This is a genomic window from Bartonella raoultii (genome assembly GCF_019659805.1).
Taxonomy (GTDB): Bacteria; Pseudomonadota; Alphaproteobacteria; order Rhizobiales; family Rhizobiaceae; genus Bartonella; species Bartonella raoultii.
The window spans coordinates 1-57671 of the sequence record NZ_JAIFRO010000002.1 but is presented as its reverse complement, the minus strand read 5'-3'; the positions used below and the strand labels follow the sequence as shown (position 1 = coordinate 57671).

41 protein-coding genes (1 of these 41 running past the window's edge) are annotated in these 57671 nt (G+C 36.3%); 23 read left to right on the top strand and 18 right to left on the bottom strand.

Translation table 11 applies throughout. The features are described from left to right. A protein-coding gene (locus tag K3248_RS01640; protein ID WP_220716628.1) for a translocation/assembly module TamB domain-containing protein crosses the window boundary here: on the bottom strand, positions 1–2616 show its 5' portion. The gene continues 2034 nt to the left of window position 1, outside the view; only the first 2616 of its 4650 coding nucleotides appear in the window; the start codon lies at positions 2614–2616; its stop codon lies beyond the left edge, outside the window. After that, on the bottom strand, positions 2616–4574 hold the full coding sequence (locus tag K3248_RS01635; RefSeq protein WP_220716627.1) for an autotransporter assembly complex protein TamA: 1959 nt from the start codon (positions 4572–4574) through the stop codon (positions 2616–2618). The genes K3248_RS01640 and K3248_RS01635 overlap by 1 nt, the downstream gene beginning before the upstream one ends. 414 nt (positions 4575–4988) lie before the next feature. Here K3248_RS01635 and K3248_RS01630 point away from each other — a divergent pair, with 414 nt between their 5' ends. After that, positions 4989–6521 carry a YifB family Mg chelatase-like AAA ATPase gene (locus K3248_RS01630; RefSeq protein ID WP_220716626.1) on the top strand — a complete coding sequence of 511 codons (1533 nt, stop codon included), beginning with the start codon at positions 4989–4991 and terminating at the stop codon, positions 6519–6521. A gap of 10 nt (positions 6522–6531) precedes the next feature. Here K3248_RS01630 and K3248_RS01625 read toward each other — a convergent pair whose 3' ends face one another. Beyond that, positions 6532–7362, bottom strand: a complete 831-nt coding sequence (locus K3248_RS01625) for an ABC transporter substrate-binding protein (RefSeq protein WP_220716826.1) — start codon at positions 7360–7362, stop codon at positions 6532–6534. Positions 7363–8161: 799 nt separating this feature from the next. Between K3248_RS01625 and gyrB the strand changes: the two genes are divergently transcribed. From gyrB to trxA, 14 genes are all read left to right on the top strand, one after another. Next, positions 8162–10594 (top strand): DNA topoisomerase (ATP-hydrolyzing) subunit B, encoded by a 2433-nt coding sequence (gene gyrB, locus K3248_RS01620; RefSeq protein ID WP_220716625.1) that lies wholly within the window; start codon positions 8162–8164, stop codon positions 10592–10594. 119 nt (positions 10595–10713) lie between these two features. Further along, a complete protein-coding gene (gene ubiE, locus K3248_RS01615; RefSeq protein WP_220716624.1) occupies positions 10714–11496 on the top strand; it encodes a bifunctional demethylmenaquinone methyltransferase/2-methoxy-6-polyprenyl-1,4-benzoquinol methylase UbiE in 783 nt (260 codons plus the stop codon). Between the two features lie 2 nt (positions 11497–11498). Continuing rightward, positions 11499–13085, top strand: coding sequence for a 2-polyprenylphenol 6-hydroxylase (gene ubiB / locus K3248_RS01610; RefSeq protein WP_220716623.1), 1587 nt, complete (start codon positions 11499–11501; stop codon positions 13083–13085). A gap of 68 nt (positions 13086–13153) precedes the next feature. After that, on the top strand, positions 13154–14551 hold the full coding sequence (gene coaBC / locus K3248_RS01605) for a bifunctional phosphopantothenoylcysteine decarboxylase/phosphopantothenate--cysteine ligase CoaBC (protein WP_220716622.1): 1398 nt from the start codon (positions 13154–13156) through the stop codon (positions 14549–14551). 414 nt (positions 14552–14965) lie between these two features. Further along, a complete protein-coding gene (locus K3248_RS01600) occupies positions 14966–15682 on the top strand; it encodes a sulfate transporter family protein (RefSeq protein WP_220716621.1) in 717 nt (238 codons plus the stop codon). A 560-nt stretch (positions 15683–16242) separates the two neighbouring features. Further along, positions 16243–17163, top strand: coding sequence for an acetyl-CoA carboxylase, carboxyltransferase subunit beta (gene accD, locus K3248_RS01595; protein WP_220716620.1), 921 nt, complete (start codon positions 16243–16245; stop codon positions 17161–17163). Between the two features lie 4 nt (positions 17164–17167). Then, complete coding sequence (locus K3248_RS01590; protein WP_220716619.1) at positions 17168–18487, top strand: bifunctional folylpolyglutamate synthase/dihydrofolate synthase; 1320 nt, start codon at positions 17168–17170, stop codon at positions 18485–18487. A 45-nt stretch (positions 18488–18532) separates the two neighbouring features. Beyond that, positions 18533–19531: a complex I NDUFA9 subunit family protein gene (locus tag K3248_RS01585; RefSeq protein ID WP_220716618.1), complete on the top strand. Its 999-nt coding sequence runs from the start codon at positions 18533–18535 to the stop codon at positions 19529–19531. 544 nt (positions 19532–20075) lie between these two features. Beyond that, positions 20076–21473, top strand: coding sequence for an adenosylhomocysteinase (gene ahcY, locus K3248_RS01580; protein WP_220716617.1), 1398 nt, complete (start codon positions 20076–20078; stop codon positions 21471–21473). A 39-nt stretch (positions 21474–21512) separates the two neighbouring features. Next, on the top strand, positions 21513–23978 hold the full coding sequence (locus K3248_RS01575) for a PAS domain-containing sensor histidine kinase (RefSeq protein ID WP_220716616.1): 2466 nt from the start codon (positions 21513–21515) through the stop codon (positions 23976–23978). A 45-nt stretch (positions 23979–24023) separates the two neighbouring features. Further along, positions 24024–25532 (top strand): tRNA (adenosine(37)-N6)-threonylcarbamoyltransferase complex ATPase subunit type 1 TsaE, encoded by a 1509-nt coding sequence (tsaE, locus tag K3248_RS01570; protein ID WP_220716615.1) that lies wholly within the window; start codon positions 24024–24026, stop codon positions 25530–25532. A 256-nt stretch (positions 25533–25788) separates the two neighbouring features. Further along, positions 25789–28905, top strand: a complete 3117-nt coding sequence (addB, locus tag K3248_RS01565; protein WP_220716614.1) for a double-strand break repair protein AddB — start codon at positions 25789–25791, stop codon at positions 28903–28905. 2 nt (positions 28906–28907) lie between these two features. Further along, the gene (gene addA, locus K3248_RS01560; protein WP_220716613.1) at positions 28908–32372 is read left to right on the top strand and encodes a double-strand break repair helicase AddA; all 3465 of its coding nucleotides are present in this window, start codon (positions 28908–28910) and stop codon (positions 32370–32372) included. Between the two features lie 110 nt (positions 32373–32482). Then, complete coding sequence (gene trxA, locus K3248_RS01555; RefSeq protein ID WP_220716612.1) at positions 32483–32806, top strand: thioredoxin; 324 nt, start codon at positions 32483–32485, stop codon at positions 32804–32806. An 87-nt stretch (positions 32807–32893) separates the two neighbouring features. On the opposite strand, the gene K3248_RS01550 is transcribed toward trxA, so the two are convergent. From K3248_RS01550 to K3248_RS01540, 3 genes are all read right to left on the bottom strand, one after another. Beyond that, on the bottom strand, positions 32894–34471 hold the full coding sequence (locus K3248_RS01550; protein ID WP_220716611.1) for a peptide chain release factor 3: 1578 nt from the start codon (positions 34469–34471) through the stop codon (positions 32894–32896). Next, positions 34471–36132, bottom strand: a complete 1662-nt coding sequence (locus K3248_RS01545; RefSeq protein WP_220716610.1) for a lysine--tRNA ligase — start codon at positions 36130–36132, stop codon at positions 34471–34473. Before K3248_RS01545 ends, K3248_RS01550 begins: the two co-directional genes overlap by 1 nt. A 363-nt stretch (positions 36133–36495) precedes the next feature. After that, entirely contained in the window at positions 36496–37725 is a 1230-nt protein-coding gene (locus K3248_RS01540) for an argininosuccinate synthase (protein ID WP_220716609.1), read from the bottom strand. A 136-nt stretch (positions 37726–37861) separates the two neighbouring features. Here K3248_RS01540 and K3248_RS01535 point away from each other — a divergent pair, with 136 nt between their 5' ends. Beyond that, a complete protein-coding gene (locus tag K3248_RS01535; RefSeq protein ID WP_220716608.1) occupies positions 37862–38500 on the top strand; it encodes a LysE family translocator in 639 nt (212 codons plus the stop codon). Positions 38501–38502: 2 nt separating this feature from the next. Here K3248_RS01535 and rlmN read toward each other — a convergent pair whose 3' ends face one another. From rlmN to lptC, 6 genes are all read right to left on the bottom strand, one after another. Further along, complete coding sequence (gene rlmN, locus K3248_RS01530; RefSeq protein ID WP_220716607.1) at positions 38503–39732, bottom strand: dual-specificity RNA methyltransferase RlmN; 1230 nt, start codon at positions 39730–39732, stop codon at positions 38503–38505. Positions 39733–39767: 35 nt separating this feature from the next. Beyond that, the gene (locus K3248_RS01525) at positions 39768–40277 is read right to left on the bottom strand and encodes an invasion associated locus B family protein (protein ID WP_220716606.1); all 510 of its coding nucleotides are present in this window, start codon (positions 40275–40277) and stop codon (positions 39768–39770) included. Positions 40278–41104: 827 nt separating this feature from the next. Beyond that, entirely contained in the window at positions 41105–41569 is a 465-nt protein-coding gene (ptsN, locus tag K3248_RS01520) for a PTS IIA-like nitrogen regulatory protein PtsN (RefSeq protein ID WP_220716605.1), read from the bottom strand. A 1125-nt stretch (positions 41570–42694) separates the two neighbouring features. Beyond that, positions 42695–43489, bottom strand: a complete 795-nt coding sequence (lptB, locus tag K3248_RS01515) for an LPS export ABC transporter ATP-binding protein (RefSeq protein ID WP_220716604.1) — start codon at positions 43487–43489, stop codon at positions 42695–42697. Positions 43490–43495: 6 nt separating this feature from the next. Beyond that, positions 43496–44104 (bottom strand): LptA/OstA family protein, encoded by a 609-nt coding sequence (locus K3248_RS01510; protein ID WP_220716825.1) that lies wholly within the window; start codon positions 44102–44104, stop codon positions 43496–43498. A gap of 73 nt (positions 44105–44177) precedes the next feature. Beyond that, entirely contained in the window at positions 44178–44822 is a 645-nt protein-coding gene (lptC, locus tag K3248_RS01505) for an LPS export ABC transporter periplasmic protein LptC (protein WP_220716603.1), read from the bottom strand. Positions 44823–45007: 185 nt separating this feature from the next. Between lptC and ihfB the strand changes: the two genes are divergently transcribed. The 7 genes from ihfB (at position 45008) to K3248_RS01470 (ending at position 50395) form a co-directional block, all read left to right on the top strand. Further along, entirely contained in the window at positions 45008–45286 is a 279-nt protein-coding gene (ihfB, locus tag K3248_RS01500) for an integration host factor subunit beta (protein ID WP_220716602.1), read from the top strand. A 9-nt stretch (positions 45287–45295) separates the two neighbouring features. Further along, positions 45296–45592 carry a lipopolysaccharide assembly protein LapA domain-containing protein gene (locus K3248_RS01495; RefSeq protein ID WP_220716601.1) on the top strand — a complete coding sequence of 99 codons (297 nt, stop codon included), beginning with the start codon at positions 45296–45298 and terminating at the stop codon, positions 45590–45592. A 152-nt stretch (positions 45593–45744) separates the two neighbouring features. Then, positions 45745–46677 carry an RsmD family RNA methyltransferase gene (locus K3248_RS01490; protein WP_220716600.1) on the top strand — a complete coding sequence of 311 codons (933 nt, stop codon included), beginning with the start codon at positions 45745–45747 and terminating at the stop codon, positions 46675–46677. Positions 46678–46680: 3 nt separating this feature from the next. Beyond that, positions 46681–47529 (top strand): TrmH family RNA methyltransferase, encoded by an 849-nt coding sequence (locus tag K3248_RS01485; RefSeq protein ID WP_220716599.1) that lies wholly within the window; start codon positions 46681–46683, stop codon positions 47527–47529. Continuing rightward, positions 47526–48029, top strand: a complete 504-nt coding sequence (gene lspA / locus K3248_RS01480; RefSeq protein ID WP_220716598.1) for a signal peptidase II — start codon at positions 47526–47528, stop codon at positions 48027–48029. Before K3248_RS01485 ends, lspA begins: the two co-directional genes overlap by 4 nt. A gap of 601 nt (positions 48030–48630) precedes the next feature. Further along, a complete protein-coding gene (locus tag K3248_RS01475; RefSeq protein ID WP_220716597.1) occupies positions 48631–49404 on the top strand; it encodes a Bax inhibitor-1/YccA family protein in 774 nt (257 codons plus the stop codon). A gap of 112 nt (positions 49405–49516) precedes the next feature. After that, positions 49517–50395, top strand: coding sequence for an endonuclease/exonuclease/phosphatase family protein (locus tag K3248_RS01470; RefSeq protein ID WP_220716596.1), 879 nt, complete (start codon positions 49517–49519; stop codon positions 50393–50395). Here K3248_RS01470 and polA read toward each other — a convergent pair. From polA to K3248_RS01440, 6 genes are all read right to left on the bottom strand, one after another. Then, complete coding sequence (polA, locus tag K3248_RS01465) at positions 50392–53298, bottom strand: DNA polymerase I (protein ID WP_220716595.1); 2907 nt, start codon at positions 53296–53298, stop codon at positions 50392–50394. The two genes, K3248_RS01470 and polA, sit on opposite strands and share 4 nt — an antisense overlap. A 324-nt stretch (positions 53299–53622) precedes the next feature. Beyond that, entirely contained in the window at positions 53623–54330 is a 708-nt protein-coding gene (dnaQ, locus tag K3248_RS01460) for a DNA polymerase III subunit epsilon (RefSeq protein ID WP_220716594.1), read from the bottom strand. A gap of 4 nt (positions 54331–54334) precedes the next feature. Further along, entirely contained in the window at positions 54335–54922 is a 588-nt protein-coding gene (coaE, locus tag K3248_RS01455) for a dephospho-CoA kinase (protein ID WP_220716593.1), read from the bottom strand. Further along, positions 54919–55800 carry a shikimate dehydrogenase gene (locus tag K3248_RS01450; RefSeq protein WP_220716592.1) on the bottom strand — a complete coding sequence of 294 codons (882 nt, stop codon included), beginning with the start codon at positions 55798–55800 and terminating at the stop codon, positions 54919–54921. The genes coaE and K3248_RS01450 overlap by 4 nt, the downstream gene beginning before the upstream one ends. Further along, a complete protein-coding gene (locus K3248_RS01445) occupies positions 55793–56389 on the bottom strand; it encodes a Maf family nucleotide pyrophosphatase (RefSeq protein ID WP_220716591.1) in 597 nt (198 codons plus the stop codon). The genes K3248_RS01450 and K3248_RS01445 overlap by 8 nt, the downstream gene beginning before the upstream one ends. After that, the gene (locus tag K3248_RS01440; RefSeq protein ID WP_220716590.1) at positions 56376–57227 is read right to left on the bottom strand and encodes a pyruvate, water dikinase regulatory protein; all 852 of its coding nucleotides are present in this window, start codon (positions 57225–57227) and stop codon (positions 56376–56378) included. The genes K3248_RS01445 and K3248_RS01440 overlap by 14 nt, the downstream gene beginning before the upstream one ends. Positions 57228–57671: the final 444 nt, after the last annotated feature.

The window sequence follows — 57671 nt, the reverse complement described above, 5'->3', positions numbered from 1 at the left end:
AAAATTATCTTGTTTAATATCTACAGTTTCAATCTGTACTTCTCTCTTGATACCTTCTGGGAGCTCTACTACCTTTACATGACCTGAAAGCTGTGCATTTGTATTATTATGCAACATCGCTTGGACAGAAAAACCCGTTTGTCCATGATCATTTTTCAGCTGAGCATTTAAATGATTAATCATCATTAAAGGTGTTTGGATATGCTCTGCATTGATTACACCCTCAAACTGTATCACACCAAAAGGGTCAAATATATCAGCTTCTATTGTCAACTTTTTAATTTTATTCTTTGCAAAATTCAAATGGTCAATATGCGCTTTCACATTCGTTTTTTGTTTGCCATTTTGTTCATCAAAAACAAAATCTCCTTTTATTTTTCCACTACCATTTTGTAACAATAATGCAGAAAGTACTGAAATATCATCAGCATCAATATGCAAAGCGCCTTTTATCCTACCCCCAAGTGTTTGAGAAAGATTGCCCGTTATTTTTGCATCTCCCCCTTTTATATCGATATCTTTAATCTTTCGAAGCTCATTAGAATTTTTAAAAGATGCAAATAAATGTAATGGCTTTTTAGCAAAAGTTCCTTCACCTTCTATAGAACCCGTTAAAGACATAACAGGTGTAGTATTATCCATAAGTGATTGAATCGTAAATGTTGTATTTTGTAATTTTTTTCCTACTAAAAACGCCTCAGCGACATGAGCACGTGTATTTAATTTTATAAGGCTATTATGTCCTCTTGCAATACTTCGAATTGTAAGCGCACCCTTTAATCGCGGATCCAATTTGGCAAGATCAGATATTTGAGCATATAAATCCATTTTAGCTTTTTCACCTGAAAAATGGCCATCTGCTTTTATCTGTACATATTGATTTTTTAAATCAATATGACGCAAAATCAAATCTTCTCTATTCCAAGCAGCACCACCTGAAAGAATAAGATTGCCTTTGAATAGATGATTGAAAGGTTGTGGGCCTAATTTTATATTATCAGCTATTCCTGATAATTCGAGATCAAAAATGCCACTTATTAACCCGATTTTCCCTTTCGCTTTAAGATCTGCACTACCAGAAAGCGGTTGTTTACTAAAGAGCTCTAAAGGCGCCAAGGTCTGTGCTTTTAAGCCAAGATTACCTTTAAAAATAAAATGCTCTATTTTTCCTTTTAACCAAGCAGAAAACCCCTGCGCTGTAACACTAAAATCATGAATTAAAATTGGTTTACTAGAAACAATATCCGAATCCAAATGTACATGAACTGTTTGATTTAAATTTTTTTCTACTGCGTCTTTCGTCTTTCTAAATCCCTGCAACATTCCTTTCACTTGGATACCAACATGACGAGAAGCTGCATTATCAAGATTTTCACTCACTCCCCCCATATCAAAGACTGCATCACGAATATGCATATTTTTATTGCTCAAATGATGAGCAACAAGCCGCCCCTTCCAAGACTGTTGTCCTTCACGTCCATAGTCAATAGTTAAAGTAAGATTATCTACACGAATTGGTGCTTTTGATTGTGATAAATGAACAGCTTCCTTTTCTTTATCAAAAGCCATTTGGCCATCAACAAAAAGCCGGCGCAAAAATTTATCCGCTGTTATTTCAGCATTAGCAACAACATTGATTTCTTTACCTTGAAGGACCACACGATCGACATATGTTATACCTTCTTTTGTTATCCTTGCATCTGTTTCCAGCTTTATATCCGATTCGAAAAAGCTACGATATTGAAGAGGTATTAAAGAGCTAAGTGTGCCCATCAGTTTCGTAGAAAAACTGTATCCTTCTGAAATACTGGCAAAAACAACGCTTCCATTTAAAACAGAGTGGCGATCAGCTTCTAAAGAAAGCTTAACAACCAAATTATCAAAAGTACCCTCCCCTTTAATAGAAAGGTTTAACGAAGGATGCTTTTCAATGTTTAAAATATGCGCCAAAACACCGTTTTGCGGTTCATCAGCAAGAATGTCAATTTTAGCTGTACGATTGCTCTTGGAGATCTTTGTTAAAATAGAAAAAGAGCCTTGTGCATCTAAGCGATGTGCTTCTACATCAATATCAACATCATCATGCGCCAAAGTGAGACGTCCCTTTAAAGACACATCAGCAGAGAAATCTAAGAGCTGTTCTTCAAAAGCAATATGTTGCGCTTCAAGCATTTTTATAGAAATGGCAAGTGGTAGTTTTGGTAAAGAAAATTTACCCTCTTCAAGAGAACTTCTAAGAGAGGAATCACCCTGTGGTTTGCGTAAAAACGTAACTTGTTCTACCGAAAGGTGATTAATATCCATGCGCCCTCTTAGCAATGCTAAGCGATTCCAATCCATTTTAGCATTGGTCATTTTCAGCCAAACACCTTTTTTATCACTGACAGTGATGGCATCTATTGACATTTGAGAAGATAGCGCTCCTTGCACATTATATAAACGAACCTGATGACTTGGCGTTGAAAGTTTACGTTCAATTAAAGCAACAAACCATGAATGGGTATTTGTCATTCCTTCCTTAGAAGAAAGACCTTCTTTTTGTGCAAAAACAAAAGCACTTACAAAAAGAAAAAAGAATCCAAAAAAGAAAGCCAATAAACGCATAATCTTTGTCATTAAAACGCTTGCCCTATACCCACATAAAATCCAATACGAGGATCACCCTTTTGCCGTTTAAGAGGAAAAGCTAAATCAACCCGTAAAGGACCAAGACCTGTCATATAGCGCCCCCCAATACCAGCGCCCCATTTTACTTTTTGAGAAAAATCAAAACGTACCTTTTTCCCTACAACGCCTCCATCAATAAAACCGACAACTCCTATTTTATCATTTAAAGCAAAACGTAATTCTGCAGCACCTTCAACAAGTGATCGCCCACCAACAACTGTATTATTTTCTGTTTTGATACCAATATTGCGATAAGCATAACCGCGAACAGATCCACCGCCACCCGCAAAAAAAAGCATATCTGAAGGAACTTGTGCTGCTTCACTCCCCAAAATTGCACCAAGTTTTGCCCGTGCTGCAAAAATAAAACGATTCTTTTCATCCAGTGCCCAATAAGAAGAGCCTTCTACAGTCATTTTTTCAACGAAATTATTAAAACGCATTTCATAAAAAGGCTCAATAACCGCTTTACCATACAAACCTTTCGTCGCATTAAATTTATTATCACGACTATCGTAAATTAAATGACTGGGAAATCCAATTGTTGTGAATTTACGATTTCCAAAATAAATATCGTGCGAATAACCATTAGAAACTTCTACAGAAACTTGTCCTGATAGATTATTATTGAAGATATGCGTAACGCCTAATTTTCCTCTTATGGCTTTTATTGTATAATTGTCTAGAACATCTTGTTGCATTTTCAACTCAGCTCTAAAATCTGTATCAGGTGTGAATATCCCCGGTTTTATAAATGTGCTGCCTAAAAGATAATTAAAATTTTTAAAATTATAGGATTGCTTTTTACGGCTACCAATATCGCTTATTTTTGCTTCAATTTTCAAGTGTTCTGCATGACCAAAAAGATTGTTATGCATCCAATAAGTTTCAAAACCTGCACCATCTAATGTTGAATAACTACCACCTATACCAAAACGACGTGGCTTACGTTCCTCTACAATAAATGTAAGTGGTAAACTGCCATCTGGTTTAATTTTATCATCCTCACGTATATTGATAGCACGAAAAACATTAAGCCGAGCAAGTCTTTCACTTGCCTTAGCCAATGAATCAGGGTTATATTTTTGACCTGGTTGCAATCCTGTCATCCAAGCAATATATGCTGAATCTACATGTGGTTTTTTACTGATATTGCGCACATTTACAGGGCCGTAATAGGCTTTTTGCCCAAGATCAACTATAATATTCCCATCGACAATGCGCCTTGCATGATCAGCAATCATCTCACTTTTCATAATTTTAGCTTTAGCATAACCTTGCCGCCGCCATCCTTCAAGCGCCCATTTTTCTGCTTTCAAAATAGTTTCAGATTTGGCAACATCCCCAACTTTATAACCTAATTCTTCAATTGTAGGCATTCTATGCGTTTTAGATTTGACTGAAGGGGCAACTTTATTAATATCTGCAATATTAAAAACATATTGCGGGCCAGCATCAATCGTAATAACAATATGAGATTGGGCTGGAAGTTGTGTTACAGGACTTAAATCCGCAACTTCTAAACCATTAATCTTAATACTAATAACACTCCCATAGCGCCCATCAGCATAAAGAGCAGAAAGAATTGCCCTATAATCTGAACGGGCTTTAGCCAATAAACCAGAAGAGCTCGATAATGCTTTATCCTGATCAGCAACAAGAGAAGATGCAGACTTAACGATTTTAATACCTTCTGATGGTGCACCCCGTGGTGTAACAACATCAACTTTATAAAATTTTTCTCTACCACCTTTATGTGAAGAAGTATTTGTTTTCTTTTGACCAAAAGGAATACCGAAAATCTCAAATGCTGCAAGTGACTGTGGAAAAGAAAAGACAGAACACACGCCTATAATTACACTAAATATGGTTCCTGACTTTAACAAAACTCTTGCCTGGTGTACCATTAAATCAGATACCTTTAATACACTACACTAAATTACTTTTATTATAAATAACATCGAACAAAAAAGATAAAGATGCTTATTGCTCATATTTTCACGTTTGATTATATCAAATCACATTCTTTGATGAAGACACTCTACATTACCCTCCCCCAACATTCACGCAATCTTGCACTACTGTGCATATCAATAAATAATTTCACTCCTTTTTCTCTAACATATTCATTTAGCGCATTATAAGTTTTTATTATATCACATTTAATCATGGTTAAATTTGTGCAAATTACTCTCCATGAAAGTGTAGAAATCTCATGCAGGTATATAAATTTTCTCTTTTAAAAAACCAAAGAGACACTTCTTGATTTTTATGTACAGATATGATTGTTTCTTTAAAGTTAAAGGGGGGAAAGTAAACCGATGATTGCACGTGTTACAACTGTTGCTTTTCGTGGTTTAGAGGCTGTTCCTGTTGATGTGCAGGTTATGATTTCCTCCGGTAAAATAGGAATGGCTATTGTTGGATTAGCGGATAAAGCAATAGCAGAAAGCCGTGAACGCGTGCAAGCAGCTCTTCATGCTTGCGGCCTTTCTATGCCCACTAAACGGGTTACCATTAATCTTGCGCCAGCTGATTTACCTAAAGAGGGATCACATTATGATTTGCCAATTGCTGTCGGATTAATGCTTTCTATGGGTGTTCTTCCTTCAGAAGTCGCGCAAGACTTTATTATTTTAGGTGAATTATCACTAGATGGGTCACTTGCTGCCGTCAATGGTGTTTTACCAGCTGCAATAACCGCTTTATCACTTGATAAAGGACTCATTTGTCCCTCTCAATGCGGGCCTGAAGCGGCATGGGCAAGCCCAGAAATGAATATTCTTGCACCTGAGACACTTCTCACCATGGTTAATCACTTTAAAGGAACTCAAATTCAAAAACGTCCACAACCACGCCAATATACAGTACAAACTGAACTTCCAGATCTTTGCGAAATTAAAGGACAAAAAACCGCTAAACGTGCATTAGAAGTTTGCGCTGCTGGACGGCACAACCTTTTGTTTGTCGGTCCTCCTGGTGCAGGAAAATCTATGTTAGCACAACGCTTACCCTCCATTTTGCCTCCTTTGGATAGCCGTGAACTATTAGATGTGTCTTTGATCGCTTCTATTACAGGGGGAACACTCCATAATACTCTTTCACTCCACTGTCCTTTTCGTGCTCCCCATCATTCTGCTTCCATGGCTGCAATGATCGGTGGAGGACTTAAAGGACGGCCGGGGGAAGTCTCACTTGCACATAATGGTGTTTTATTTCTTGATGAATTGCCTGAATTCTCTCCACAAGTTCTGGATTCTCTTCGTCAACCTTTAGAAAGCGGCGAATGTGTTATTGCCCGCGCTAATCATCATATTAGCTATCCTGCCCGCATCCAACTTATTGCTGCAATGAACCCTTGTCGATGTGGTATGGCTGGAGAAAAAGACTATGTTTGTGCAAAAGGAATACGTTGTCAAATCGATTATCAATCCCGTATTTCTGGACCTCTGCTTGATCGAATTGATCTACGGATTGATGTCCCTGCTTTAACGGCTATGGATCTTATGCAACCAGAACAATCCGAAAAAAGTTGTGATGTTGCAAAACGTGTTGCGCGGTGTCGTGATATTCAAATTAAACGTTTTACTAAACTGGGATTAGACCATATTCGTACCAACGGTGATTGTCCGGCAAAAATTATCGAACAAATTGCTATTCCTGATAAAAATGCTGCTACCCTCTTACGAAGCGTGAGTGAAAAAATGCATCTCTCTGCACGTGCCTATCATCGTATTCTGAAAGTTGCACGCACTATTGCAGATCTTGATGAAGCAGACCATCTTTCACGCCATCATCTTGCAGAAGCGCTTTCTTATCGATTAGGTACGGAAAGATTAACTGCCCTTACCTAGAACGCTTATATCAATAAAAACTGATTGGAAAATAACGTAGATAAAGTTCTGTAAGCTTACCATCGCTTTCTAGAGATCTCAAAGCATAATTGAGTATATCAATCAATTTTTCATTCTTTTTTGCAACAGCAAGCCGCATTCCTTGCCCTAATAATTGTGGAGCCATATATGCCCCCCCAACAAAATGACAACAATGAACAGATTTACTATCATTTAACCATAAAGATAAAGCAAACCCATCATCAAAAATAAGATCAATTTTATGATCCTGTAGCGCTTTATAAAGCTCTGATCTCTTCTGAAATCCCTGCCATTTTGCTTCAGGAAAATAAGTATGAAAAAGCTTTTCATGCGTACTCTTGAGCAAAAGCCCACTGTTTAAATATGCCAACTTTTCATTTATTGGTTCATTAAGATTTATAAATTGAGAAGCAACAAAACGCGCTGGAAAACGCAAATAAGATTTCGTAAAAACAAGGTCTTGTTGAGTCTTACCTGTTTCTTTCAAACCTGCAATAATAACCTCTGCATCACCGTTTTTAACATGCTTTATGAGCTCTTCCCAAGGAACAACCTCTACCTCACAGAATTTCTCTAAATTTAATTTTACGCAAATAGCACGCAATAAATCGATATTATAGCCGGCAAGATGCCCTGTTTGGTCAAGAAAATTAAAAGGAGGAAAATCAAAAGTTGTCACAAAACGCAAACGCGTTATCCCTGTTACATCAGGTTGTATAAAAGATTTTTGTGAATTAAAAAAAGAAGGCAATCTTCCAGCGGTTTCAGCCATAGTGAGAGGAGAAAATAAAAATCCCCACGCTATAAAGAAAGCTCCCATAAAAAGATTGAACGCATTTATAGATTTCGCTCTTTGCAAAGTCTTTCCCCCATTTATCAACTACAATAAAACTTTTCTTTGTCGTAGTATCTAATGCATTTTACTGAAATATCAGGTACTCTCATCAATTAAAACTCCTGCTATTCTTTAAAACTGTCAAAAAATTTAACCATTTTCTTCTTTAAACGATAAAAGAGGATGTCAGAGTTTTAATGTCAACCTTTCAAAAACACACAAAAGCAATCCTTTGATAAGAAAACTATTTTCTTAGTATAAATATTAATAAAAATATCTGTGTTATTGTTCGTTCACTCTTTTTGCTAAAAAGAATATTTTTTATGTTTTTTCAATAAACGAAAAGTTTTACTCTTAAGAAGAAAACACAGCGTTTTTTCTTCAATATTCAATAAGTAATAAACTGTGATCTTGTGTAAGAAGTGCTTATCAAATTATGATAATTTGATTTTTCCATAAGATTTAAGTGATAATATCTCGCTCTCTGCACAATCGAAAAATACAAATAATTAAAATGCAACTTTAACAACTAATACTCTGTAAAACGCAACTTTATTAACTCCTTTTGCGATATTTTTCTGTTTCCATCGTAATGGAACAACATATATTATTTACGTGCGCAAAAATCATTCTTTCTATACCATTATACAATGACAGATATTGAATCTCAATCTGATATACGGTAAATGTCTGATGTGGTTATTCCATAAATAACGGATCAGAACATTAAGCTTTAGAAAAGCTTATAAAATAACGTAAATTGAATACAGAAATGGATTAACTTATGCGTGATGAAATACCCTCACCGACATTAAGAGATGACTATGATGCCGCTTCTATCAAAGTGCTCAAAGGTCTTGATGCTGTCCGCAAACGCCCTGGTATGTATATCGGTGACACGGATGATGGCTCAGGCTTACACCATATGGTCTACGAAGTTGTCGATAATGCGATTGATGAAGCTTTAGCCGGTCATGCTACTCTCGTAAATGTTACACTCCATGCTGACGGTTCTTGTTCCGTTTGTGATAATGGACGTGGAATTCCAACAGATATTCATCCAACAGAAGGGATTTCAGCAGCCGAAGTTATCATGACACAGCTTCATGCAGGTGGAAAATTTGATCAAAACTCTTATAAAGTTTCAGGTGGATTACATGGTGTTGGTGTTTCTGTTGTTAATGCTCTATCCGTTTGGCTAAAATTACAAATCAAACGTAATGGTAAAATTCATGAAATGTCATTTACCCATGGAGTTTCTGATTCTCCACTAAAAATTGTTGGCGATTGCGATAAAGAAAGTGGAACAGAAATCAGGTTTTTACCAAGCCCTGAAACCTTTACGATGGTTAAATTCGACTTTGAAACTTTAGAGCGCCGTTTACGTGAATTAGCGTTTTTAAATTCTGGTATTCATATTCTTCTTACTGACCAACGCCATGCTGATATCCGGTCTGTTGAATTGCACTATGAAGGTGGATTAATAGAATTTGTTAAATACATTGACAAATCGAAAAAAACACTCCTCGACGATCCTATTTACATTGCAAATGAAAAGGATGGAATGAGTGTTGATGTTGCTCTATGGTGGAACGATTCCTATCATGAAAAAGTTTTATGTTTTACAAATAATATTCCTCAACGTGATGGTGGAACCCATTTAATAGGATTCCGCAGTGCTCTTACGCGCCAAATTAATGGTTATGCTGAATCTTCAGGTATTGCAAAAAAAGAAAAAGTGAACTTAACAGGAGATGACTGCCGTGAAGGATTAACGGCTATTCTTTCAGTCAAAGTTCCTGATCCCAAATTTTCTTCACAAACAAAGGATAAGTTGGTTTCTTCTGAAGTTCGTCCTATCGTTGAAAATTTGGTCAATGCAGGTCTTTCAACATGGCTAGAAGAACATCCTAATGAAGCAAAGCTTCTCATTAGTAAAGTAGTAGAAGCAGCAACAGCACGTGAAGCAGCGCGTAAGGCACGTGAGCTTACAAGACGAAAAGGGGCGCTTGATATTACCTCCCTACCAGGCAAGCTTGCCGATTGCCAAGAACGTGATCCAACAAAGTCAGAAATCTTTATTGTTGAGGGAGATTCAGCTGGTGGTTCAGCAAAAAGCGGGCGTTCACGTCAAAATCAAGCGATTTTACCCCTACGCGGTAAAATTCTCAATGTTGAACGAGCACGCTTTGATCGAATGCTTTCATCTGATATGATTGGTACACTTATCACAGCTCTTGGAACATCCATTGGTAAGGATGAATTTGCACCAGATAAGTTACGTTATCATAAAATCATCATTATGACAGATGCAGATGTCGATGGTGCTCATATCCGTACCCTTCTTCTTACGTTCTTTTTTAGACAAATGCCCGAATTGATTGAACGTGGACATCTCTATATTGCCCAACCACCTCTCTATAAAGTCTCACGTGGTAAATCTTCTCAATATATTAAAAATGAAGCAGCATTCGAAGAGTTTTTAATCGATACTGGGCTAGAAGAAACAACTCTAGAACTTGCAACAGGAGAAGTTCTTGCCGGAGCTGACTTGCATCAAATTGCTAAAGAAGCGCGTGTATTACGTCAACTGTTAAATGGTCTCCATACGCGTTATGATCGTAATATTGTTGAGCAAGCAGCAATCGTTGGGGCTTTTAATCCTGAAGCTTTTGCAACACAAGAAAAAGCACAAAAAACTGTAGATACCATAGCGCACCGCCTGAATTTAATTGCTGATGATATGGAACGTGGCTGGATAGGCCAATATACATCAGAAGGAAATTTGTGTTTTGAACGTATTTTACGTGGTGTTAAAGACGTTATTACACTTGATGTAGGACTTATACATTCAACCGATGCACGTCAAATTGATCGTATTTCCCACAATTTTATGGAAATATATAATCCTCCTCCTATTCTACATCGCAAAGAAAAATCAGAATATATTTGGGGACCTATGAGCTTTTTAGAAAGCATTTTTGCAAATGGTAAAAAAGGTATTACCCTTCAGCGTTATAAAGGACTTGGAGAAATGAATGCAGAACAACTTTGGGAAACAACTCTTGATCCTGAAGCGCGCTCTCTTTTACAAGTTAAAATTACTGATGCAACTGATGCTGATTCACTCTTTTCTCGTTTAATGGGTGATGAAGTTGAACCGAGGCGGATTTTCATTCAAGACAATGCCTTAAGCGTTGCTAATCTTGATATCTAAAGATACTTTTTGTGTTTCTAGCTGTATAAACGTCGCGGTTTTATATGTCGCTTTTTCGTATGTAAGTATTCTTTTTCTCTTTCATGTACGATAAAAGCAAAAAAAAGAAGGTTACGTATATGACAGCTGAAACAGAACGCGTAGGAGCCAAGGGTGGTATGGAGTCCTCTTTTGGCTTTACAAAAATTGATGAAGCACAAAAACAGTCCATGGTTGACGGTGTATTTCACTCTGTTGCTGAAAATTATGACAAGATGAACGATATCTTATCATTAGGATTGCACCGAGTGTGGAAAAATTCCATGGTTGCATGGCTTTCTCCACCAGCCCTTACCCATTGGAAAGTTCTTGATGTAGCAGGTGGTACTGGAGATATTGCTTTTCGTATTCTTAATGCTTCACGCAAAAAAGCCCATGCTACAGTCTTAGATATTAATGGCTCAATGCTCAGTATTGGCAAAAAGCGGGCACAAAAAAATGGTCTGACCCATCTGGTTGACTTTGTTGAAGCCAATGCAGAAAATTTGCCTTTTGAAGATCAAAGCTTTGATGCTTACACGATTGCCTTTGGAATTCGCAATGTACCTCATATCGATAAAGCTTTGAGGGAAGCTTTTCGTGTTTTAAAGCCAGGAGGACGTTTCTTATGTTTAGAATTTTCAAATGTTGAAATGCCTTTTCTAGACAAAATCTATGACCTGTGGTCCTTTCATGCTATTCCAAAACTTGGGCAACTCATTGCAAATGATCGTGATGCTTATCGTTATTTGGTTGAATCTATTCGTAAATTTCCTAAACAGGATGATTTTGCCCATATGATCAATTATGCTGGTTTTTCGCGAGTCTCGTACCGCAATCTTACTGGTGCTATCGCAGCATTACATTCAGGTTGGAAAATTTAAAAATGGTACAAATTTCCACTTATTTTCAATTAATACGTGCTGGATGGGTTTTAGCGCGTGAAGGTGTCTTAAGTGCCCTTCCTCACGAAGATCTTAGAGGGTTTCCAGCATTCTGTCACCGTATGGCAGGAGTATTAGCGCGACGCAAAACAAAAAAAAAGCGACGTTCTGAAAATATTTCCTATGCTATTAATAAATTGGGCCCTTCTTACATAAAACTTGGCCAATTTCTTGCTACTAGACCAGATATTGTAGGACGTGATGTTGCAGATGATTTAGTCCAATTACAAGATCGTGTTCAGACATTTTCTTGTACCGCCGCGATTGCTCAAATTGAAAACTCTCTTGGCCGCCCTCTCAATGATTTATTCGTAAACTTTTATCCTCCTATTGCTGCTGCTTCTATTGCTCAAGTTCATCCAGCAGAATATTATGATGAGAGCGGTCATATAAAAAAATGTGCTGTTAAAGTCATACGTCCTGATATCAGAACACGTTTTGCTAAAGACCTAAGAAGTTTCTATCTTATTGCTCATTTACAAGAGCGTTATATTCCTGCTTCTCGAAGGCTTCGTCCTGTTTGTGTCGTCGACACTTTGGCACAAACAACACGCCTTGAAATGGATTTGCGTTTAGAAGCATCTGCTATATCTGAAATGGCAGAAAATATTCAACATGATACAGGTTTTCGGGTTCCACATATCGATTGGGAACGTACAGGACGAAATGTTCTTACAATGGAATGGATTGACGGGATAAGAATATCTGAAGTTTCTGCACTCAAAGAAGCTGGATTCGATTTAAAAACTCTTGCAATTACGCTTATTCAATCTTTCCTTCGTCATACATTGCGTGATGGCTTTTTTCATGCCGATATGCATCCTGGTAATTTATTTGTTGATAAAAAGGGATGTATTGTTGCTGTTGACCTAGGAATTACAGGACGACTGGGAAAAAAAGAAAAACATTTTCTTGCTGAAATCCTCTATGGCTTTATTACCCGCGATTACCACCGTGTAGCACGTGCTCATTTTGAAGCTGGATATGTCCCTCCACACCACAATATTGAAAATTTTGCTCAAGCCAATCGCGCTATCGGGGAACCAATCCATGGACAATCAGCACAAAGCATTTCTATGGCTAAACTGCTCACACTGTTATTTGAAGTTACTGAATTGTTTGATATGCAAACAAGACCTGAACTTTTGCTCTTACAAAAAACAATGGTTGTCGTAGAAGGTGTTGCTCGCACATTAGATCCTCATTTTAATATGTGGAAAGCTTCTGAACCCATTGTTAAAGAATGGATTAGCAAAAATTTAGGACCTATAGGAGTTGCAAAAGACTTTAGTGAAGGAACACAAGTACTGCTTTCACTTGCACGTAAAACACCGCAATTGATACAAAACTTTCAACGTATGGAAGAAGATCTTAACCAAATAATAAAAACAGGATTTAATCTTTCTCCTACGACCCTTAAAAAACTTGCTGTCGAACAAAGCCGTACAAACCGTTATGGACGTTATAGCCTTTTTATTATTGCTCTTTGTTGTGTTTGTCTTACTTTTTATCTTTTGCATCTTTTTTAATCTGCTCAATATGCTAAAAACATTAATAATGAAATCATTGATATCATTTTATTTGTTGGATATATTTTATGGCTAGTATTACAATTCGTAATCTTTCTCCTGAAGCTAAAGAAGCTTTGCGTATACGTGCTGCGCGAAATGGCGTTTCTATGGAAGAAGAAGCACGGCGCCTTTTAAGTAACCCTCTAACTTCAGCCATACATACTTCTCAAACCAGTCCTGTTGAAGAGAAATCACTGCAATCAAAATCTCTCCTTCTTATTATTGGTGGAAGTATTGCTGCTTATAAAGCACTTGATCTCATTCGCCGTTTGCAAGAACGTGGAGCACATTTAAACATTATTATGACAAAAGCAGCACAAAAATTTATAACGCCTTTGGCTGCTGAAGCTTTAAGCGCTGGTACGGTATATAGTAATTTATTTTCACGCGAAGAAGAACATGATATCGGACATATCCGGTTAGCACGTAATGCTGACTTAATTATTTTAGCGCCTGCTACAGCGAATCGCATTGCCAAAATCGCTAATGGCATAGGAGATGACTTAGCCAACTGTGTGCTTTTAGCTGCACGCTGTCCACTTTTAATTGCACCAGCTATGAATCCAGCTATGTGGACTCATCCAGCCACTGTTCGTAATATCACACAACTACGCGCAGATGGCATTCATATTATTGGACCAGAAATAGGTACAATGGCTGAACGCGACGAAATAGGATGTGGACGCATGAGTGAACCCCTAACCATTGTAGCAGCAATAGAAACTCTTTTAAATGTATATGAGAAGCCTCTGTCTGGTCGTCATTTCATTGTTACCTCTGGTCCTACCTATGAACCTATTGATCCTGTACGTTATCTTGCTAATCGTTCTTCAGGTAAACAGGGCCATGCCATTGCAGCAGTTCTTGCAAATCTGGGCGCTAAAGTGACACTTATTTGCGGCCCTGTTAATCTTGCCGACCCACAAGGCGTAAAAACCATTCATGTAGAAACAGCACAACAGATGTTACAAGCTGTTCAAGACGCATTGCCTGCCGATGGTGCTCTTTTTGTCGCTGCCGTTTGTGATTGGCGCAGCCAAACACAATCTTCCCATAAAATCAAAAAAAGTACCTATAAAATACCACCATCCCTACATATGGTTGAAAATCCTGATATTTTAGCAACAATCGGACATGCTCCCAATCGCCCTCCATTAGTAATTGGTTTTGCTGCTGAATCCTGTGATATCATTGCCAATGCGCAAAAAAAATGTATCAAAAAAGGGGCAAACTTTATCCTTGCTAATAATATTTCTCTTCTTCCTGATGGGACAAGTGTTATGGGTGCTGATACAAACCAAGTTTATCTCGTTAGTAAAGAAAATGTTGAAAAATGGCCATATATGCATAAAGAACAAGTGGCACAAAAATTAGCAAACGTTATCATATCATTTTTTAACTCCCATACCTCTGCACATTCATGAAACACAAATTTTTTATTATAAAATAACATAAAAATAGGATCTCTTTATAAAGCCAAAGCTATCATTCCGCCTACCAAGTGTTGTTTATTGAAAGGTACAACGGCATTTTTATTACCTTTTAAGATCGCTTTTATTTACACATTAGCCCACATCTATAATGTGCCAACATTGAATATAAAGATTTTCTCTCACTTCATTTTAAAGTGCTTCGTTCTTGCTCTTTTTTCTGTGCGTGACTATCTTACTTCATGCACAAAACTCTATAGAAAAAATAACCCTTTATCGCATAAAATAAAAATCTGTTCCCTTTAAAAACAATATTACTTTTCTCATTTTTATTGAAATGAAATCTTAACTAAAAATGTATATAATATATTTCTTGTCTTTTTTCTTTTCTTCCTTAATGTATTCTTTATGATTTTTACTGCTGCTTACCGTGCTCTTCAATATCTTTTTACCCCGCAATATCGAATTTTGATAATGAAAGCTTTGGGGCTGACTTTTATTATTCTTGCTATTTTATGGTTGTTTTTACGTCATCTCTTTCTTTCTTATTTTGCATTATGGCTTCTCCATTTTTTTCCCGAATTATCAAATTGGAGAGGATGGTTAGAACTGAGCATACTTATTATTTTTAATCTTGGTTTAGCTTGGCTTATGGCTTTTTGGATTGCCCCAATTACGGCTATGATTGGTGGCTTTTTCATTGATGATGCAGCTGAAATTATTGAAAAAGAAGCTTATCCAAATGAGCCTCTTGGACATGCTTTATCATTTGGACGTTCTCTTATTCTTTCTTTGAAGTTTGTTGTTTTAAGCCTCCTTGGTAATGGAATTGCTTTTATTTTGTTTTTTGTACCAGGAGTGAATTTGATTGCCTTTTATATGATTAATGGCTATTTGTTTGGTCGTGAGTATTTTTTGTTTGCTGCTTACCGTTTTCGCTCTGAGCAAGAGGCGCGTGCTTTTTTACGAATTCATTACGCAACAGTTTTTGGTGCAGGATTATTGATAGCGCTTTTTGTTTCGATTCCTTTTCTTAACTTAACAACGCCGCTATTTGCAGCGGCCCTCATGACACACTTACATAAAATGCTTTCCCAAAAGACCGCCATAAACATTACACCGTAATAAAAACATACAGTATGCATTGCACGGACAATTAACAAAGCATATAAAGAAAGAATCCTGCTTTAAGCAATCTCTTTTATTTTTGTTCATTAAAGAAAATCTTGCTCTTATGCGCGCAATTTTATAACATAATGTTATTTGTATCCATTGTTTTCTATGGACGATAAGATTCCTATTAAAGTTTATATGGTATTTTCTCTTTAAGCTTGCATCATAAGCATTATGGTTTACTAAATGTTGATCTCCTATCATAAAATAATGAGGAAGTTGCTAGCCAATGCAGACAATGATATTTAATATCAAAGCAAAGAAATAGATGATGCAGATTATAAAAACTGCTGCGTGACTTATCGTAAGAAATGTTCTATTCAGGCGGAAATATTACTGTTATAGAGAAAGGATAATGGGATAAACGCTATAAATATACTGAAAAAATTTTTAATTAATCCGCTTATTTAGCTAAAAAAGCTAAGTTAATTTAAATTTTATTCTATTTTCTTAAATCATGCAAAAATTATATTGTATTTCATTGTATTATATTTCAAGGAGAGGTTACAAAGATGAACTGGATTACGAATTATGTTCGTCCTAAAATTAACTCTATATTGAGACGCCGTGAAATTCCAGATAATCTATGGATCAAAGATCCTACCAGTGGTGAAATGGTCTTTCATAAAGACCTCGAAGTAAATCAATATGTGATACCACGTTCTGGCTATCATATGCGCATTAGTGCTAAAAATCGTCTCATGCATTTTTTTGATAATGGCGTTTATACACCTCTTGAAAATCCAAAAGTTGTAACAGATCCTTTAAAATTTCGCGATGAAAAGCGCTATATTGACAGACTCAAAGAATATCGCTCTAAACTTGGTGTTGATGATAATATTTTAAGTGCGCGCGGTACTATTGAAGGCTTACCGATTGTTGCAACTGTTCAAGATTTCGCCTTTATGGGAGGATCTCTTGGTATGGCTTCAGGAGAAGCTATTATTAAAGCCTTTCATACTGCTATTGCAGATAAATGTCCTTTGGTTCTTTTTTCTGCTTCCGGCGGAGCGCGTATGCAAGAAGGAACACTTTCACTGATGCAAATGCCCCGTACAACGGTTGCAATTGAAATGATAAAAGAAGCAAAACTTCCCTATATTGTTGTTCTTACAAATCCAACAACTGGTGGTGTTACTGCTTCTTACGCCATGCTCGGTGATATCCACATTGCTGAACCTGGTGCTATGATTGGCTTTGCCGGACCACGTGTTATTCAACAAACCATACGCGAAACCCTCCCAGAAGGTTTTCAAAGTAGTGAATATCTCCTTGAACATGGCATGATCGACATGGTCGTATCGCGTTTAGAAATGAAAACAACAATTGCACGCCTTTTACGTTTAATGATGAAACGTCCCGCAACTCTTCCTTCTCCTCATCCATCACCCGCAGGTTCTCAAACATCTCTTTCTAAAACAAAAGCAGCTTAATTTCATGCAAGAAGGCCCTGTGCAAAGGATAATAGATGATTTATTAAAAAATTATCCTAAAAAATTTGATCTTTCTTTAGAACGTATTTTTCGTATTTTAGAGTGTCTTGGTAATCCACATTTAAAGCTTCCGCCTATTCTTCATATTGCTGGAACAAATGGTAAAGGCTCTGCTTCAGCTATTTGCCGTGCTCTTTTGGAAAGTGCAGGTTATCTTGTTCATGTTTATAGCTCACCTCATCTTGTCAACTGGAATGAACGTTTTCGATTGGGACAAAAAGGAAGTGGACAACTTGTTAGAGAAAACCAATTGGCTGAAACAATTCATGAAATTATAAAAGTGAATCATCAAAAACCAATTACTATTTTTGAAATTCTTACCGCTGCTGCTTTTATGCTGTTTAGTACACATCCAGCTGACGCAATAATTTTAGAAGTCGGATTAGGAGGATGTTTTGATGCAACAAATGTCATTAAAAAGCCCGCTGTATCGCTTATTATGCCTATTGATTATGATCATGAAATCTTTCTTGGAAAAACAATTGCACAAATTGCTTCTCAAAAGGGAGGAATTATTAAACCAAGAGTTCCAGTCGTTATCGGTAAGCAAAACCATGAAGAGACCCTTTGTGTTTTAACAGCACTTGCCGATAAAAATAATGCACCTTGTTTCCTATTTGATCAAGATTATCAAAGCTATGTAGAATATGGACGTATGGTCTTTCAAAACAATTGTGGTCTTATGGATCTTCCACTTCCTAACCTTGTTGGAGCTCATCAAATTGCCAATGCAGGAGCTTCTATTGAAGCTGTCTATCAAGCAGGATTTCAAATTTCAGAACAAGCAATAAGTCACGCTTTACAAAATATTTATTGGCCAGCACGCATGCAACATCTTACCCATGGACATTTAATTGATCAATTATCTCCTGATATTGACTTATGGCTCGATGGGGGGCATAACCCCGCAGCTGGAAAAGCTGTTGCAGCAGAACTTGCACAATGGAGAAAAAAAACAAGCCGTCCTCTTATTATGATTGCCGGTATGCTCAATACAAAAGATACTGTTGGTTATTTTCGCTCCTTAGCAAACCTTGTAGATAAAGTGTACACGATACCTTTGACGAATAATAAAGCAGGAGTTTGTCCAAAAATTTTAGCACAATCTGCCCAAAAAGCGGGACTTTCCGCCATCCCCCAAACTAACTTACAAGATGCCCTCCGTAAAATTAATACAGAATATAAAGAAGCAACCCTCTTTATTGGTGGATCTCTTTACCTTGCTGGCGATATTTTACGTGACAATAAAACACCACCATGTTAGAAATTAGATTATTTGTTGAGCTTTTGAAAGATAGACTTTTTAATCATGCAATCTGATTATGCACTTTACCAACATCCTAAACTTATTACTGTTTTTGGCGGATCTGGTTTTGTAGGACGACACGTCGTTGAAACTTTAACCAAACGGGGATATCGTGTTCGTATTGCTGTGCGTCATCCACAAAAAGCTTATTATATGCTCCAAGTAGGAGACGTAGGACAAACCCAAATGCTTAAAACAGATATCAAGCATCGTGCTTCTGTTGTACGTGCGTTGCTTGGAGCAGATGGTGCTGTATTTCTTCCTGGTAGTTTGACACAAGCAGATCAATCAAATTTTAAAAAAACACAAATTGATGGCACGAAAAATGTTTCTGAATTAGCAGCTCAAGCGGGTATTCCTCTCATATATATGTCAGCACTTGTTGCCGACCAAAATGCTTCTTTTCTTTATGCACGCATTAAATCTATGGGGGAGAAAATCGTTCATGACACACATCCTCAAGCAATTATTATGCGCCCATCCGTTATCTTTGGGCCAGAAGATTGTTTCTTTAATACTCTAGCAAATTTATCGTGTTTTTTACCGATCATACCTCTTTTTGGAGGAGGACAAAGTAAATTGCAGCCTGTATATGTTGGTGATATTGCTGAATTTGTTGCACGCGCTTTAGAAGGACGCGTTATCTCTGGAAAAGATTATGATCTTGGTGGTCCTCAGATTATCACATTTCAAGATGCGCTTGAAAAAATATTCAAAGTTATTCGCCGTAAAAAAACAACTCTCTCCATGCCTCTTTCTATTGGCCTATTAATTGGGGGTATTTTAGGAACCCTTGGTAAATTACCCCTTGTACCAAAACTGGTAACCGCCGATCAGATACGTTTCCTACAAGTGGATAATATCGTTTCTCAGGAAGCTTTAAAAAATAGCTATACTTTAGAAGGTGTAGGCATTACTCCTAGAGCCATGGCTACTCTCTTACCAAATTATCTATGGCGTTTTCGCCCTCACGGCCAATTTTCCCAAAATTTGTTAGCCTAAAGTATAGTCTTAATCAATAAATTGATCAAAACGTTGATTTATAATGGTGACTTATTTTTTTGCTATAAAAAATGAGAAGAGAAAATTGTCTTATTTCCAAGCTCTCATATTGAGAATCATCAAATCATAAGGAAAATAAAGGCATAAAGAAAAAACATTACAGAAAAGACACGCACTATCTCCTATAAATTGTCTTCATAAAAGAGCTAGAAAAATATTAAAAAGCAAAAATATCATTATGCTTCTTGTTTGCTCTATTCCTCTCTTAAAAATAATATCCCCCAATAAACTTGTAACTTTGTCTTTCACAATAAAATCAAAAAAGAACGCATGTTGATAAGTTTTGTTCATTCATAAAAAACTTTTTATAGAATCTTTTATCCTATGTGAGAAATATTATTATTTAGAATAATAAATATATATTTATGCATAAACTTACAGGGGATTCAAAAAGATTTTTCACATAAAGAAGTCTTTCTATTGGCTTGCATTTTTTTTTAATTTCTCCTACCGTTTCTAAAAAATGTTTTTGAAGGAATAAAAAATGACAGCTAAAAATTATGTTGTCAAAGATATTACACTTGCAGCCTATGGCCGTAAAGAACTTGATATCGCTGAAACTGAAATGCCTGGTTTAATGGCTTGTCGTGAAGAATTTGCTTCCAGCCAACCTTTGCGTGGAGCACGACTTTCTGGTTCATTGCATATGACCATACAAACAGCCGTTTTGATTGAAACACTAAAAGCTCTAGGAGCTGATGTACGATGGAGTTCTAGTAATATTTTTTCTACACAAGATCACGCAGCAGCAGCTATTGCAGCAACTGGTACTCCTGTCTTCGCAGTAAAAGGTGAAACACTGGAAGAATATTGGACTTATATAGATGCTATTTTCCAATGGCCTGATGGTCACCTTTCCAATCTTATTTTAGATGATGGAGCTGATGCTACAAATTATATTTTAATGGGAAGCTGTGCAGAAAAAAATAAAGACCTTCTTTCCAACCCAAAAACAGAAGAAGAAGCATTTTTTTTCAAACAAATTCAAAAGCGTATGGATGCAACACCAGGTTTCTTTACACGTCAATGTAGCGCAATAAAAGGCGTAAGTGAAGAAACAACAACGGGGGTAAACCGTCTTTATCACTTACAAAAGAAAGGACTTTTGCCTTTTCCTGCTATTAACGTCAATGATAGCGTTACAAAATCAAAATTTGATAATAAATATGGATGTAGAGAATCACTTGTTGATGGTATTCGACGTGGAACAGATGTAATGATAGCTGGTAAAACCGCTATTGTTTGTGGTTATGGTGATGTGGGAAAAGGCTCAGCAGCATCTCTTTCAGGTGCTGGAGCCCGCGTTAAAGTAACAGAAATTGATCCAATTTGCGCCCTTCAAGCTGCTATGGATGGTTATGAAGTTGTTCATTTAGATGATGCAGCCTCTCAGGCCGATATTATCATAACAACAACAGGTAACAAAGATGTTGTTCGTCTCGACCATATGAGAAAAGTAAAAGATATGTGTATTCTTGGAAATATTGGTCATTTTGATAATGAAATCCAAGTATCGGCTTTGAGAAATTTGTCATGGACAAATATAAAACCACAAGTGGATATGATTACCTTTCCCGATGGAAAACGCATCATTTTGCTTTCTGAGGGACGTTTATTAAACCTCGGTAATGCTACAGGGCATCCTTCTTTTGTTATGTCAGCTTCATTTACCAATCAAGTCTTGGCACAAATTGAACTCTTCACGCGCGCAGAACATTATAAAAATGAAGTCGCTATTTTGCCAAAACACCTTGATGAAAAAGTTGCGCGCCTACACCTTGATCGGTTAGGAATAAAACTAAGTGTTTTATCAGAAGAACAAGCCGCTTATATTGGAGTTACACCACAAGGACCTTATAAACCAAACCATTATCGTTACTAAAACGTTTCCTTGAGGTGAAAGAAAAAAGGAAATTGCATCGTGCTCAGCTTTGGTGACTATGCCCCCAAAGAAAAAGCTCAAAAAATGATTCAAAATTGGATTTATATTTTTTGTCTTCTTTTCCTTCTTTCTCCAACATGTGCTGCCGCTCAGTCATGGCAGTCCTATGTGTCTTTTGACTCCACTTGGCTAGAAGGCCCATGGCTTCTTTTAGCTCTTTGTGGAGGTCTTTCTTGCGCTTCATTTTTCACCTGTATAATTGTTATGATGCATGCAAAAAGATCTTTACAAAAGCCTTTGCAAAAAATTCAAACAGAGTTTTATGAAAAACTTAAATATTATGAATGGTTTTTAGAAGAAACGGAACAGTCCCTTCTTATTTGGGAAAATCCAACAGCCTTACCCCGTGTAATTGGTACTCTTCCTGCATTGCAAAAAATAGGAATTCAAAAACAAGATTTTCAGCGCTTTGAGCTCTGGCTTGAAGAAACTTCAAATCGAGAACTTGATTATGCGTTAACTCAATTACGTTATAAATGTCACCCTTTTGAACTTTCTCTTACCGCCATAAACAATACGCAGTTTCAAGTTACAGGAATTATAGCAGGAACAGTAGCTATTGCACGCTTTCAGGATATTTCAAAACAACAGAATGAAAATGCTCGCTTACGAGAAGATCTTACTCAAATTCTCACTGAATTAAGAATGCAACGCAATCTCTTTGATCTTATTCAAGAGCCTGTATGGATAAAAAATGGTGAAGGAAAAATTTATTTTATCAATCGCGCCTTTAAAGAAATGACAAACTTTCGAGAAGGCAGTCACGAAATCGTTGATCTTTTCAATGAAACAACACAACGCACAACAAATGAGAAAGAAACAATTTTTCAAGAACATGTTCATACAGTCATTGATGGAGAACGCTATTATTTTCATCTTACACGTCTTACGACACCTGAAGGAATGGCCGCTTTTGCACGTGATGATAGTGCATGTGAAAATCTTACTCATGAACTTAAATATGTTCTTCAAAGTCATTGTGAAACACTTGATCAAATTTCAACAGCAGTCGCCATTTTTGATAAAAACCAAAAATTAAAATTCTGTAATCATGCTTTTAAAATTTTATGGCCATTGGAAAGTGCTTTTCTAGAAAGTGAGCCAAGCCATACATTGCTCTTAGAACATTTGCGTGAAAAAGGGCTCCTTGCTGAACATCCCAATTGGCGCGCATGGAAAGAAGAACTTTTCAAAGCCTACAGACAAACAGAATCAACCCAACAAATTTGGAATCTTCCTGATGGACGTACAATACGTGTTATTTCTAACCCTCATCCACGAGGAGGCGTTACTTGGCTGTACGAAAATTTGACAGAAAAAATTGATCTTGAACGACGCTATAATACACTCATTAAAATACAAGGAGAAACACTTGATAAACTTTCAGAAGGTGTGGTCGTTTTTGGTACTGATGGACGCCTGCGTTTATCGAACCCAGCTTTATCAAAGTTGTGGTCACTCCCTTATAACTTATTGGTAGAAGGTACACATATTACACAATTACAAAATCATTGTTCGACCTTAACCTTGGGACAAGAATGGGAACAATTTCATAAATTCATTACTGGTTTTGCTGAAAAACGTGATACCTTTTCAGGCCGTATGGACCTCACAAATGGAATGATTATTGACTATACATTAGTTCCGCTTCCTAATGGTGAAACAATGCTTACTTTCGTGAATGTTACAGATACTGTCCATGTCGCGCGTGCTCTACAAGAAAAAAATGAAGCCTTAGAAAGTGCTGATCGTCTACGTAATAAATTCGTTCAGCATGTTTCCTATGAATTGCGCACACCTCTCACCAATATTATTGGATTTTCCGATATTTTACGTGATCAAATTTTTGGCTCTATCAATGAACGACAGAAAGAATATCTTGGACATATTCATTCAGAATCAGGTACTCTTTTAAATATTGTGAATGATATCCTTGATCTTGCAACCCTTGACGCCGGTATCATGGAACTTGATAGGCAGCCAGTTAATATTGCCGATGCTATGGTACACGCTGTAACACGCGTTGAAGAGCGCCTTAACGGACGTTATATCACGCTTGTACAGCAAATTTCTCCTTCCTTAAATTTTATTTTTGCTGATGCAACACGTTTACATCAAATATTTGTGAATATTCTCAGTAACGCCATTAATTTTGCAACAGAAGCAAGTATAATCGAGTTTTGTGCCGACGAACAAGATGATAATATCGTTTTCAGTGTTCACAATGAGGGATCTGATATTCCAAAAGATATTCTTGATCGTATTTTTAAACGCTTTTCTTCCCATTCGCATCACGGCGGGCGTGCGGGAGCAGGTCTTGGTCTATCCCTCGTTAAAAGCTTCGTTGAACTTCACGGTGGACACGTTGAAATTCTTACTGGTACTGGACAAGGAACAACAGTGAAATGTTTTTTCCCACTTTCTAAAGGAGATAAGTTCTTTTAATCCTATCTTATTATAAAGTTTTTCATCCATTTTATGGAAGTGTTTATGCATTTTAATTTTTTTCTTGAAAATGAAGAAGCAACAAAGCTTTTTGCACAAGATCTCGCTCTCGCTTTAAAACCTGGTGATCTTGTAACCCTACAGGGCGATCTCGGGACAGGAAAATCAACCATCGCACGGACACTCATCCATACTCTTGCCAACAACAATACATTGGATGTTCCAAGCCCAACTTTCACTCTTGTTCAAAACTATCAGCTTCCACAATTCGAAATTATTCACGCTGATCTTTACCGTCTTTCTATGGCAGAAGAAATTGATGAATTAGGGCTTCATGAAATGCGTGAACAAAGGCTTTTATTCATTGAATGGCCAGAAAAAGGTGCAGATCTTTTAGGACCATCTACTTTTGCGATTACTTTACAATATAAAGACCATGGACGCCATGTAACGCTTACATCAGCACAACATTCTACCGAACGATTAAAACGGTCTTTTGCAATTCGCACATTTTTAAAAATGCATGGACGTGGTCACGTTCACCGCTATTTTTTGGCTGGGGATGCCTCAGGACGCATCTATGAACTCTTAGATAACGGACAACATCAAGAAGTCCTTATGAATGCATTAACCATGCAGATGAAACAAGATACTGATTCTTCTTTCATAACAATGGCGCATCTTGCAAAAGACATCCGCCAATTTATAGGAATTAATCAACTTATTTTAGAGAACGGATTTTCTGCTCCTCGTATCTTTGTTGAAGATTTTAAAAAAGGTCTTTTGATTCTAGAAAATCTTGGAAATGAAGGACTTTTAGATAAAAGCGGAAACCCTATAGAAGAGCGTTATATAGCCTGTAGCGAATTACTTGCTTCTTTCCATCAAAAATCATGGCCTTCAAAAAAACAATTTCCAACATTTTTATTGCAAATTCCCTCCTATGATTGCCAAGCACTACAGACAGAGCTCTCCTTATTGCTGGACTGGTATTTGCCCTTTCACACAAAAAAAACCTTAAATCAAAAACAACGTAAGGCCTTTTTTACCTGTTGGCAACCTTATCTCGATCATCTCACCCAAGGAGAAAAGACCTTGGTTATGCGTGATTATCATTCACCTAATATCCTTTGGCGTGCACATAAAGAAGGAATTGCCCGCATTGGACTGATTGACTTTCAAGATGGCTTACAAGGTCCAACGGCCTATGATCTTGTCTCTTTAGCACAAGATGCACGTCTATTGATTTCCCCAACCCTAGAAGCAAAAATTCTCGATACCTATTGCAATGCACGTCATAAAGCACCACGCCCTTTTAATGAAAGTGAACTGCGTAAGCTTTATGCATTTGCAGGTGCCCAACGCACTTCAAAAATTTTAGGTATTTTTGTTCGCCTTCACCAGCGTGATGGCAAATCATCCTATCTTAAACATCTCCCGCAGATACAGGATTATCTTGCCCGCAATCTTTCACACCCAACTCTTGCACCTTTGAAACAAATTTATCAAGAAATAGGTCTTACTTTAAAATATGATAAAGACCTTTATTCTTAACTTGTATAAAATTATTTCCATACAAATAAGCCATTTTGATTCTGAAATGTGATAAACAATATATTCACTTCCATTTCTCATATTTTTTATGAAAAGAAACAAATATTTTTATTAGAATTTTTGATCCCAAATTCATAATCTTTTGTATAGATGCAGCTTTTCAGTTTTTCTCTATAAAGAAATTGTATACAGTAAAAATTATGCAAATAATAATGAATAAAATAAAACATTTTCTACACATCTCAAACGAGATCACATGACCCATAAACCACGTGTTTTTTCTATTTCTTCTGGAACTTCTTTTCTACCGCATTTTGTTGATGCATTGCTCTCAGGTGTTCTTATTGACAATTTTGCACCAAATGGAGATATCCAAGCTGCCCTTGCTGATACCCTTATTTATGTGCCAACACGCCGTGCTGCCCGTGCTTTACGTATAGCTTTTGTTGAAAGGAGCAATACGCAATCAACCCTTTTACCCACCATTCGCGCTTTAGGAGATACGGATGAAGATAGTTTTCTTTTTAATGAAGACCACAACAATATTCTTAACCCTCCCATTGGAGAAAGCGAACGCCTTCTCCTTTTAGCGCACCTTATTCGTCCTTGGCGGGAAAACTTGCCTTCTCATCTACGCGCCCTGTTTGGTACAGAAGATGTACTTATCCCTGCCCATACTGCCGATGCAATTTGGCTTGCACAAGATTTGGCACATTTAATGGATGAAATAGAAACTGAAGGGGCAGATTGGTCAAAGCTTAAAGATATTGCACCTGATATGGTCGCAGAATGGTGGCAAATAACTCTCAATTTCCTCACTATCGTTACACAAAGTTGGCCACAAATTTTACAAGAAAGAGGGCGAAGTAATCCTGCTGAATGGCGCAATAAAGCACTCACAATACATGCAGAGACTTTATACCGTACAAACCCTGATAAACCTATAATTGCAGCTGGTGTAGCAGGTTCTATTCCCGCAGTTTCTCATCTGTTAAAAGTTATTTCTCACCTTCCCAAAGGCGCTGTTGTTCTTCCTGGACTTGATCTTCACATGGATGAAGAACAATGGGAAGCATTAAGCATGCCTCATGGCGAAAAAACAACTTATGATTTTTGTGATTACGCAGAAAATGCTGTGAGCCACCCTCAATATCATTTAAAAAAACTTCTCTCTCTCATGAAATGCCACCGCATTCATGTACGTGAAATCGGTCAACAAAGTGCAAAAAAGAAAAAACGTGCAGCTCTTTTATCAGAAGTATTGCGACCTGCCTCTACAACAGATCGATGGGCCCATATTATTCGCGATGATTATGAAAATCTTTGTGAAAATTGGTCATTTATTGAAACTATAAATGAGCGCGAAGAAGCTCTCGCTATTGCTGTGACTTTACGCAATGCTATTGAAGACCCTCAAAAAACTGCAGCCCTTATTACAAATGACCGTAATTTAGCACGCCGTGTTGCCACTGAGTTACAACGCTTTGGAATTGAAGCGAATGATTCAGGAGGAATACCACTTGCGCAAACACTTCCTGTAACGCTTTTACGGCTTCTTTTAGAAAATATCTTTCAACCTCATGATCCTATTGTTTTTCTTTCCCTTCTCAAACATCCCCTTACAACACTTGGACAAAATCATTCTCGCTTACGCGAAATGGCAGAAAATTTTGAACTCTTTGTTCTTCGAGGAAATATTGGTCGTATAAACTTTTGCGAATGTGACAAATTTCTTGAAAAGTGGATTGAAACCTATTCTCACACAACTTCTCAAAGAGATGCTCTTGATCAACAAAAATGTGAAGAAGCACGTCTGCTTTGTAATCTTTTCGTTAAAGCTGTTGAACCTTTCCTATCTCTTATGAAACAAGAGAAAGAATGCACTATCAATGAAGCAGCAATAGCAACAGTTGAAGTTTTTGAAAATTTTGGGCGTGATGAAGATAATTCTCTTGCCCATCTTTATCAACATGAAGCAGGACAAGCTTTAGCAAATTTTTTGCGTGAGCTGATAAGTGATCAATCAGGATTAAAATTTCACCTTTGTGAATGGCCTGCTCTTTTTTCTGCTTTAATAGCAAACCGCTCTGTAACACCTCCTCCTGGCGGACATCCCCGTTTATTTATTTGGGGTACTTTGGAATCACGTTTACAAACGGTGGATACTGTGGTTATCGGTGGTCTTAATGAAGGATCATGGCCAATTACAACCCGTAATGATGCTTTTTTATCGCGGCCGATGAAGATGATATTAACCCTTGAACCGCCTGAGCAACGTATTGGTCTTTCCGCACATGACTTTCAATGGGCTATGGGAATGAATAACGTTGTGATGAGCCGAGCATTGCGGGTTAATCATGTTCCTTCACTTCCTTCACGCTGGTTACAACGCTTAGAAACAGTTATAGGAAAAAAAGTTTGGCAACAAATTCGTGCACGAGGTGACATATTTCTTCATTGGGCAAAAATGCTAAACAACACAAAGATGATTTCTAGCACAAAACGTCCTTGTCCTGTGCCCCCCCTTGACATGCGTCCACGCCATTTTTCCGTTACTGAAATAGCAACGTTACGATTTGATCCTTATGCCATTTATGCTAAAAAAATCTTGCGCCTTAAACCGCTTAAAGCACTCGTCTATAATCCTAGTGCCGCTGAACGCGGAATACTTTATCATGCTATTCTTGCTACTTTTTGTACCAAAGTAAAAAACCCAAATGCCGCAAATGCACTGGATATACTCCTTACTCTTGCCCGTCAAGAATTTGATAAATTCAATTTGCCTGCTGATATCAAAACAATTTGGTGGAGCAATTTTGAAAATCTTGCTCCATTTTTACTCCAATGGGAACAAAGTCTAGGACCTCGAGAACGATATGCCGAAGTGGTATCGCAGAAAATACCTATCGGTACAACAGGTGTAACCCTTTCAGGGCGTGCTGATCGTATTGATGTCTTGCCAAACAAAATGGTTGAAATTTTAGATTTTAAAACCAGTACTCCCCCTTCCTCAAAACAAGTTCGTGAATTATTATTTCCACAATTAGCACTGGAAACAGCTTTATTTATGCAAGGCGCCTTTCCAGATTTTCAAAATCTCACTCCTGTAAATTTATTTTATATTCCCCTCAATAAAAAAGGGAAAATCATCCCCCAATCAATTCTTTTAAAGAAAGGAGAAAAAGATAACCAAAGTGCAATTCATCTTGGTGAAACAGTATGGAAACGTCTTATTGCATTAATGAATTATTACCAAAATCCACAACAAGGCTATCTTTCACATGCTGTCCCTTTAAAAAAAGAATATGAAGGTGACTATGATCATTTGGCACGCTTATGGGAGTGGTCAAATGAATTTGATAAAGCAGATTAATCATGACTCTTTTTTCTATTCCTGAAGCCGCTCTTGATGCACAAGCAACGGCAACACATCCAAAAATAAACGTGTGGGTTTCTGCAAATGCTGGATCTGGAAAAACCCACGTCTTAAGTGAACGTGTCATTCGCTTACTTTTAAACGGTACCCCTCCAGGACGTATTTTATGCCTAACTTATACAAGAGCTGCTGCTGCTGTTATGCAATCGCGAATTTTTCGTACGCTTTCTAGCTGGAATGAACTTGATGATGCTCAGCTTAAAATCGTCTTAACACAGCTTGAAAAGAAAACTGTTACTGCACAAAAATTAACCTATGCACGCCAGCTTTTTGCTCGTGCCTTAGAGACACCTGGTGGTTTAAAAATTCAAACTATTCATGCATTTTGTGAATCTCTTTTGCACCAATTTATGTTAGAAGCGAATATTGCTGGACATTTTGAATTACTTGACGATACTAATCGGAAAAAATTACTCCAAGAAGCGCGCTCCCAACTTTTAGCACACCATGATGCACAACCAGCTTTAAAAAAATTACTTGAAGTGGTTAATGAACGCGCTTTTAATCAATTGCTCTATGAAGCAACTGAAAAGCGACACAAATTATCTGACTTTTTATCCTCTGTTCTCTCTAAAAATGGAGAAGAACAGTTGTATGCACTCTTTCACTTAGCGCCCAATGAAACATGCCAACAACTGTTGGAAAAAATTCAACAAACTGCACGCCTGCCTCTTTATGTTCTTACACATTGCCAAACCAATGGTAATAAGAGCCTTAAGGATATGATCGCGAAATTTTCCCAATTAAAAGACACTTGTGATGAAACAAACATTATTAATATTATTTCCGATATTTATTTTAAAACAACCGGTGATCCTCGTCATTTTTCTGGTAAAAAATCAGATGAAATTTGGCCCTTCATTCAACAAACAATCGAAGAAAAACAAAGAGAGCTTTCTGTTCTTCTAGAAAAATATCAATGTTCTAAAAACATTACATTCAATATGACTGCTTTTAAACTTTGTGCCATATATCTTAAAATCTATGAAAATTTAAAAAAATCCAATGGATTTTTAGATTTTGATGATCTCATTGAACGCACACTTCATTTGTTGCAACGAAACGGTGCAAGCCAATGGGTGCATTATAAACTGGATCGTGGTCTTGACCATATTTTGCTTGATGAAGCACAAGATACAAACCCTGAACAATGGCAAATTATTCAACTGTTGTCACAAGAATTTTTTACAGGTCATAGTCAACGCACCAATATACGTACTCTTTTTGCTGTTGGAGATGAAAAGCAATCTATCTATTCTTTTCAGGGCGCTGCACCAGAAAATTTTGCTGCAAATGGACAGATTATTCAAAAAAAAGCACAAAAAGCACAACAAAAATTTGAAAAAATACAACTGAATTATTCTTTTCGCTCCACAGCCGATGTTCTTAAAAGTGTTGATCTTGTTTTTGCAACACCAGAAAACTACAAAGGGCTTTCAGCAGAAAACACAAAAACAGTTCATGAAGCTATTCGTGTTCATAGCCCAGGTGAGGTTATTTTATGGGATGCATTTCCCAAAGAAAAAAGTGTATTGCCAAATGATTGGTCTGCAACTGTTGACTATTTAGACACGCCTGAAATACGTTTAGCTGAAAAAATTGCTGAAACCATTGCTGGATGGTTACACAAAGGAGAAAAACTTCCAGCAAAAGGGCGCTTAATGCGTGCAAGTGATATTATGATCTTGGTTCGTAAACGGGATCACTTTGTTTCTGCACTTTCCCGCGCTCTTAAACAGCGCAATATTCCTGTAGCGGGTGCAGATCGCTTACAATTACTCAACCATATTAGTGTACGTGATTTAATGGCGCTTGCGCGTTTTGTCCTACAACCACAAGATGACCTCTCTCTTGCTTGTGTTTTAAAAAGTCCACTTTTTGCTCTGAGTGAAGAGGAACTTTTTCAGCTCGCCGCTCATCGTAAAGGTTCTTTATGGCAAAACCTTTGTACGCATAGCTCATCACAGGTATCTTTTAAAAAAGCTTTTGAAAATTTGAATAATTATCGCAGTTTAGTAGATAAAATACCCGTTTTTGAATTCTATAGCCATATTTTAAACAATGATAAAGGACGCCAAAAAATTTTAGCCCATTTAGGGTCTGAAGCAAATGATGTGCTTGATGCTTTCATGGATTATACACTTACTATTCAAAAAACAGGGTTGCCAGGATTACAAGCTTTTTTGGAAACACTCACTGAAAACGATCCAGAAATTAAGCGTGAATTTGATCAAAACCATGAAGAAATTCGCATCATGACTATTCACGCTGCAAAAGGGCTTGAATCTGCTGTTGTCTTTCTTGTTGATCCAGGAAGTGCAATTTGGCACTCTCAGCACGCTCCCCACTTACTTAAAGTTCCCTTAAATAATGCCCAAGAAAATGATAAACAAGGGTTTATTTGGCATCCCAATGCAAAATTTGATACAAAACCTTCTAAAAAAGCACTTTCATCCTTAAAGGAGCGTGCCTCAGAAGAATATAGACGTCTTCTTTATGTAGGAATGACACGCGCTGAAGATCGTTTATTTATTTGCGGATATAGCAGTGAACAAACCTCGTCTCATACATGGCTACAATTAGTAAAAGAGGCGCTCATGCCACATGCGGTTGCTATAAATAATCCAGAAGAAGATATTGCAGCTTGGCGCTATTGTATTACACCCTTTTCTTGTGCTCCTATAAACAAAGAGCTTCCTTCCACTGAACACCAAACATTACCACCTCTACCTGCTTTTTTTTCCCATAAAGTATCAGAAGAGCCTCTTCTACCCAAACCGTTGAGGCCCTCTGTTGCTAGCCTTTCTATCGAAACGGATCCTGAATTTTCCGCAAATCCAAAATATCTGACTATTTCACCTGTCTTAGGAGAAACAAATAGCAACAGAGCTTTTTTCATTGAATATGGTAATGTTGTTCACCGATTACTGCAATATCTGCCTCATTGTCCTTCCCCAAAACGCCAAGATTACGCCCGACATTATCTCAATACGAAAGCTTCTCATTGGCTTGAAAGTCAAAGAGAAAAGGCGCTTTCTCATGTTTGGAAAATTTTAGATCATTCCTATCTCAAACCCCTCTTTTCTAACCACGCACGTGCTGAAGTTCCCTTAATGGGTATGGTAAAAATTCATGGAAAAGAACAAGCAGTTTCCGGCCAAATTGATCGATTATATATCGCAGAAAATAGCATTATTTTTGCAGATTTTAAAACAGGGAATTCACCTGCAGATGAAGCTTCTATTGCTCCACATCATTTGTTACAAATGGCTCTTTACCGAAAATTGTTGCAAACTATTCATCCCAACAAAGATATTCAAGCGCTTCTTATCTATAGTAAAGAAATAAAAATTTTTAAAATTCCTCCAGAAAAACTCGAAGCGCTTCTTGAAAAAATTTCCTGATAAATCAAAAAAAACTTTTTCACAAAGCTCCTTATAATTTATCTTTGCAAATAACTTGATATGAAGCGTTATCATACCAATCTATAAAAGTGTATATAAAGGATAAATCAATGACGTGTATAAAAGTTGATAACAGCAATTTTAAAAATGAAGTTCTCGCCTCTTCCACACCTGTTGTAGTTGATTTTTGGGCAGAGTGGTGTGGTCCTTGCAAAATGATCGCTCCAATTTTAGACGAGATTTCAACAGAAATGCAAAATCAAGTCAAAATTGCTAAAGTAAATATAGATGAAAATCCCGAACTGGCTACTCAATATGGAGTTCGCTCTATTCCTACCTTGTTAATGTTTAAAGGTGGAAATGTCTCATCGAATATGGTTGGGGCAACGTCTAAAGGACGTCTTTCTGAATGGATTAAAGAAGGACTTCATTAAGTTTACATATAATCATTTTACTAAAAAGAAGAGAGATTTTTTCTCTTCTTTTTGTTTATTTTTTTAAGAACAATACCTTTACGAAGTTTATTCAGTGCGTATTTGATAATCTTTAAAAGTTGCAAATTTTATTTTCGGTGCTCTGTCAGCTTCATAATTCAATGAAAAATGGTTTTCTGCTAAAAAAACTGGATCACCTTCTAGGTCATAGGCAATTGCCGAACGGTGATTTGTGAGAAATTTCTGCATCTCATCTTTACTTTCTGCTGAAATCCAACGGCATATATTAAAGCGTGCTGGTTCAAAATTTACCGGCAAACCATATTCTATTTTAAGTCGTTCTTTTAAAACATCAATTTGCAAAGCGCCAATCACACCAATGAGAGAAGGAGAACCATCATCAGGAATAAATAATTGTACGACTCCTTCTTCAGCCATTTGTTGCAAAGCTTCTTTCAATTTTTTTGCTTTCATCGGATCGCCTAAACAAACACGACGCAAAATTTCTGGTGCAAAATTAGGAACTCCCTTAAAAAGAATATTGTCTCCTTCTGTCAAGGTATCACCAATACGCAACGTTCCATGATTAGGAATCCCTACAATATCACCAGCATAAGCTTGATCTGCAATTTGACGCGAACGTGCAAAGAAAAATTGTGGTGCTGAAAGTGTTATCGATTTTCCTGTCCGTACCAACTTTGTCTTCATACCACGTTCAAGCGTCCCTGAGCATACCCGAAAAAACGCAATACGATCACGATGATTGGGATCCATATTCGCTTGAATTTTAAATACAAATCCCGTCATTTGAGGCTCCATAGCTTTTACAGTGCGTTGATCTGCAGCCTGATCACGCGGACTTGGACCGAAAGTGACCAATGCATCGATCAAATCACGCACACCAAAATTTCGTAAAGCCGAACCAAAATAAACTGGTGTCATATGCCCTTCTTGGAAAGCTTGAAGATTAAAACTCTTGCAAGCATTTCGCGCAAGTTCTACACCTTCAATAAAAGACAAACGCTGATGATCAGGAAGTAAATTTGTAATCTCATCGGGTCCAGAAACGACTTGTTGTGTTATCTCATCATCTTTTTTGCGAAACCGATTATAATGAAGATCAAATGTTCCAATAAAATCTTTCCCTGTACCAATTGGCCAAGTTATTGGTGCAGTATCAAGAGCCAGCTTTTCTTCAATTTCATCTAACAGTTCTATAGGATCACGCGCCTCACGATCCATTTTGTTGACAAAAGTGACAATAGGAATATCGCGCATCCTACACACTTCAAAGAGTTTTAAGGTTCTAGGTTCAATTCCGCGCGCCCCATCTAAAACCATGATAGCACTATCAACAGCCGTAAGAGTACGATATGTATCGTCGGCAAAATCTTCATGACCTGGAGTGTCTAACAGATTAAAGATATGTTCTGCATATTCAAACGTCATCACTGATGTTACAACCGAAATACCGCGGTCTCGCTCAATATTCATCCAATCAGAACGAGTTTGAATACGATCTTTTTTTGCTTTTACCTCACCAGCAAGTTGAATAGCTCCCCCGAATAATAAAAGCTTTTCTGTAAGCGTTGTCTTTCCTGCATCAGGATGCGCAATGATTGCAAATGTTCTTCGCCGTTTTACTTCTTGCACTCTTTGTTCCATTATTCCCCCACAGGCCGTGCAAGTGCTTCAGCAATGAGCCCACGCATTTCATCAATTCCATAAAGTGCTATAAATGAACCCCATCGTGGTCCTCGTTCCTGTCCCAAAAGAACTTCATAGAGCATTTGAAAAAAGGCATTTGAAACACCTGGCCCCCCTTCAGGGCTTTTTTTGCTATGATCTTGATAACATTCTATTGAACGCGCAATATCAAGAAGTGCATTTTGAATTATGTTGCCATCAACAGTTTCAGGCAAACTGGCTAATTTTGCATCAATTCGTTGTAATGTTATCCGCTCACTGTCATCTGGCATACGAAACTTTTTGTTCGGTTTAACGAAAATATCAAAATATTTAAGAGCAAATTGTACCAATTGATCAAGTTCTGGATAAGTTTGTGCATTCGCACCTTTAGCATAGCGAGAAATAAACCCCCAAAGGACTTCTTTATTCTCCGCATTGGAAGCACTTACCAAATTTAGAAGCAGAGCAAAAGGTACGGGTAAATCCACTTGCGGAGGATTACCATTATGGATATGCCATACAGGATTGCTAAGCCGCTCTTTCCATTCCTGACGACCATAAGCTGAAAGATGCGCATAATATTCATCAACAGCTTTAGGGATTACATCAAAATAAAGCCTTTTTGCTGTTTTTGGCTTTGCAAACATATAAAGCCCTAAACTCTCTGTTGGAGCATATGCTAACCACTCATCAATGGTTAAGCCATTTCCTTTAGATTTAGAAATTTTCTGACCCTTTTCATCCAAAAAAAGCTCATAATTAAATCCTTCTGGTGGCTTTCCACCAAGCACTTTACAAATTTTAGAAGAAAGGTTTGTGGAATCAATCAGATCTTTTCCCGCCATTTCATAATCAACACTAAGCGCTGTCCAACGCATTGCCCAATCCACTTTCCACTGACATTTAACTTTTCCCCCTGTCACCTCCGTTTCAATGGTTTCTCCTGTTTCTGGCTCAATATAGGTGACCGTACCTTTTTCAACATTACGTGCAACCATTGGCACCTGTAATACTTTTCCAGAAAAGGGAGAAATAGGCAAAAAGAGTGAATAAGTAGCCCGTCTTTCTTCACCCAACGTTGGTAAAATAATAGACATCACTTTATCATAACAAGCAAGTATTCTTAAAAGAGTTTCATCAAAACGACCAGAGTTGTAATAATCTGTAGCACTAGCAAATTCATAGTCAAAACCAAAACGATCAAGAAACGCCCGTAAACGCGCGTTATTTGCAGCTCCAAAGGAAGGATACACATCTCCAAAAGGATCTGGTATGCGGCTGAGAGGTTGACCAAGATAACTTTCCATTTTTTCTCGATCAGGTACATTCTCTGGGACTTTACGTAAACCATCCATATCATCAGAAAAACAAAGTAGTTTTGTTTTCACTTTATTGTCCGTGAGAATATGAAATGCATGACGTACCATTGTTGTACGTGCAACTTCGCCAAAAGTTCCAATATGCGGTAAACCAGATGGTCCATAACCGGTTTCAAACAAAATGCTCTCTGGATAACCCGTTTTTTCATACCGTTTAATAATTTTACGTGCTTCTTCAAAGGGCCAAGTTTTTGATTGAACAGCCGCATCACTCAATTCAGGACTAAGGCTAAGGGCATCACATTGATTACGCATCATCATTTCTATCCTAAAAAATTAAACTTTAACGGTATGGTGTATGGTTCTTGAGTTTATTCGTCAATAAAAGCAAGCGAAAAGTTGCATAATCCTATTATACCTTTGTCAAGATATAGCCATACACTTTCGCTTGAGAAAAGTTTTATCTTGATATAAATGAAAAATCTTGGAATATTATGAACCAAAATTTATTTATGTTCATGATTGAAGCCTCATGATTATTGTCCTGAGCCTTTCTTATATAAACAAAATGCTAATTTTCTAGCATTGAACTGGTGATAAATAAAAATAAACCTATAAAAACCTCATTCAACATTAAGTATAAGGGCTTTTCTCTATATTAAATCTGTCACAGCACATTTTTTATTTTTGATAATTTTTATGACGCATTGCTAATGTGCGTAAGCGTAGTGCATTTAACTTAATGAAACCTGTTGCATCTTGTTGATCATAAGCGCCCTGATCATCCTCAAAAGTTACTAATTGACTGGAATAAAGTGACTTTTTACTTTCACGTCCTTCAACAATTACGTTTCCTTTATAGAGCTTTAATGTAACTTCACCTTCAACATGTTCTTGAGAAAAATCAATAGCCGCCTGCAACATCTTACGCTCTGGTGAAAACCAAAAGCCATTATAAATGAGCTCTGCGTAACGTGGCATCAATTCATCCTTCAAATGTGCTGCACCACGATCCAATGTTAGAGATTCCATCGCTCTATGAGCAGCTAAAAGAATAGTTCCACCTGGTGTTTCATAAATACCCCGCGACTTCATCCCCACAAAACGATTTTCTACTAAATCTAACCGACCAATACCGTTATCATGCCCATAATTATTGAGTTTAGAAAGTAAAGTGGCTGGAGATAAATCTTCCCCATTTAATGAAATAGCATCCCCTTTTTTAAAACCAATAGTTATAATAGTTACTTTATCTGGAGCTGTTTCTGGCGAAAGAGTCCGTAGATGCACATATTCAGGAGCAGGAGTAGCTGGATCTTCTAAAACTTTTCCTTCCGATGACGAATGTAATAAATTTGCATCCACTGAAAAAGGTATTTCGCCCTGCTTATCCCTTGTTATTGGAATTTTATGTAAGTGTGCAAATTCGATGAGATCTGTTCGACTCTTCAAATCCCAATCACGCCATGGTGCAATAATCTTAATATTAGGATTAAGAGCATAAGCAGAAAGCTCAAAACGTATTTGATCATTACCCTTTCCTGTTGCCCCATGCGCAATAGAATCTGCTCCTGTTTCTTTAGCAATTTCAATTAAACGTTTTGCAATAAGCGGACGGGCAATGGAGGTGCCTAAAAGATAGCTTCCTTCATAAACTGCATTAGCTCGAAACATCGGAAAAACAAAATTACGCACAAACTCTTCACGTAAATCTTCAATATAGATTTCTTTAACACCCAACATTTCAGCTTTATGACGCACAAATGCTAATTCTTCCCCTTGTCCTAAATCTGCTGTAAAAGTTACAACTTCAACACCTAACGTATTTTGTAACCATTTGAGAATAATCGACGTATCTAATCCCCCTGAATAAGCCAAAACAACTTTTTTAATCTTTTGCCACTTTTTCATTTTAAAATCCCATTATGTTTATTTTATTTGAATTTAAAGATTAAAAATTATGTAAATAAACTCCTTTTAAATAACATTTTAAAGATGCAAAAAGATACAATAAAGTGTAGAAAAGCACATTTTGTGAGAGGTTTAAATGTCACTTTTTCCTGAATGGCCTATTTTAATACAATTTTCTGTAGCATCATTGGTCTTAGCGCTTATTCCAGGACCTGATATGATGCTTTCTGTAGGGCGAACTATTACGCAAAGCAAAAAAGCTGGGATTATGTGCGCTTTAGGAAGTGCAACAGGTTTTGCTATTCAGGTTATTGCTGTAGCACTTGGTTTATCAGCTCTTATCTTCGCTTCACCACATAGTTTTGCTCTTCTTAAAATTGCCGGCGCTTGTTATCTTTTATGGTTTGCCTTCCAAGCATTATATAAACGCTCAACATTTTCCTTTGAAGAAGCATCATTAAAATACCAAAGCTCTAAACGTAATTATTTGGCTGGTATTGGAATTAATCTTTTAAATCCTAAAGTTATACTTTTTAATGTAACTTTTTTGCCGCAATTTATTAATGCAAATGATCCTATGGCAACACAAAAGCTACTTATTTTAGGATTTTCTTATATCCCTATTTCTCTTCCTATTACAATTTCTATTGTTTTTATGGCCCATAAAATTTTTAAAAATCTCAAGAAGAACCCTTTTTATCTACGCTTTCTTGACTGGCTTATAGCAGGTACATTTACGAGTTTCGCCTTCCATCTGCTTATCGCTGAAAATTAAGCCTATTCATTTCCAACTGTATTTTCAAACCGCAAACGCTCTGATTTACGCAAGCGCTCTGAAACTGATTTAAGCTGCCCACATGCCGCTAAAATATCGCGTCCACGTGGTACGCGAATAGGAGAAGCATAACCGGCTTGATTTATCACATCAGCAAAACGCTCAATTTGTTCCCAATCAGAGCATTGATAATTACTTCCTGGCCATGGATTAAAAGGTATCAAATTGATTTTCGCTGGAATCCCTTTTAGTAATTGAACCAATCGTTTCGCATCTTCCAAACTATCATTGATATCTTTTAACATCACATATTCAAATGTAATTCGCTTGGCATTAGAAAGACCAGGATAATTACGGCAGGCATCCATTAATAAAGCAAGTGGATATTTTTTATTGATTGGAACAAGTATATCCCGTAGCGTATCATGCACTGCATGGAGTGAAATCGCCAACATAACACCAATTTCTTCTCCAGTTTTGATAATTCCAGGAACAATTCCACTGGTTGAAAGCGTAATCCGACGTTTTGATAAAGACAATCCATCCCCATCAGAAGCAATTAATAAAGCTTTTTTAACTGCTTCAAAATTATAAAGTGGTTCTCCCATTCCCATCATTACGATATTGGTAATTTTACGTCCTTCAACAGGAATAATTGCCCCATCAGGCGTATTTTTGTCAGGAAAATCACCCAAACAATCACGCGCTACCAACAACTGTGCTAAAATTTCTTCTGCAGTTAGATTACGAACAAGAACCTGCGTTCCTGTATGGCAAAAAGAACAAGTTAATGTACATCCTACCTGTGATGAAAGACATAGAGTTCCTCGCCCTTCTTCTGGGATATAAACCGTTTCAATTTCAACAGGTCTCCCCGCTCCACGTGCTGGAAAACGTAAAAGCCATTTACGTGTACCATCTTTTGATATTTGTTCTCTCACAATTTCCGGACGCGCAATCGAAAAATGGCTTTTTAGCATTTCTTGCATTGGTTTAGAAATATTGAGCATTTCGTTAAAATTTGAAACACCACGGACATAAAGCCAATGCCAAAGCTGACGTACACGCATACGTATTTGACGCTCTGGTATACCAACTGTTCTTAAAGCTTGCATCATTTCATCTTGCGATAAACCAATTAAAGAAGGTTTAGCACTCTCCTTCACGAAAAGACTATTTGTCTCCCGTGGCGAACATGAACCAACTGGTCTAAGATCATATGAAACGGCCATCGCTTTCCAATTTATATTTTAGAGTTACAAAAACCTTAATGGCATTTCTCTGCAGCATTTAATGCGGCCGTGACCCCCCTTAAGGAATAAGTATAAGTTGTATGTGTCCCCCGTTTTGAAAACGCTTTCACTGTCATTTTTAATCCAGCACGCATAGCCGAAACAAGCTGCTTTTCTAGAGCAGATGATGCCAACCAAGCTGACGAACCTTTCGTGAAAAAATCAAAATCCTTATTTTCAATTGTCACGGTGACTCTTGATCCTTCTTTAAGTGGATAACCAGCCATGAATTGTGGTTCAAACGAAGTAGGTGAATGGGAGCGCTTGGTAACTAAAAAGAAATTATCACCATGCTTAACCGTCGTTGGAAGAGACTGTATAGGTACTGATAATACATAGCAAATCGTATTTTGAGGCGCTTTATAAGAATAAGCTCCCCATGCCTCAAACTGATTTAAGCGGCTTGGTACTTGTGCACTCTCTGCTCCGGTGGTAGCCAAAAACATTACAGATGCAGCAATAACAGTCTTTTCAAAAATTTTCATTAGTCTCTTAACCCATTTCTTTTACAAGATTATCTTTATAAAAAAGCACAACAAAACGCCTTAATATTCTAATATTGTCGTTCTTATTTTTTTAACAAATGATATATCTTCGCGCTCACCAAGATAGATTGTTATCTTTCAATTGTGCCCTTTCAGTTATTACTAAAACATAAATTTTTTTATTTAATAACCAGATTTTAAAAACAATTGTTTCACTTTATGCTATTTATGACATTCTTTATATAAAAACTTATCTCTTTAAGCAATTAAACTCCATCCCCGATCATAAACATATCATCACTCTGTTAAGATGCAAATGGTACTCTCTTAATCGCTAACAATGTATTGAAAAATTTTCTATATAAAAAATATTTTAGATTTCATAGCTCATCAAATATCGTATTGTGTTAATAAAAAGAACAAAATACTCTCTCCTTGATTGATTATAACCTGTCCATACTCTGCATTCAATAGTGCCTAGACACCATATTTTTATAATCTAAAAATTATGTTGCAAAAAATGACTAAATAGACTCAATATGTTTATGATAGAATAGCTAAGGCTTTCCTCATCTGCAAAAAACTTCAATATATTGATACTTTTTTAAGTTCATAAATTTAAATATTATCATGAGTGTCTCATACAAAAAAATAATAAAAATCAAAAGTTTCATCTATTTTTGACTCTTAAAAACGAAAATCCTTTTGGAAGCAATTTTTTAACATTGTATAATATAATCTGAAATTTTAAGCTCTTTCAGCCAAATGATATCATTTTTCATCGCTTCTTTATGGTATGTTATCCGCAATCTAGGTCATATCTTCTTTTAAGCTGCATTTGATGATGCGTTTTGGATTAATAAAGCATAAAGTGTATTAGCATCATAGGTATTACGCAATTTTTGAACAACATCAGAATGGCGTAAAACACGCGCAATCTGCGATAAAGCTTTCAAGTGATCTGCACCAGCATTCTCAGGTGCTAAAAGAAGAAATACAAGATCTATAGGTTCATCATCAAGAGCTTCAAAATCAATAGGATTTTCAAGACGCGCAAAGATACCAATAATCCGATGGATATCAGATAATTTTCCATGCGGAATCGCAATTCCACTACCTAAACCTGTTGACCCTAACTTTTCACGTTGTAAAATAACCTCAAAAATTACATTTTCATTAAGGCCTGTAAGATCTGCAGCTTTTTCAGCTAAAATTTGCAAAACTTGTTTTTTCGAATTCGCCTTAAGAGCCGGAATAATTGCTTCCGGTGTAATTAACTCACTCAAATTCATACTTTAATTTTCCTTTTACATGCTAATGCTTACTCATACAAACGCATAAATTGGTATGAATATTTAAAATTCTGTTTGTTTCTTGCATCATTATTGCATGTGATTTTACTGTTCAATTTATAATGGATAGCTCGCTTCATATCACTATTAGCACAACAATAAATAGGTTTTCGCTCCTCCCTTAACAGCATAGGAAAAAAGAAATAAAATTATCCATAAAATGCATTTTCCTATAATATGAAAAGTGATTACTTATTTATAAATTTATCATTCTCTTTTTATAAAAGCTTGTGTACAATTCTTTATCACATCTTCCTCTTTCTGTTAAAAACCAGTTCTCATAAAATATGAAACGCACAGATCAACAGAACTCCACTTTTATGGTTATTGTTTAGCCTAAATAATGCTTGAGGATAATGATCTCAACACGCTTTAAGTCGTTTCAATAATTTTTTTTTAAGAAATACACAGATATACATTTATATCCTTAACCATACACATATTGTAAATGTACAACAAAAAACACAAATTCTCTCGTAATCACTCTAACCCATAGAATTATTATCAAAATATCTTAGATAGATTACTTACACAGCGTCTAATTCGACAAAGAAAAATCTTTTTCAAGAGCTATACATCTTTCAGCAACATTACATTTATTGCTAAGCTCGTTCATCATTCACTATAAGCTAATCTAGCGATATCTCTTCTGTGCTATCATCAAAAAATTAAATTAATGAAATAATGAATCTCTGTCATTTATGACATCTTTTTATCACTCAGAAAAATACTCTTTTAAATGATAGTCATAAGCGTAGTTTTGGTACAAATAAGGAGCTTTTCAAGAACATAGGACCAATCCAAACATTATAGAAGTCTTTGACTTATAAATTAATTCATCTCCTTTTTTCAAAAAAGTGCATGTTATTTGTTTATTATAAGTTCTTCATGATATTATTATGATTTCTGCAACACAAAAAAAATTATTCTTAGTTTAGCATAAAAAGATATGGCAATAAAATTTCATTTTCTTATATGCCATACATTCATTGAGTTATAGTTTATGTATATAGCTTCAGGCATATATAGATTTGATTGAAATGCAAACTTATAACACGCATAAAATTAAAGAGAAAATTGATTTCCTAAATAAATTCTACGCACATCAGGATTATTAATAATGTCGTTAGGACAACCGTGCACTAACACTTTTCCTGCGTGAATAATATATGCACGATCAATAAGCCCCAATGTCTCACGCACATTATGATCAGTGATCAAAACACCAATTCCGCGCTGTGTTAAATAACGAATAAGCTGCTGAATATCAAAAATAGCGATAGGATCAATTCCTGCAAAGGGTTCATCAAGTAACATAAAATTGGGACGAGAAGCTAAAGCACGCGCAATTTCAAGCCGCCGACGTTCACCTCCTGATAAAGCGAGAGCAGACATTTTGCGTAAATGATCAATTTTAAATTCATGTAAAAGGGCGTCCAGCTCTTCGCGCCTTTTCAGATGGTCTTTTTCAACCACCTCCAAAACAGCTTTAATATTGTTTTCTACAGAAAGACCACGAAAAATTGATGCTTCTTGTGGAAGGTAACCAATACCTAAACGAGAACGTCGGTACATTGGCAAATGTGTAATGTCAAATCCATCAACTCGAATGCTCCCTCCGTCAGACTTAACAAGCCCTGTTACCATATAAAAACATGTTGTTTTTCCCGCTCCATTAGGACCTAAAATACCAACAGCTTCTCCGGTGCGAACACCAAAAGAAACACCATTAACAACCTGTCTTCCTCGATAAACTTTCACCAAATGGCTAGCAACTAAGGTTCCCTTTAAGCGCTTTCTTAAAGTCTCATTTGCAAGATCATGTCTGTCAGTCTGTTTTTCTCTTTTGATTCCAAACATGAAATCTTAATGGCTACTCTTTTGACTTTGTTTAAAAATGATAGAAACACGGCCCTTTTTATCAGTCCTCTCACAACCTTCTAGAAAAGCCTTTCCACTTTTCATATCTGCCGTCAATTTACATCCCTTTGCCACATTATCACCATCAATTAAAACAACATTATTCCCTGTCAAGCTTAGTATTTTTGATTTTCCATCAAAAACACCTTTATCACCTGTAGCAATTTGTGTGGCAACTTTTATATAAACTTTTCCTAAAGCTTCCATTTTTTTTATACCTGTAGAACCAAATAAGACAGATGATGTTGTCTTCAGATCTTTTTGATCCTCATCTGCTACTTTACGAGCTTTATCATAGTAAACAACCAATTTTGCTGTTCGCAAAAGACGTTTACCTTGAATTACTGAAACATCACCATTGAAAAGCGCTATTCCTTCTTTATCATGTATCTCTAAAGAATCTGCATAAAACTCCACTGGCTCCTTCCCGCTTGAGAGATTTATTCCAAAATGCGTCACTTCAGCATATCCAAGAGCTACTTCAAACCCTAATATTCCTAAGCTCAACGCTAAAGTCATACCTATCCACTTTTTGTATGATCTTTGCGACTTCATTTCATCATTCTTAATTGTTTCCATATATACATATTTTTCGTAAAAATTACTCAAGATTCGTCTTTATCTTCTTTCATTTGTTATCAATCACCAAATGTACTCCACCATGAAAATACATTTTTTCTCCCTTTTCTCGAATTTGCAAAGCATTGGCCGCAAGGTACAAGCCAGCATGCTGAATATTAACAGGCTGATTCGTACTTAATTGTCCTTTAGATAAATCAATATTTGCTGCCATAAATTGTGCTGTCATTCCGTCATTTGTTGTAATTTTAAATGGTTTATCCAACTGCAAAGAACCATTTATATTATTATAAATACCTCCTCGTGCATCAAGAAGGACTCGTCTTTGTTTGCCTATAAGTGCCTCAGCTGTAATGTTTTGTAGTCCAATCACTCCAGCATGTGTACGATCTTGAAATGCTTTTTCCGCTTTGAGCCAATAAGGATTATGAGAACGTGTGTACCCTTCTAATTTTGGATGAAGCATTGTCAATTTCGTTCCCCCCTCTTCTTCATTTTTCAAGATTAGGGAATCGGAAGTACTTGGTATAAAGAAAAATGTAAACCAGCAAAAAACAAGCGCTAAAATCAATGCGCAAAGAGGTAAAAAAATTTTCAATATACTAATACAACGCGAATGACGAGAAGCTTTTTTAAAAACATCCCCAAAGGAAGAATTTGTTAAAAAAAATTTATGATGGCTATGTATGGACATATTATCCTAATCTTTTAAAGATTCTATATTTTTTACTTTTATAAACCCTATAGGATGTATTTTCAAATTTTGCTTCTTGCAATTTGTTTTTTCTTGGTTTTATTTTGCTTTCACGCATTTATGTATATAATATGTACGTATGAAATCATACTATAAAAGTCTTTTTTTGTGAAAGCGAGGATATTTTGGTTAAATCAGAGCTTGTGCAAATTATTGCACGTCATAATCCGCATCTTTTTCAACGTGATGTAGAAAATATTGTTAATGCTATTTTTGAAGAAATTTCAGCAGCACTTGCTAATGGAAATCGTGTTGAACTTCGCGGTTTTGGAGCTTTTTCTGTAAAAAGCCGTTCAGCTCGTAACGGTCGTAATCCACGAACAGGTGAAGCCGTTGCTGTTGAAGAAAAATGGATTCCTTTTTTCAAAACTGGTAAAGATTTGCGTGATCGGCTTAATCAATGAGGAAATTTTATGGCACTTAAACGTATTCTTTTTGCAATTATTTTGGTATTTCCTACAGCATTTTTGATTGCCTTTATCATTGCTAATCGTCAAATGGTTACATTGACACTTGATCCTTTTCAAACAAAATCTGAACATTTTACTTATCAAGCCCCTTTCTTTATATGGCTTTTCATTTTTTTAGGACTTGGTATTTTATTGGGAAGCGTAATTCATTGGCTCACATACCATAAATGCAAAAAAGCACTTAAAAAAAGCAAAGCAGAACTCGAAAAATTAAAAATGTCGATTGCTAATATGACATAAGAGCACTTTCGCCAAAGCTTTCTTTCATTTTTAAAATACAGGAATTAAAGTTATTCTTTTTTATACATGCTTTAGTATACTTTACTCTTTTGCAGAAATTAAAAAAATCTTTTAATATAAAACTTTCAAATACCTGTATAGTAGCAACAGATATGCCCGCACAATGTTTTCAATCATACCACAATAATATCTCCCCAAAAGAGAAGTTACCTCTTATTTTAGAAACAAATGCGAGTACCGATTATGCTCTTATTGATTCTGGCCATGGACGCAAATTAGAACGTTATGGCGCCTATCGTATTATTCGTCCAGAAGGTCAAGCATTATGGAAACCTACCTTATCACAAAAACAGTGGGCTGATGTTGATGCTCTTTTCACAGGAAACCGTGATGAAGAAGGTGTTGGCCGTTGGCACTTTCCCAAGAAAAAGCTTAGTGAGACGTGGCCTCTTTCTTGGAACGGATTATCTTTTCTAGGACGTTTTACTTCTTTTCGTCATGTAGGTGTTTTTCCTGAACAAGATGCCCATTGGCGCTTTATGGAAGAACATATTCTTAACGCCTCACGCCCTATCAAATTGCTCAATCTTTTTGGTTATACGGGTATTGCATCTTTGATCGGCGCGCGCGCAGGAGCGAATGTGACACATGTTGATGCTTCTAAAAAAGCTATCGCCTGGGCAAAAGCCAACCAAGAAAGAGCAGGGTTACCAGATCACTCTATTCGTTGGATCTGCGATGATGCTGTAAAATTCGTCGAACGCGAACTACGCCGTAAAAAAAACTATGATATGATTCTCCTTGATCCCCCTGCTTATGGACGTGGACCTCATGGTGAAATTTGGCAACTGTTTGATCATTTACCAAATATGATTACAAACTGTCGTAAACTTCTCTCTAACAAACCACTTGCTGTTGTGCTCACAGCTTATTCTATTCGTGCGTCTTTTTATGTACTTCACACTTTAATGCGTGATACATTCATAAATCTTGGTGGAACAATCGAATCAGGAGAACTGATTTTGCGTGAAGAATCTGCTAAACGGGCCCTTTCTACTTCTCTTTTCAGCCGTTGGATTGCTTAAATTATGTGTGTATCCCAAACCGCTAAAGTTAAAGAAATTACTTCCCTTAGTAATCCTATCATCAAAAGTCTTAAAGCACTTAGCCAAAAGAAAAACCGTAATCGAGAAGGGCTTTTCATGGCAGAAGGATTAAAACTGGTGATTGATGCTCTCAATCTCGGATGGACAATCCAAACACTTATTTTTTCTAAGAGCAAAATTGGAAATGCCGCTACAGAAAATGCTGCTGCATATACAATAGCACATGGTGGTTTTGTTATTAAAGCCTCACAAAAAGTTATGGAATCACTTACTCGCCGCGATAATCCACAAACAGTTGTTGGGATTTTTAAACAACAATGGCAATCACTGAAAACGATAAAAGAACAAGAAAAAGACGTTTATATCGCTCTTGATCGTGTGCGTGATCCAGGGAATCTCGGTACTATCATTCGTACTGCTGATGCAGTAGGTGCTAAAGGTGTTATTTTAATTGGTGAAACAACAGATCCTTTTTCACCTGAAACAGTTCGCGCTACAATGGGATCAATTTTTTCTATACCTCTTTATCACTGTGATGAAAATACCTTTTTAAACTGGTCAAAAAACTTTAAAGCTATGATTGTTGGTACGCATCTTAAAGGATCTAAAGACTATCGTAAAATTGATTTTAAAAACGGTCCCATTGTACTTTTAATGGGAAATGAAAAACAAGGTTTATCAGAAATTCTTGCAAATCGTTGTGATAAACTCGCGCGGATTCCACAAACTGGACGGGCCGATTCACTCAACTTGGCGGTTGCAACAGCTATCATGCTTTATGAAATCCGCCGTCCTTATTTAACATTAGAACCATGCAAGGATAGAACATGATACGAAAATCACTGCTTCTTTTTCTTTTGGGTTTAACTCTTACAATAGGGATAGATCAAGCCGTTAAATATTGGGTTATAAACAATATACCTTTAGAAACAGAAATCCCTCTCTTTTCTTTTCTTTCCCTCTACCATGTGCGTAATTCTGGTATTGCATTTTCATTTCTTTCTTCCTTTTCACATTGGGGCCTTATTACTATCACGCTCATTATTATTGTTTCTCTTTTATGGTTAAAGAAAAATACGGAATATAATAAGTTTTTAAAACAATTTGGTCTTACCTTTATCATTGGTGGAGCAATTGGTAATCTTATTGATCGTATTCGTTTCCATCACGTTATTGATTACATACTCTTTCATATTGGTGATATCTTTTATTTTGCTATTTTTAATCTTGCGGATAGCTTCATCACTCTTGGTGTTATTGCTCTTCTTCTTGAAGAAATTCGTCTCTGGATAAAAGAAAAGCACCACTCCAACCATACCTTGTCTCGATAGAATCTGTTTACTTCTAAAAAAATTGCGCTTCATACAGCATATTTATGTGACATAGTACCTTTATTCTTAATTTTGCAGAGCATTTTTATTACTCTTCGTGCGATTTATTAAATTCTCTTTTCTCCTTTTAACAAGCCAAATAAAACTTCTATAGGTTTAATTAATACTTTTTACTTTCTTGTTTTAGTATCACTTTTTTGATGAATACTGCTCTTATTAAGTAACAATTTGATATTATTACATGTCATTTTTCAAAATTTTTCGCTTTTTATGAAAAAATATTCAATAATAAATGAAAATGCTTCTTGAAAAAACGTGATGCTTACACAGCTTTTATCTTACGCAGGACATTTTAAAAAACTAAATATTTTTGCTTTAAAGGGACCTTTTCCTTACAAATTTGTAAGGTTTTCTTGTCATAGAAGTCTCTTGTAATTTTTTTATAAATCTCCATAATAAAGGGAGGTATGCTGGAATTCCGCCAGCTATGCTCGGAGTTGTTTGTATTTGCTTTTGTAAAGCTTATACAAGGCTTTTGTTATAATGGCAGAAGTTATTAACCCCCAACATCTGACGGAACATATGCTAAAGGAATTTAATTATGGCTGATTTTAAAAATTTACGTTCGGCGTCTGTCTCTCATGCCGATGCATCTATTGATCAAGGATTGCGTAGTTATATGCTAGGCGTCTATAATACAATGGCTGTTGGTTTACTTATTACAGCCGTTGCTGCTTATGCAGTTGTATCATTAGCAACAACAACAGATATGAGCCAAGCAGCCGCTCGAATCAATAGTAGTGTTTACTTAACCTCATTCGGAGTGACATTCTACACATCGCCACTCTCTTATATTGTTATGTTTGCACCACTTGTAGCGGTCTTATTCCTCAGTTTTAAAATCAATACATTGACTACAAGTGCAGCGCGAAGCCTTTTCTTTGGTTATGCTGCTCTCGTGGGGCTTTCATTGTCTTCAATTATCTTACGGTATACTACAGAAAGTGTTGTACAAACTTTTGTTATTACCGCAGCAGCTTTTGGTTCTCTTTCACTTTATGGTTATACAACAAAGCGCGATCTCACAGCGATGGGATCTTTCTTTTTTATAGGTTTAATTGGTTTGATGCTTTCCATGATTGTTAACATCTTTCTTGGATCAAGTGCCTTACAATTTGCTATCTCTGTAATTGGTGTTTTTATTTTTGCTGGTTTAACAGCTTATGATACGCAAAACATTAAACTGATGTATTATGAAAATGATGGATATGATACCAAAGGACGCAAAGTTATTATGGGTGCGTTGAGCCTTTATCTTGATTTTATCAATATGTTTGTTTTCTTGCTACAATTTCTTGGCTCAAATCGTGATTGATTGTAATATCAGCGCTTTATAAAAAACCTTGTTTCTCTTAAGAAGCAGGGTTTTTTTATTCTTTGGTGCAAGCGCCTCCTCCTCTTCCCCTTTAGCATAGTATATGCACAAAATGATAAAGAAACCTTTTCAGAAAAAATTTCCTGCTTTTGCTACCTTTGTTCAAAAAAAGCTTCATAACCCTCTTTTAAAGGCAGTTCGTAACTATTCTGATTATCAATCAAATATAATCAATAACAATGATCGTTACGATCTTACCATTGCTTCCTATAATGTACATAAATGCGTAGGTATTGATAAAGTTTTTAATCCGGCACGAATTGTACGTGTGATTATGGAATTACAAGTTGATATTCTCGCTCTTCAAGAAGCAGATAAACGTTTTGGTGAACGCATTGGTTTAATTGATCTTAATATGTTAAAAGCTGAAACAGGCCTCATTCCTGTGCCTCTGAATACTATGTCACCTTACGGTCATGGTTGGCATGGCAACGCTCTCTTTTTGCGAAAAGGGAATATACGCGATATTCTACAAGTTACTCTTCCTGGTATTGAACCGCGTGGTGCTGTAATTGTAGAATTGGAAATGGAATCAGGTCCTCTTCGTATTATTGCAGCTCATTTTGGTTTATTACGTCATTCTCGTAATCAGCAAACAAAAATGCTTCTTGCGCTTTTGCAAAAGTATTCTCTCATGCCCACACTCCTTATTGGCGATTTTAATGAATGGCGAATAGGAAAAGGCTCATCTCTCAACCATTTTGCCCCTTATTTTGATAGCACACTTGGAACTGTACCAAGCTTTCCTTCTCGTTTTCCTTTTTTAGCTCTTGACAGAATTTTTGCTTTTCCTCATCAATTGATAAAAAATATTGAAAATCATCGTTCACCGCTTGCGCGTATTGCTTCAGATCATTTACCTATCAAAGCTTATCTTGATCTTTCCAATGCAATAACACTTCTTAAAGACCAAATAATTGAAAAAAGCTAATGCGCCTCTTCCCAATTTTTTGCAGTCATAACTTTTACTTCAAGTGGTACAGATAAAGAAAGAACTGGCATTGTCGCATTTTCCATAATGTTTTTGACAACAGCCATGGTTTTATCTCCCTCCTCTTCTGGTACCTCAAAAATGAGTTCATCATGCACTTGTAACAACATTTTTGCTGACAGTTTTTCTTTTTGCAAAGCATCTTCCATTTGAATCATAGCGCGGCGAATAATATCTGCTGCTGATCCCTGAATTGGAGCGTTGATAGCAGCACGCTCATTAAAGGAACGAATTTGTATATTTGCTGCTTTTATTTCTGGATAATGGATACGACGTCCAAAAATTGTCTCTACATAACTATTTTGACGTGCAAAGATCTTCGTCTTTTCCATATAATCTTTAATCCCCGGAAATCTTTCAAAATAAAGTTGAATATAACGACTTGCTTCCTGACGTGACAAGCCCAATTGATTGGCTAATCCAAAAGCGGAAATACCGTAAATAATACCAAAATTAATCGCTTTCGCACGCCGTCGTATATCTGATGGCATCCCTTCTATCGCTACTCCAAACATTTGTGATGCTGTCATAGCATGAATATCTTGCCCCTTAGCAAAAGCTTCTTTTAATGCTTTAATATCGGCAATATGTGCAAGAACACGTAATTCAATCTGACTATAATCAGCTGATAAGAGAATATGTCCTTTTGGAGCTATAAAAGCTGTTCGAATTTTACGCCCCTCAGTGGTTCTTATTGGAATATTTTGCAAATTGGGATCTGATGATGATAACCGTCCTGTTGAAGTTATTGCTAAAGAATAATTTGTGTGAACACGCCCTGTTTTTGGTGAAATATAAGAAGGTAAAGCATCTGCATAAGTAGATTTTAATTTTGTAAGTTGACGCCAATCAATAACTTTACGCGGTAAAATATGACCTTCAACCGCTAACTCTTCTAAAGTTTGTGCAGAAGTTGACCACTGTCCACCCTTGGTCTTTGCACCTCCAGGTAATCCCATTTTACTAAAAAGGATATCACCTAATTGTTTTGGTGAAGCAATATTAAATTTTTCATCAGCAAGTTGATAAATTTCCTCTTCTAAAATCGAAGCAGCTTGTGCCAATTCTCCTGAAAGACGCGTTAAAATTTGTCGATCAACGAGAATTCCGCGTTCTTCCATTCTTGCTAAAACATCTATCAATGGTCGATCAAGACGCTCATAAATTTTTGTCATTCCCTGCGCTACAAGTTGCGGTTTTAAAACCTGCCAAAGGCGGAGCGTTATATCAGCATCCTCCGCAGCATAATAGGTTGCTTGTTTCAAATCCACTTGAACAAAAGAAGAAATCTTCTTTCCGTTATATGTTAAATCTTTATAAGCAATCGGTTTGTGCCCAAGCCAACGCTCAGACAAATCATCCATATTATGTGTTAAAGCTCCAGCATCTAAAGCATATGATAAAAGCATGGTGTCATCAAACGAGCGCATCACAATGCCATATTGCTTCATCACCAACCAATCATATTTTATATTCTGCCCAATTTTTAATATTGCTTGATTTTCTAATAGTGGCTTTAAAAGTTCTAAAGCCTTTTGCTTCTCAATCTGTGAGGCAATACGTCCCCCTCCCAAAAGATCATCTCCTCCTTCAATATGTTCAAGCGGTACATAAGCTGCCTTTCCTGGCTGTAATGCTATTGAAAAACCAACAAGCTTTGCCTGTAGTGGATCAAGAGAGGTTGTTTCAGTATCAAAAGCAAAAAAACCTTGCTCTTGTGCTTGTAATAACCATTCTTTCAAAATTATCTCGTCAAGAATGGTTGTATAAGCATCCCTTGTAATTTTTTGGATAAAAGCTTGATCTTTACGCTTTTGTGCCAAAGCTTGTGGAGAATTTTCAGAAAAATCATGCGACAATACTTTTTCAATTTTTTTAGTATCAGGGCCATGAACATAGATAGATTCTTCCCATTCGACATTTATATCAAGTGCATCAATTGCTGTTGCATCACATGCTGTTGCTTCTGCCACACGACGTGTCAATGTCGAAAACTCCATTGCCTTTAGAAAAGCAATTAAGCGTGGACCATCTTGTGATTCCAAAATAAAATCATCTAAATGATCATCTACTGGTACATCCGTTTTAAGTTGAACAAGTTTGCGAGAAATTTTTACCTGTTCACTGTAAGCTTGAATATTTTCACGTCTCTTTGTTTGTTTCACTTCTGTTACATGCTGTAATAAAAGGTCAAGAGAGCCAAATTGATTGAGCAATTGCGCTGCAGTTTTTGGACCAATACCTGGAATACCTGGTACATTATCTGTTGTATCTCCAATCAAAGCTTGTAAATCAATCATTTTTTCAGGTGTCACGCCCCATTTTTCTATTACTTCAGAAATGCCTATATGTTTATCTTTCATTCCATCATATAAGGACACATGCGTATTCACCAATTGCATCAGATCTTTATCAGAAGAGATAATTGTTGTTTTTGCCCCAACTTTTGTTGCCAATTGTGCATAAGTTGCAATTAAATCATCTGCTTCAAATCCTTCCTTTTCTATACAAGGCAAATTAAAAGCCTTTGTTGCTTGGCGTATGAGAGAAAATTGAGGTATAAGATCTTCAGGAGGAGTTGCACGATTAGCTTTATATTGTGGATAAATTTTTTTTCGAAATGTATCCGATGAATAATCAAAAATAACGGCAAAATGTGTTGGAACAACGCCTGTAGCTGTATTGCGTGCATCACAGAGCAATTTCCACAACATATTACAAAAGCCCGCTACAGCTCCTACAGGGAGTCCATCCCTTTTACGTTTTAAAGATGGTAAAGCATAATAAGCACGAAAAATATATCCTGATCCATCAACCAAAAAAAGGTGATCTGTTGCTTTCATGACAGTTTAATTTCTCCATTTCAGTCAAAAAATAACTTACTTTTACATATTTTTTTATTTTTATTTTTAAATTTATAAAAATGCCTCTAAAAAGCCATTTTTTCTTTTCATAATACATAAAGTCGTTGCACTTTGTAGTTAGTACCTAGAGCTTTTCTTTGCTGTTACAGGATATAATAGCTTTCATTTTGCTCCTCCTATGATAGCTAAGGTACTATGTAACGACAGGGTCGTTGTGGTGTTCCCCTCCCCACAACGACCATTTTTTTTTGTAAGAAACTCACGATAAATTGCAAAATAATCTTTTAAAGAGTAATGCGTAAATTATTGCGGCACTTTGAAGTGATTCCACAAAGCTTTTTCGCCCATTTTATTGATAAAATCGTCATGCATATTTTTTTCTTGCATAGTTAATCTTGAAGGAAGTATTTGTGGGCGCTGTTTAATTGCATAAAGAGCATCTTTACCATTTTGCATACCTCCATCAATGTTATCATTATTGTTAAAAACTAATACGCCCTGCTTTCCACCAATAAGCTCGATATAAACATCAGCAAGAATCTCTGCATCCAGCAAAGCACCATGAAGAACACGGTGACTATTATCAATTCCAAAACGCTTACATAAAACATCAAGAGAATTAGGACCCATAGGAAATTTACGACGTGCCATAGCTAATGTATCAAGAATATTATCAACACTGATAAGCGGCTTATTTACTCGTCCTAACTCTGCATTAAGAAAACCAATATCAAAACTTGCATTATGGGCAACCATTGTTGCACCATTGATAAATTCTAAAAACGCATCAACAATCTCACTAAAGCTTTTCTCATTTTTTAAGCGTTCATTGGTTAATCCATGAATTGCTACAACTTCATCAGGAATCACAACACCTTGTGGATTCAAATAAACATGAAATCGGCGTCCTGTAAGATAACGATTTACCATCTCCACACAACCGATTTCAATTATACGGTCTTTTTCTTTATCTAAACCTGTTGTTTCTGTATCAAAAATAATCTCACGCATAATTTTAATTCTTTAGCAAACTTTTTATCACATTTAAAACTTGCTGACGTGTATTCTCTAAATCTTTTCCTGTATCAATAATAAAGTCAGCACGCTTTCGTTTTTTTTCATCAGATATTTGCCGAGCATTAATAAAATTAAATTTTTCTTCATTCATATCTTTGCGAATCATTGCACGGTCTTTTTGTATGTCCAATGGAGCAGAAACAACAACAACATAATCTACACGACTTTCACTTTTTGTTTCAAAAAGAAGTGGAATATCAAGAACAACTAATTTTTCCCCCTTTTGACGTGCTATATTGATAAATTCTTTTTCTTCTTCTTGCACCAAAGGATGAATCATTTCTTCTAATATTCGTAACTTTTTATTATCATTGATTAAAATTTCAGAAAGTTTTGAACGATTAACCTTACCATCTTCAACAACACTTGGAAAAATGCGTTCTATAAAAGATAAAGTTGGTTCGCTATTATAGAGTTTGTGTACCACTTCATCAGCGTTAAAAACGCAAATTCCCGCTTGTTTAAAAAAATGAGCGACTGTTGATTTCCCCATAGCGATTGATCCGGTCAGCCCTATGATTTTCATTCTCTCTTTTCACCCATATCCTCTAAAATCGTTGTTCTTAACGCCTTTGTCACTTGTGGTCTTCTTCCAAACCATTGCTCAAATCCAAAAACAGCTTGATGTAAAAGCATACCAAGGCCATCAACAGTCCTTAAGCCATGCATTTTTGCTTGTTGTAAAAAAGGTGTTATCAAAGGTGTATAAACAATATCTGTTACCAATGCTGTTGTCTTTGCTTTAGAAAAATCGCAAAAGAAAGAATCACTTTTCTCCTTATAGGAATTTGTTATACCTATAGAAGTTGTATTAACAATCAAATCAGCCTTATGAAGTATTTCACCAGCGTAATGCCAATCATGTACTTCAACAGGTTTTCCAAAGTGTTCAGCTAAATTATCAGCACGTTTTTTTGTACGGTTAAGCAAAATAATGCGTTCAAACCCGCGTTTTTTTAAGGCATATAGGATAGCACGAGCAGCACCACCTGCACCAAAAACGAGTGCTGTTTCTCCTACCCAATCAGGCATAAAATCATCAAGGTTAGCACTAAAACCATAGGCATCAGTATTTGTAGCACAAAGTTTATTTCCTTCATACCATAGCGTATTAACGGCCCCAATCATTGTTGCTACTTCATCTTTATAATTTGCTAACTGAAAAGCTTCTTGTTTATGGGGTAAAGTGATATTTCCTCCACAAAAACCCCTTTCTTTTATAGATGTGAAAAAATCTCTAAATTTTTCAGATGTTATTTCCTGTGCAATATATTCGCCTTCTAAATCATATTGCTTCAGCCAAAAATTGTGTATTTTAGGTGATTTTGAATGATGAATAGGGCTGCCAACAACAAAGGCACGAGGAAAAATATTTTTTTTGTGCTTTATTATTGGATTAACCATCAATGACCCCTAAATGACGTAATTTTATTAATAAAGGTAATAAAGGTAAACCAATAATGGTAAAAAAATCTCCATCAATTTTTTCAAAAAGATGTATTCCTTCTCCTTCAATTTGATATACCCCGACACTATTAAAAACATCTTTTCCTACACGTGATAAATAACGCTTAATAAACTCAGATGAAAGAGGGCGTACAGTCATATGTGCGCTAAAAACTTCCGCCCAAATTTTTTGTCCATTTTGAAATAACGCCACAGCACTATGAAGAGAATGTGTCTTTCCAGACAAAGCGCACAAACGCTGATATGCCTCTTTGTTATTGGTCACTTTATGAAAAATTTTACCTTCTAAATCAAGGACTTGATCACAGCCAATCACAAAGTCATGTGGAAAACGATCAGAAACATTTTTTGCTTTTGCACTGGCAAGAAAACAACTGAGTTCTTTAGGTGTTTTTGTTTTTCCTGTTTTTTCTATTTCTCTCTCATCACAAGAAGCACCTTCAACTAAAAAATTCAAACCTGCTTTTTTTAATAACTGTGCACGATAAAAACTGAGAGATGCTAATATTAAATTACCCGCTACCATAAAGATTTTCTTTCATTTTTTTATCACGAAATTGTGATAAAAGTTTAAATATTACCGCAGCGGTTTCTTCTATAGAGCGCCTTGTGACATCAATAATAGGCCAATCAAAACGTTCACAAATGCGTTTTGCATAAGTTAACTCTTCCGCTATATTGGTGCGATTTATATAACTTTCAATGGAAAAACCCTCTCCAAAATCTCGATTCTGACGAATATGTGAAATTCGTTCTGCTGAAGCAATTAAACCAATGATTAAAGCATTTTTTGCTTCCAAAAGTGTTTCTGGTAAATCAATCCCCGGAATAAGAGGAACATTAGCCGCTTTGATTCCACGATTTGCTAAATATATACTTGTCGGTGTTTTAGAAGTTCTTGAAATTCCTACAAGAATTACATCTGCATTTGGTAAGCTATTAGGAGACTGTCCATCATCGTGTTCTATTGTAAAATCTAATGCTTCAATACGACGAAAATAATCTACATTAAGATCATGTTGTGCACTCGCACGTAAATTTATAGGCATTCCAAGGTAAGTTTGAAATGCATCTAAAACAGGATGTAGTATATCAATACAGGGAACTTTTATTTTTTCACATTTTTTTTTCAAAAGCAGTCTGATTTTTTTATCGATGGTCGTGTAAAGAACAATACCTGGTTCTTGTTCTATCTCATCAAGAGCTCTTTGTAATTGTGTTTCATTACGAATCATTGGGTAGATATGCTCTATTGCCTGAAACATCGTATATTGTGATGCTACTGCTCTTCCCACAGCAATTAATGTTTCTCCTGTTGCGTCAGAAAGCATATGTAAATGAAAGGATTTTTTTTTTATTGTCACAAAAATTTTAACTCCCTGTTAACAAATGTGTATATACTCTGCATTTTTCTTATAAAGTGAAATTCTTTAAAAATTCTCCATTATTATGCACAAATTAAACAATTGTGATCAATTTTTTTCTCTTATGAGAAAAGAACGGGGATAATGCTTCTAAAAGAATGTTATACTTTGTTTTTTTTCCTTCATTTTTGTGGATAAAATTGAGGATGAATAAAGTATAAAAAATAATCCACATTAAACACAGTTTTAAATAAGAAGAATCTTTCTCTTTTAAATTTATTTATTAAAAATCCTGAAAAATATAATTTTTTTGAATATTAATTTACAAACATTATAACTTAGACTCGTATTTTTTTATTCAATATGATATGTTACATAAGTTCTTTAAAAGATTATAAATAATTCTTATTTAAAACCTGTTTTATAAATGATTTTAATTTGTAT

Excerpts from the sequence above, each read along its gene's own strand:
- K3248_RS01635 (WP_220716627.1), bottom strand. The coding sequence starts at position 4,574 with ATGGTACACCAGGCAAGAGTTTTGTTAAAGTCAGGAACCATATTTAGT.
- K3248_RS01630 (WP_220716626.1), top strand. The coding sequence starts at position 4,989 with ATGATTGCACGTGTTACAACTGTTGCTTTTCGTGGTTTAGAGGCTGTT.
- K3248_RS01625 (WP_220716826.1), bottom strand. The coding sequence starts at position 7,362 with ATGGGAGCTTTCTTTATAGCGTGGGGATTTTTATTTTCTCCTCTCACT.
- gyrB (WP_220716625.1), top strand. The coding sequence starts at position 8,162 with ATGCGTGATGAAATACCCTCACCGACATTAAGAGATGACTATGATGCC.
- ubiE (WP_220716624.1), top strand. The coding sequence starts at position 10,714 with ATGACAGCTGAAACAGAACGCGTAGGAGCCAAGGGTGGTATGGAGTCC.
- ubiB (WP_220716623.1), top strand. The coding sequence starts at position 11,499 with ATGGTACAAATTTCCACTTATTTTCAATTAATACGTGCTGGATGGGTT.
- coaBC (WP_220716622.1), top strand. The coding sequence starts at position 13,154 with ATGGCTAGTATTACAATTCGTAATCTTTCTCCTGAAGCTAAAGAAGCT.
- K3248_RS01600 (WP_220716621.1), top strand. The coding sequence starts at position 14,966 with ATGATTTTTACTGCTGCTTACCGTGCTCTTCAATATCTTTTTACCCCG.
- accD (WP_220716620.1), top strand. The coding sequence starts at position 16,243 with ATGAACTGGATTACGAATTATGTTCGTCCTAAAATTAACTCTATATTG.
- K3248_RS01590 (WP_220716619.1), top strand. The coding sequence starts at position 17,168 with ATGCAAGAAGGCCCTGTGCAAAGGATAATAGATGATTTATTAAAAAAT.
- K3248_RS01585 (WP_220716618.1), top strand. The coding sequence starts at position 18,533 with ATGCAATCTGATTATGCACTTTACCAACATCCTAAACTTATTACTGTT.
- ahcY (WP_220716617.1), top strand. The coding sequence starts at position 20,076 with ATGACAGCTAAAAATTATGTTGTCAAAGATATTACACTTGCAGCCTAT.
- tsaE (WP_220716615.1), top strand. The coding sequence starts at position 24,024 with ATGCATTTTAATTTTTTTCTTGAAAATGAAGAAGCAACAAAGCTTTTT.
- addB (WP_220716614.1), top strand. The coding sequence starts at position 25,789 with ATGACCCATAAACCACGTGTTTTTTCTATTTCTTCTGGAACTTCTTTT.
- addA (WP_220716613.1), top strand. The coding sequence starts at position 28,908 with ATGACTCTTTTTTCTATTCCTGAAGCCGCTCTTGATGCACAAGCAACG.
- trxA (WP_220716612.1), top strand. The coding sequence starts at position 32,483 with ATGACGTGTATAAAAGTTGATAACAGCAATTTTAAAAATGAAGTTCTC.
- K3248_RS01550 (WP_220716611.1), bottom strand. The coding sequence starts at position 34,471 with ATGGAACAAAGAGTGCAAGAAGTAAAACGGCGAAGAACATTTGCAATC.
- K3248_RS01545 (WP_220716610.1), bottom strand. The coding sequence starts at position 36,132 with ATGATGCGTAATCAATGTGATGCCCTTAGCCTTAGTCCTGAATTGAGT.
- K3248_RS01540 (WP_220716609.1), bottom strand. The coding sequence starts at position 37,725 with ATGAAAAAGTGGCAAAAGATTAAAAAAGTTGTTTTGGCTTATTCAGGG.
- K3248_RS01535 (WP_220716608.1), top strand. The coding sequence starts at position 37,862 with ATGTCACTTTTTCCTGAATGGCCTATTTTAATACAATTTTCTGTAGCA.
- rlmN (WP_220716607.1), bottom strand. The coding sequence starts at position 39,732 with ATGGCCGTTTCATATGATCTTAGACCAGTTGGTTCATGTTCGCCACGG.
- K3248_RS01525 (WP_220716606.1), bottom strand. The coding sequence starts at position 40,277 with ATGAAAATTTTTGAAAAGACTGTTATTGCTGCATCTGTAATGTTTTTG.
- ptsN (WP_220716605.1), bottom strand. The coding sequence starts at position 41,569 with ATGAATTTGAGTGAGTTAATTACACCGGAAGCAATTATTCCGGCTCTT.
- lptB (WP_220716604.1), bottom strand. The coding sequence starts at position 43,489 with ATGTTTGGAATCAAAAGAGAAAAACAGACTGACAGACATGATCTTGCA.
- K3248_RS01510 (WP_220716825.1), bottom strand. The coding sequence starts at position 44,104 with ATGAAGTCGCAAAGATCATACAAAAAGTGGATAGGTATGACTTTAGCG.
- lptC (WP_220716603.1), bottom strand. The coding sequence starts at position 44,822 with ATGTCCATACATAGCCATCATAAATTTTTTTTAACAAATTCTTCCTTT.
- K3248_RS01495 (WP_220716601.1), top strand. The coding sequence starts at position 45,296 with ATGGCACTTAAACGTATTCTTTTTGCAATTATTTTGGTATTTCCTACA.
- K3248_RS01490 (WP_220716600.1), top strand. The coding sequence starts at position 45,745 with ATGCCCGCACAATGTTTTCAATCATACCACAATAATATCTCCCCAAAA.
- K3248_RS01485 (WP_220716599.1), top strand. The coding sequence starts at position 46,681 with ATGTGTGTATCCCAAACCGCTAAAGTTAAAGAAATTACTTCCCTTAGT.
- lspA (WP_220716598.1), top strand. The coding sequence starts at position 47,526 with ATGATACGAAAATCACTGCTTCTTTTTCTTTTGGGTTTAACTCTTACA.
- K3248_RS01475 (WP_220716597.1), top strand. The coding sequence starts at position 48,631 with ATGGCTGATTTTAAAAATTTACGTTCGGCGTCTGTCTCTCATGCCGAT.
- K3248_RS01470 (WP_220716596.1), top strand. The coding sequence starts at position 49,517 with ATGATAAAGAAACCTTTTCAGAAAAAATTTCCTGCTTTTGCTACCTTT.
- polA (WP_220716595.1), bottom strand. The coding sequence starts at position 53,298 with ATGAAAGCAACAGATCACCTTTTTTTGGTTGATGGATCAGGATATATT.
- dnaQ (WP_220716594.1), bottom strand. The coding sequence starts at position 54,330 with ATGCGTGAGATTATTTTTGATACAGAAACAACAGGTTTAGATAAAGAA.
- coaE (WP_220716593.1), bottom strand. The coding sequence starts at position 54,922 with ATGAAAATCATAGGGCTGACCGGATCAATCGCTATGGGGAAATCAACA.
- K3248_RS01450 (WP_220716592.1), bottom strand. The coding sequence starts at position 55,800 with ATGGTTAATCCAATAATAAAGCACAAAAAAAATATTTTTCCTCGTGCC.
- K3248_RS01445 (WP_220716591.1), bottom strand. The coding sequence starts at position 56,389 with ATGGTAGCGGGTAATTTAATATTAGCATCTCTCAGTTTTTATCGTGCA.